The organism is Pseudomonas sp. GW822-FHT06B12 (assembly GCF_058799675.1).
In genome coordinates, this window is sequence record NZ_JBXALR010000012.1 from 114,895 (window position 1) to 160,034 (window position 45,140).

At 59.7% G+C, this 45,140-nt stretch carries 40 protein-coding genes, 1 tRNA gene and 1 pseudogene (1 of these 42 running past the window's edge); 23 read left to right on the top strand and 19 right to left on the bottom strand.

The window, feature by feature from the left end; all coding sequences use genetic code 11:
* The 6 genes and pseudogenes from lon to AC1RKH_RS23460 form a co-directional block, all read left to right on the top strand.
* On the top strand, positions 1–823 hold the 3' portion of the coding sequence (gene lon, locus AC1RKH_RS23435) for an endopeptidase La (protein ID WP_493063790.1). Its footprint begins 1,574 nt before the window's first position; 823 of the gene's 2,397 nt are visible here — the last part of the coding sequence; the start codon falls outside the window, past its left edge; the stop codon is at positions 821–823.
* 147 nt (positions 824–970) lie between these two features.
* Entirely contained in the window at positions 971–1,243 is a 273-nt protein-coding gene (locus AC1RKH_RS23440) for an HU family DNA-binding protein (RefSeq protein ID WP_002552737.1), read from the top strand.
* Between the two features lie 53 nt (positions 1,244–1,296).
* Positions 1,297–1,374: transfer RNA gene (locus tag AC1RKH_RS23445), tRNA-Asp, on the top strand.
* 101 nt (positions 1,375–1,475) lie between these two features.
* Positions 1,476–3,335: a SurA N-terminal domain-containing protein gene (locus AC1RKH_RS23450; RefSeq protein WP_493063789.1), complete on the top strand. Its 1,860-nt coding sequence runs from the start codon at positions 1,476–1,478 to the stop codon at positions 3,333–3,335.
* Positions 3,336–3,421: 86 nt separating this feature from the next.
* Positions 3,422–3,517 (top strand): annotated as a pseudogene (locus tag AC1RKH_RS23455) (LysR family transcriptional regulator); the annotation flags it as partial.
* 91 nt (positions 3,518–3,608) lie between these two features.
* Complete coding sequence (locus AC1RKH_RS23460) at positions 3,609–4,481, top strand: DUF2242 domain-containing protein (protein ID WP_493063788.1); 873 nt, start codon at positions 3,609–3,611, stop codon at positions 4,479–4,481.
* Between the two features lie 354 nt (positions 4,482–4,835).
* Here AC1RKH_RS23460 and AC1RKH_RS23465 read toward each other — a convergent pair whose 3' ends face one another.
* Together AC1RKH_RS23465 and AC1RKH_RS23470 are read right to left on the bottom strand one after the other, a co-directional pair.
* Positions 4,836–5,876 carry an AraC family transcriptional regulator gene (locus AC1RKH_RS23465; RefSeq protein ID WP_493063787.1) on the bottom strand — a complete coding sequence of 347 codons (1,041 nt, stop codon included), beginning with the start codon at positions 5,874–5,876 and terminating at the stop codon, positions 4,836–4,838.
* Positions 5,877–5,879: 3 nt separating this feature from the next.
* Positions 5,880–7,010 carry a nitrilase-related carbon-nitrogen hydrolase gene (locus AC1RKH_RS23470; RefSeq protein WP_493063786.1) on the bottom strand — a complete coding sequence of 377 codons (1,131 nt, stop codon included), beginning with the start codon at positions 7,008–7,010 and terminating at the stop codon, positions 5,880–5,882.
* A gap of 209 nt (positions 7,011–7,219) precedes the next feature.
* Between AC1RKH_RS23470 and AC1RKH_RS23475 the strand changes: the two genes are divergently transcribed.
* Positions 7,220–9,259 (top strand): oxidoreductase, encoded by a 2,040-nt coding sequence (locus AC1RKH_RS23475; RefSeq protein WP_493063785.1) that lies wholly within the window; start codon positions 7,220–7,222, stop codon positions 9,257–9,259.
* A gap of 174 nt (positions 9,260–9,433) precedes the next feature.
* The gene (locus AC1RKH_RS23480; protein ID WP_493063784.1) at positions 9,434–10,366 is read left to right on the top strand and encodes a 1-aminocyclopropane-1-carboxylate deaminase/D-cysteine desulfhydrase; all 933 of its coding nucleotides are present in this window, start codon (positions 9,434–9,436) and stop codon (positions 10,364–10,366) included.
* Here the strand turns inward: AC1RKH_RS23480 and AC1RKH_RS23485 are convergent.
* The 3 genes from AC1RKH_RS23485 to AC1RKH_RS23495 form a co-directional block, all read right to left on the bottom strand.
* Positions 10,353–10,910 carry a cytochrome b gene (locus AC1RKH_RS23485; RefSeq protein ID WP_123426350.1) on the bottom strand — a complete coding sequence of 186 codons (558 nt, stop codon included), beginning with the start codon at positions 10,908–10,910 and terminating at the stop codon, positions 10,353–10,355. The two genes, AC1RKH_RS23480 and AC1RKH_RS23485, sit on opposite strands and share 14 nt — an antisense overlap.
* A gap of 199 nt (positions 10,911–11,109) precedes the next feature.
* A complete protein-coding gene (gene phnX, locus AC1RKH_RS23490) occupies positions 11,110–11,937 on the bottom strand; it encodes a phosphonoacetaldehyde hydrolase (RefSeq protein WP_493063783.1) in 828 nt (275 codons plus the stop codon).
* A gap of 148 nt (positions 11,938–12,085) precedes the next feature.
* Positions 12,086–13,195, bottom strand: coding sequence for a 2-aminoethylphosphonate--pyruvate transaminase (locus AC1RKH_RS23495; protein ID WP_493063782.1), 1,110 nt, complete (start codon positions 13,193–13,195; stop codon positions 12,086–12,088).
* Positions 13,196–13,306: 111 nt separating this feature from the next.
* On the opposite strand from AC1RKH_RS23495, the gene AC1RKH_RS23500 reads away from it, so the two are divergent.
* Positions 13,307–14,167, top strand: a complete 861-nt coding sequence (locus AC1RKH_RS23500) for a LysR substrate-binding domain-containing protein (protein WP_493063781.1) — start codon at positions 13,307–13,309, stop codon at positions 14,165–14,167.
* Between the two features lie 136 nt (positions 14,168–14,303).
* On the opposite strand, the gene AC1RKH_RS23505 is transcribed toward AC1RKH_RS23500, so the two are convergent.
* Positions 14,304–16,187, bottom strand: a complete 1,884-nt coding sequence (locus AC1RKH_RS23505) for a type VI secretion system Vgr family protein (protein ID WP_493063780.1) — start codon at positions 16,185–16,187, stop codon at positions 14,304–14,306.
* A gap of 219 nt (positions 16,188–16,406) precedes the next feature.
* On the opposite strand from AC1RKH_RS23505, the gene AC1RKH_RS23510 reads away from it, so the two are divergent.
* Positions 16,407–17,111, top strand: a complete 705-nt coding sequence (locus AC1RKH_RS23510) for a YebC/PmpR family DNA-binding transcriptional regulator (RefSeq protein WP_123426356.1) — start codon at positions 16,407–16,409, stop codon at positions 17,109–17,111.
* 64 nt (positions 17,112–17,175) lie between these two features.
* On the opposite strand, the gene AC1RKH_RS23515 is transcribed toward AC1RKH_RS23510, so the two are convergent.
* Positions 17,176–18,489 (bottom strand): leucine-rich repeat-containing protein kinase family protein, encoded by a 1,314-nt coding sequence (locus AC1RKH_RS23515; RefSeq protein ID WP_493063779.1) that lies wholly within the window; start codon positions 18,487–18,489, stop codon positions 17,176–17,178.
* A 343-nt stretch (positions 18,490–18,832) separates the two neighbouring features.
* Between AC1RKH_RS23515 and AC1RKH_RS23520 the strand changes: the two genes are divergently transcribed.
* The 7 genes from AC1RKH_RS23520 to AC1RKH_RS23550 all read left to right on the top strand — a co-directional run bounded on the left by AC1RKH_RS23520 (position 18,833) and on the right by AC1RKH_RS23550 (position 25,341).
* Entirely contained in the window at positions 18,833–19,333 is a 501-nt protein-coding gene (locus AC1RKH_RS23520) for a Csu type fimbrial protein (protein WP_493063873.1), read from the top strand.
* Positions 19,334–19,439: 106 nt separating this feature from the next.
* Positions 19,440–19,976, top strand: coding sequence for a Csu type fimbrial protein (locus tag AC1RKH_RS23525; protein ID WP_493063778.1), 537 nt, complete (start codon positions 19,440–19,442; stop codon positions 19,974–19,976).
* 20 nt (positions 19,977–19,996) lie between these two features.
* Positions 19,997–20,539, top strand: coding sequence for a Csu type fimbrial protein (locus tag AC1RKH_RS23530; RefSeq protein WP_493063777.1), 543 nt, complete (start codon positions 19,997–19,999; stop codon positions 20,537–20,539).
* 3 nt (positions 20,540–20,542) lie between these two features.
* Positions 20,543–21,043, top strand: a complete 501-nt coding sequence (locus tag AC1RKH_RS23535; RefSeq protein WP_493063776.1) for a Csu type fimbrial protein — start codon at positions 20,543–20,545, stop codon at positions 21,041–21,043.
* Between the two features lie 44 nt (positions 21,044–21,087).
* Entirely contained in the window at positions 21,088–21,876 is a 789-nt protein-coding gene (locus AC1RKH_RS23540) for a fimbrial biogenesis chaperone (RefSeq protein ID WP_123426362.1), read from the top strand.
* Between the two features lie 87 nt (positions 21,877–21,963).
* Positions 21,964–24,321, top strand: coding sequence for a fimbria/pilus outer membrane usher protein (locus AC1RKH_RS23545; RefSeq protein WP_493063872.1), 2,358 nt, complete (start codon positions 21,964–21,966; stop codon positions 24,319–24,321).
* A gap of 75 nt (positions 24,322–24,396) precedes the next feature.
* Positions 24,397–25,341, top strand: a complete 945-nt coding sequence (locus AC1RKH_RS23550; RefSeq protein WP_493063775.1) for a Csu type fimbrial protein — start codon at positions 24,397–24,399, stop codon at positions 25,339–25,341.
* Between the two features lie 35 nt (positions 25,342–25,376).
* Here the strand turns inward: AC1RKH_RS23550 and AC1RKH_RS23555 are convergent, their stop codons facing one another.
* Complete coding sequence (locus AC1RKH_RS23555; RefSeq protein WP_493063774.1) at positions 25,377–26,129, bottom strand: anti-sigma factor family protein; 753 nt, start codon at positions 26,127–26,129, stop codon at positions 25,377–25,379.
* Complete coding sequence (locus AC1RKH_RS23560; RefSeq protein WP_493063773.1) at positions 26,126–26,632, bottom strand: RNA polymerase sigma factor; 507 nt, start codon at positions 26,630–26,632, stop codon at positions 26,126–26,128. The genes AC1RKH_RS23555 and AC1RKH_RS23560 overlap by 4 nt, the downstream gene beginning before the upstream one ends.
* Before the next feature lie 157 nt (positions 26,633–26,789).
* Between AC1RKH_RS23560 and AC1RKH_RS23565 the strand changes: the two genes are divergently transcribed.
* On the top strand, positions 26,790–27,881 hold the full coding sequence (locus AC1RKH_RS23565) for a catalase family peroxidase (RefSeq protein ID WP_493063772.1): 1,092 nt from the start codon (positions 26,790–26,792) through the stop codon (positions 27,879–27,881).
* Positions 27,878–28,420: a cytochrome b gene (locus AC1RKH_RS23570; RefSeq protein WP_493063771.1), complete on the top strand. Its 543-nt coding sequence runs from the start codon at positions 27,878–27,880 to the stop codon at positions 28,418–28,420. Before AC1RKH_RS23565 ends, AC1RKH_RS23570 begins: the two co-directional genes overlap by 4 nt.
* A gap of 49 nt (positions 28,421–28,469) precedes the next feature.
* Here the strand turns inward: AC1RKH_RS23570 and AC1RKH_RS23575 are convergent, their stop codons facing one another.
* Positions 28,470–29,621 carry a M14 family metallopeptidase gene (locus tag AC1RKH_RS23575; RefSeq protein ID WP_493063770.1) on the bottom strand — a complete coding sequence of 384 codons (1,152 nt, stop codon included), beginning with the start codon at positions 29,619–29,621 and terminating at the stop codon, positions 28,470–28,472.
* A gap of 518 nt (positions 29,622–30,139) precedes the next feature.
* A complete protein-coding gene (locus AC1RKH_RS23580; protein WP_123426372.1) occupies positions 30,140–30,481 on the bottom strand; it encodes a DUF6124 family protein in 342 nt (113 codons plus the stop codon).
* Positions 30,482–30,610: 129 nt separating this feature from the next.
* On the opposite strand from AC1RKH_RS23580, the gene AC1RKH_RS23585 reads away from it, so the two are divergent.
* Complete coding sequence (locus tag AC1RKH_RS23585) at positions 30,611–31,276, top strand: LexA family protein (RefSeq protein WP_493063769.1); 666 nt, start codon at positions 30,611–30,613, stop codon at positions 31,274–31,276.
* 42 nt (positions 31,277–31,318) lie between these two features.
* On the opposite strand, the gene AC1RKH_RS23590 is transcribed toward AC1RKH_RS23585, so the two are convergent.
* The 4 genes from AC1RKH_RS23590 to AC1RKH_RS23605 all read right to left on the bottom strand — a co-directional run bounded on the left by AC1RKH_RS23590 (position 31,319) and on the right by AC1RKH_RS23605 (position 36,964).
* A complete protein-coding gene (locus AC1RKH_RS23590) occupies positions 31,319–33,268 on the bottom strand; it encodes an acetyl/propionyl/methylcrotonyl-CoA carboxylase subunit alpha (RefSeq protein WP_493063768.1) in 1,950 nt (649 codons plus the stop codon).
* Positions 33,268–34,083 carry a gamma-carboxygeranoyl-CoA hydratase gene (locus tag AC1RKH_RS23595; RefSeq protein WP_493063767.1) on the bottom strand — a complete coding sequence of 272 codons (816 nt, stop codon included), beginning with the start codon at positions 34,081–34,083 and terminating at the stop codon, positions 33,268–33,270. Before AC1RKH_RS23595 ends, AC1RKH_RS23590 begins: the two co-directional genes overlap by 1 nt.
* A 13-nt stretch (positions 34,084–34,096) precedes the next feature.
* Positions 34,097–35,704 carry a carboxyl transferase domain-containing protein gene (locus AC1RKH_RS23600; protein ID WP_123426376.1) on the bottom strand — a complete coding sequence of 536 codons (1,608 nt, stop codon included), beginning with the start codon at positions 35,702–35,704 and terminating at the stop codon, positions 34,097–34,099.
* A 96-nt stretch (positions 35,705–35,800) separates the two neighbouring features.
* On the bottom strand, positions 35,801–36,964 hold the full coding sequence (locus AC1RKH_RS23605) for an isovaleryl-CoA dehydrogenase (RefSeq protein WP_493063766.1): 1,164 nt from the start codon (positions 36,962–36,964) through the stop codon (positions 35,801–35,803).
* Positions 36,965–37,216: 252 nt separating this feature from the next.
* On the opposite strand from AC1RKH_RS23605, the gene AC1RKH_RS23610 reads away from it, so the two are divergent.
* Positions 37,217–38,914: an AMP-binding protein gene (locus AC1RKH_RS23610; RefSeq protein WP_493063765.1), complete on the top strand. Its 1,698-nt coding sequence runs from the start codon at positions 37,217–37,219 to the stop codon at positions 38,912–38,914.
* Between the two features lie 668 nt (positions 38,915–39,582).
* On the opposite strand, the gene AC1RKH_RS23615 is transcribed toward AC1RKH_RS23610, so the two are convergent.
* The 3 genes from AC1RKH_RS23615 to AC1RKH_RS23625 form a co-directional block, all read right to left on the bottom strand.
* The gene (locus AC1RKH_RS23615; protein WP_493063764.1) at positions 39,583–40,482 is read right to left on the bottom strand and encodes a hydroxymethylglutaryl-CoA lyase; all 900 of its coding nucleotides are present in this window, start codon (positions 40,480–40,482) and stop codon (positions 39,583–39,585) included.
* 61 nt (positions 40,483–40,543) lie between these two features.
* On the bottom strand, positions 40,544–40,942 hold the full coding sequence (locus AC1RKH_RS23620) for a MerR family transcriptional regulator (RefSeq protein WP_123426380.1): 399 nt from the start codon (positions 40,940–40,942) through the stop codon (positions 40,544–40,546).
* 148 nt (positions 40,943–41,090) lie between these two features.
* A complete protein-coding gene (locus tag AC1RKH_RS23625) occupies positions 41,091–42,026 on the bottom strand; it encodes a LysR family transcriptional regulator (RefSeq protein ID WP_493063763.1) in 936 nt (311 codons plus the stop codon).
* Between the two features lie 174 nt (positions 42,027–42,200).
* On the opposite strand from AC1RKH_RS23625, the gene AC1RKH_RS23630 reads away from it, so the two are divergent.
* Positions 42,201–43,430, top strand: a complete 1,230-nt coding sequence (locus AC1RKH_RS23630) for an acyl-CoA dehydrogenase (RefSeq protein ID WP_493063762.1) — start codon at positions 42,201–42,203, stop codon at positions 43,428–43,430.
* Between the two features lie 87 nt (positions 43,431–43,517).
* Here the strand turns inward: AC1RKH_RS23630 and ftrA are convergent, their stop codons facing one another.
* Positions 43,518–44,495 carry a transcriptional regulator FtrA gene (gene ftrA, locus AC1RKH_RS23635; protein WP_493063761.1) on the bottom strand — a complete coding sequence of 326 codons (978 nt, stop codon included), beginning with the start codon at positions 44,493–44,495 and terminating at the stop codon, positions 43,518–43,520.
* Positions 44,496–44,595: 100 nt separating this feature from the next.
* Between ftrA and AC1RKH_RS23640 the strand changes: the two genes are divergently transcribed.
* The gene (locus AC1RKH_RS23640; RefSeq protein WP_123426384.1) at positions 44,596–45,030 is read left to right on the top strand and encodes a rhodanese-like domain-containing protein; all 435 of its coding nucleotides are present in this window, start codon (positions 44,596–44,598) and stop codon (positions 45,028–45,030) included.
* Positions 45,031–45,140: the final 110 nt, after the last annotated feature.

Sequence of the window (45,140 nt, forward strand, 5' to 3'; positions counted from 1 at the left end):
CGACATCATTCGTTACTACACCCGGGAAGCCGGTGTCCGTGGGCTTGAGCGCCAGATTGCCAAGGTTTGCCGCAAGACGGTCAAAGAGCATGCGATGGAAAAACGCTTCTCGGTGAAGGTCACTGCCGAGCTGCTGGAACACTTCCTCGGCGTGCGTAAGTTCCGCTACGGCCTGGCCGAGCAACAAGACCAGATCGGGCAAGTGACGGGTCTGGCCTGGACTCAGGTGGGCGGCGAGTTGCTGACCATCGAAGCTGCGGTAGTGCCGGGTAAAGGTCAGTTGATCAAGACCGGTTCGCTGGGCGATGTCATGGTCGAATCGATCACTGCAGCGCTGACGGTTGTTCGCAGCCGCGCGAAAAGCCTGGGGATCCCGCTGGACTTCCACGAGAAGCGCGACACCCACATCCACATGCCGGAAGGGGCGACGCCCAAAGACGGTCCTAGTGCGGGTGTAGGCATGTGCACAGCGCTGGTGTCAGCTTTGACCGGGATTCCTGTGCGTGCCGATGTTGCCATGACCGGCGAAATCACCTTGCGCGGCCAGGTTCTGGCGATCGGTGGTCTTAAGGAAAAACTGCTGGCGGCCCACCGCGGCGGAATCAAGACGGTGATCATTCCTGAAGAGAACGTTCGCGATTTGAAGGAAATTCCTGACAATATCAAGCAAGATCTTCAGATTAAACCGGTTAAATGGATTGACGAAGTCCTGCAAATTGCGCTGCAATACGCGCCGGAGCCCTTGCCGGATGTGGCTCCCGAGATAGTTGCAAAGGATGAGAAGCGCGAGTCTGACTCTAAGGAAAGAATTAGCACGCACTAGTACGTATTAGCCTGGGGGGCTTTCTTGACAGCTTTTTAGAGCCCTTGTTATAAAGCGGCTCTTAAGTGTCTGTAGGCCATTCAGCACTCGTTTTTGCTTTCACCAAAAAACTTAGAATCATCTCAAATAGATATAAGGGGACTTAGAGTGAACAAGTCGGAACTGATTGATGCTATCGCTGCATCCGCTGATATCCCGAAAGCCGCTGCTGGCCGTGCGCTGGACGCTGTAATCGAATCCGTCACTGGCGCTCTCAAGGCTGGCGACTCTGTTGTTCTGGTTGGTTTCGGTACTTTCTCCGTCACTGATCGTCCAGCTCGCATTGGTCGTAACCCACAGACCGGTAAGACGCTGGAAATCGCAGCAGCTAAAAAACCAGGTTTCAAAGCCGGTAAAGCACTGAAAGAAGCTGTTAACTAAGCCTCACTCGGTTTTTTGCCTATCCGGGTCGGGGTCATTCCTGACTTGGCAGCGGAGCGGTAGTTCAGTCGGTCAGAATACCGGCCTGTCACGCCGGGGGTCGCGGGTTCGAGCCCCCGTCCGCTCCGCCAGTTACGAGAAGGCGCATCCTCGGATGCGCCTTTCTTCTATCCGGATTCTACCCACGCTCCACGGTTGCCTAAATTGAAGTTCAACCGTTTCTGGGGGACGCATGCTGCAGAATATCAGGGACAATTCACAAGGCTGGATTGCCAAGACCATTATCGGGGTCATCGTTGCACTGATGGCTTTGACCGGTTTCGACGCCATTTTCAAAGCCACTACCCACCGCAACGATGCGGCCAAGGTGAATGGTGAGGAAATCAGCCAGAACGAGCTGAGCCAGGCGGTTGATATGCAACGCCGTCAGCTCATGCAACAGCTGGGCAAGGATTTCGATGCTTCCTTGCTGGACGAAAAAATGTTGCGCGAAGCGGCTCTGAAAGGGCTGATCGACCGCAAACTGTTGCTGCAAGGCGCAGAAAAATCGAAATTCGCTTTCTCCGAAGCTGCACTGGACCAAGTGATCCTGCAAACACCTGAATTCCAGGTCGACGGCAAGTTCAGTCCTGAGCGTTTCGATCAGGTGATTCGTCAGTTGGGCTACAGCCGTATGCAGTTCCGCCAGATGCTGGCTCAGGAAATGCTGATCGGCCAACTGCGTGCCGGTCTGGCAGGTAGCGGTTTCGTTACCGATGCTCAGGTTCAGGCTTTCGCCCGTCTGGAAAAGCAAACCCGCGATTTCGCCATCCTGAGCGTCAAGGCAGATCCAGCGGCTGTGAAACTGACCGACGAAGAGGTCAAGGCTTACTACGACGAGCACGCCAAAGAGTTCATGACGCCGGATCAGGTGGTCATCGATTACCTCGAGTTGAAGAAGGCTTCCTTCTTTGATCAGGTCGCCGTCAAGGACGAAGACCTGCAAGCGCTGTATCAGAAAGAAACTGCGAACCTGGCCGAACAACGCCGGGCTGCGCACATTCTGATCGAAGTGAATGACAAGGTGAACGAGGCGCAAGCCAAGGCGAAGATCGAAGAGATTCAGGCACGTCTGGCCAAAGGTGATAGCTTCGAGGCCCTGGCCAAGGAGTTCTCGCAGGACCCAGGTTCGGCAGCCAATGGCGGTGACCTTGGTTACGCTGGCCCAGGTGTTTACGATCCGCTCTTTGAGAAAGCGCTGTATGCGTTGAACAAGGATCAGGTATCGGCGCCGGTGCGCACTGAATTCGGTTTCCACTTGATCAAGCTGTTGGGTGTTGAAGCACCTCAAGTGCCAAGCTTCGCCAGCCTGAAAGACAAGCTGACCAAGGAACTGAAAACCCAGCAGGTCGAGCAGCGTTTTGTTGACGCGACCAAACAGCTGGAAGACGCCTCGTTCGAAGCCTCCGATCTGGTTCAACCCGCTCAGGACCTGAAGCTGACCGTTCACACGTCCGCGCCGTTTGGCCGTGAAGGTGGCGAAGGTATCGCGGCCAACCGCGCCGTGGTCACTGCAGCATTCAGCCCGGAAGTACTGGATGAAGGTGCCAACAGCACCGGTATCGAACTGGATCCGGAAACTGTCGTGGTGCTGCGTGCCAAAGAGCATCGCAAGCCTGAACAGCTGCCGCTGGAAAGCGTCGCTGCGAGCATCCGCGTGCAATTGACCAAGGAGCACGCCAGTGCTGCTGCCAAGACCAAGGCTGATGAGCTGATCGCCAGCCTGCGCGATGGCAAGACGCCGCTCGCCGGTCAAAGCTGGAAAGTCACCAACGCGGCGACTCGCGCTCAGGAAGGGGTTGACCCAACCGTGCTGCAAGCGTTGTTCCGCATGCCAAAGCCTGCCGCCAAGGACAAGCCGACATTCAGCAGCGTGACCCTGACCGATGGTAGTCTGGTGATCGTACGCCTGAACGGGGTGAACGAAGCCGCTGCGCCTTCTGAAGAAGAGAAGGCTCAGTATCGTCGCTTCCTCGCATCGCGCATTGGCCAGCAAGACTTTGCTGCCTATCGCAAGCAGCTGGAAAGCCAGGCCGACATCAAGCGTTACTGATGCCTGACTGACTCCGTTGGTGGTAAACAAAGACCCTGGCCGAAAGGCCGGGGTCTTTTGTTTTGTGCGGTTCAACGGCTGGCAGGATTCTGTGGCCATCCAGTCGCCACGCGGTGGCCAAATTGCGGGTGTTTATCGATCATGTGTGCGTACGACTTTTTCCGGTAAACGATGGTCAGTAGACTTGTATCGTTTACAAGACACTAATCCATGCGCCGTTACGGGGTGATCTGTTGCACAATACACCCCGGATCGTTTTCTTCAGGATGTTCAATGTTCAAATCATTCCACGTGCGTGCCGCCGGGCTGGCGTTGGTACTGGCGGCTGCAGCCGGTTGTACCAAGGAACAGGCCATCTATGAGCATGAAAATTTCGATGATTCCGGGACGTTTTCACGCAAATACCCGGTTACCGATGTCGCTTCCTGCGAGGCCGCTCGTCGGGCGTTGTTGAGCCAGGGCTACATCATCACCAGCACTGACCCGAAACTGGTCAGCGGTCACAAGAGCTTTCAGCAGACCGGCGACACGCATATGGAGATCAGCTTCAACGTGGTCTGCGCCGAAGACAGCAAGCATCATGCGACGATGTTCGCCAATGCCTTGCAGGACCGCTATGCGTTGAAGAAAACCAACAACTCCGCCAGCCTGGGCGTCGGTGTGCTGGGCTCGGTGTCGATGCCGATTGGTTCTTCCGATGACTCGATGGTCAAGGTTGCCAGTGAAACCGTGTCGTCCGGGAAGTTCTACGAGCGTTTTTTCGCGCTGGTCGAACTGTTCCTGCCACCTGAAGCGAAGAAAGAAGCGCATATCGTCGAGAAGCCAAAGACCGATCTGGGTGTGCCTGAACCCACGCCAGCCCCTGCAGCGCCAGAACCCGCGCCCGCAGCGACGCCAGCGCCAGCACCGACTCCAGCACCGGTCGCACCAGCGGCGGCCGAGCCGGTGACGGCTACGCCAGCTCCAGCGGTGAGTGCGCCGATAGAGCCGGTCTCTGCCGCATCGGCGCCTGTGGCGTCGTCGATTGCACCTGCGAGCAATGTCGAGCCGACACCGGCCTCTGAAGTCATCACGCCTCCGGCGAATCCGAGCTCGTTGCCGGCGCCGACCGAGCCGATTCCGGCATTGCCATCGTCCGGCAAGTAATCTGAATCCGAGCGCTGCGGGGCGAGTCCCGCAGCGGTTGTTCAGAATCATCTGCGCCACCAAAGGCTGATCTTCATCAGCTTTTATTCAACGTCTCCCGTGATAAATTCTTGAGTGCCTGCTACGTTTTATTAGCAGGACGCTTGCGCATGCCCGCGTCATTTTTCTTTCATACGGGCACTTTATGCTGATGGCGAAGGTCATTGGTACAGCGGTATTAACTCGACTCAGAAGGACATCCCGATGGACGATTATCAAGAAGAGCTGCTCGAATATCAGGCATTTGAACTGGACCCACTGGAACCAGCCGAAGACGCCACCGAGTTGTAACAAAGCAGCTGCAGGCATGCCGCGTCAGGCTGATTGCCTGTGACTGCGACGGAACTCGCCAGGTGTCTGGTTGTTCCAGCGTTTGAAGGCGCGCTGAAAGGCTTCGGCCGAGGCAAAACCCAGCAGGTAGGCGATCTCGCCAAAGGCCAGTTCCGTGTCACGGATATAGGTCATGGCCAGATCGCGGCGGGTGTCGTTGAGAATGGCGCGAAATTGCGTACCTTCTTCGGCGAGCTTGCGACGCAAGGTCCAGGTCGGCAGCTTCAGGCGTGCCGCCACTTCTTCCAGGTCGGGTTCACGACCACCATTGAGCAAAGGCCCCAGCAACTGAGTGATGCGTTCACGCAGGCTGCGGGTGCGGGTCAATTGCTCCAGTTCCCGCTCACATAGCTTGAGCATCAGACGCCAGGTACTCGGGCAGTGCTCGGGGTTGCGCAGGGCCAGGTTGGCCTGACTCAGCCTGAGTTGATTGTGCTCGGCGCCGAACTGGATCGGGCAGTCGCCCAGCAGCGCGTAACGCTCGCGGTAATCCGGCTCGGCGAACTCGATGTCGATGCGTTCAGCGCGTAGCGGCTCAGGGCTCAGGCTGGACAACTGCTGCAACCAGCCGGCGATGATCGAATCCACCACAAAGCGGTTATAGGCGTTGTACGGGCTGATGGAATAGAACCGTAGCCACGCGCCCTGGGCATCTTCATGGAAACTCGACTGGCCGCGGTAATTGGAGCCGTACAAGGCTTCGAAGCGAATCAGGCAGCGCGCCGCTTCGCGCACCGTCGGTGCCTGAGCGGCAGTGATCCCGGCCAGCCCGACCTGGCTGAGGCGGCTGAGCTGGCCCATGCGCAGACCCAGTGCCGGGTCGCCGGTCAGTTGAATCGCCGCATGGCCCAGGCGCATGTAGCGCGGAATCGACAGCCGGGCGCCGGCTTCGGCTAACCGCGCCGAGTCAAGACCGTATTGTTCCAGCAGCGGTTGCGGGTCCAGACCGTGGCTGCGTACGGCGTCAGCCAGGCTATGGACGAAGCCGACCGACAGATCCCCGAGGCGCATCGGCTGTGGTTTCATCACTTACAACCAGATATTCAGCAAACGTGCACCATGGGCTTCGCGGTCGGCGAAGTGTTGGCCGTTGCTGCTGAGAAAGCTCTGGCCGGCGCTGCCCTGATCCCAGAATTGTCCGCGCAGGAATACGCTGACCCCGGCGCGGGCCTGACTGACCGGACGCTGACTGGTCAGCGTCAGGCGATGCCAGGCCTGGCCTTCGCTGAGCTCGCCGGGCTTGAAGCTGATTTCACTCGGAGTCGACGGTCCTTTGTAACCGCTCCAGGGTTTGTCCCAGGCCCCACGGCCTTTGATAAAGGCAGGCACGGCAATCAGCTGAGCGCCCTGGTCATTGAGCTTGCGGTAATTGTCCGGATACCAACTGTCGTTACCGATCAATACGGCCAGACGTCCGGCCGGCGTGTCAATGACATTGACCCTTTGATCGGTGCTTGGCTGGATGAAGCCCTGCTCATCGAAGGTCGGGCTCAGCTGACGCTGTGGCTGGCCGATCGGCAAGCCATCGCGACCGAACACCAGACTGCTGTTGTACAGCGCGCCACGGCCGATTTTCAGCGTGCCGTCGCTGACACTCGGCTCGGGCAACACGATGCTGCCCGCCACCAGGGTGATGCCGAACTCTTTGGCCAGCCCGCCAAACAGTGCCTGGTACTGTTTGGCCATGCTTTTGGCTTTCATGCGCAGGTGTGCGTCATCCAGGCGGCTGTCACCCTTGGCGCTGATCAACGCGCGCAAAAAGGACAGGGGATTACTCACCGCCAGCCAGTTCATGGCTTCGTCCTGTGTGCTGGCCTGATACAGCTCGTCTTTTTCACCGCTGAGCATTAACCAGGTACCGATGTGTTCCGGCAGCACGACGATGGTTTTTTCGTTCAGCAGGCCCTGTTCGTGAGCCTGCTGCAAATAGGCCGCGAGCTTGCGGTGCAGGTGCTCGGGGCTTTGATAGTCGGTGGGAAACAGCTCGGGCTGAATGCCCAGCAGGTTGCCACGGTCCGCCGGAACGCCTTGGTCAACGGCGAGTTTGATGCGCAGGTCCGAGAGGTAATGGCCTTCCGGGCGATCAGCGGTCCACATCGCGTACGCGGCAATGACGGCGATCAACGCCATGGAAGCGGTCAGGTAAAGAAGTTTGCGCATGGGGAAACGCTAAGCAGCCGTGTGCAGGATTCGCCGACTAGGGTAGGCCCCATGCCGACGAATGCCAAGAGGTGCTGCGCGTTTGGATCAATAAGTTGTCAGTTACGGTCATTGAGCGATGACGGGCCTGCTCTTAGTCTGTGGCACATAACCGATGGGCGCCAAAGAGCGCCCGCACTTTTTCGTGATTGTTCGTTGTGGAGCTACCGATGACCGCTGCTCATTACCCGCACCTGTTGGCCCCGCTGGATCTGGGTTTTACCACGCTGCGCAACCGTACTCTGATGGGCTCGATGCACACGGGCCTTGAGGAGAAGCCCGGCGGTTTTGAGCGCATGGCGGCGTACTTCGCCGAACGTGCTCGCGGTGGGGTTGGCCTGATGGTCACCGGCGGTATTGGGCCGAACGATGAGGGCGGGGTTTACTCCGGCGCTGCCAAGCTGACCACTGTCGATGAGGCGCTCAAGCATCAGATCGTCACCCGTGCGGTGCACGAGGCGGGTGGCAAGATTTGCATGCAGATTCTCCACGCCGGGCGTTATGCCTACAGCCCGAAACAGGTCGCGCCGAGTGCGATCCAGGCACCGATCAACCCGTTCAAGCCTAAAGAGCTCGACGAGGAAGGCATCGAGAAGCAGATCAGCGACTTCGTCACCTGTTCGACGCTGGCGCAAACAGCCGAGTACGACGGCGTCGAGATCATGGGCTCCGAAGGTTATTTCATTAACCAGTTCCTCGCTGCCCACACCAACCACCGCACCGACCGTTGGGGCGGCAGCTACGAAAACCGTATGCGCCTGCCGGTGGAAATCGTTCGTCGCGTACGCGAAGCGGTGGGTCCGAATTTCATCATTATCTTCCGTCTGTCGATGCTCGATCTGGTGGAAGGCGGCAGCACCTGGGAAGAAATCGTTCAGTTGGCCAAGGCCATCGAGCAAGCGGGTGCAACCATCATCAACACCGGGATCGGCTGGCACGAAGCGCGGATTCCGACCATTGCCACCAAGGTTCCGCGGGCCGCGTTCAGCAAGGTCACGGCCAAGTTGCGTGGGGAAGTCGGTATTCCGCTGATTACCACCAACCGCATCAATACCCCGGAAGTCGCCGAGCAGATCCTTTCCGAAGGCGACGCCGACATGGTGTCGATGGCGCGGCCATTCCTCGCCGACCCGGAGTTCGTCAACAAGGCCGCCGCCGGTCGCGCTGATGAAATCAACACCTGCATCGGTTGCAACCAGGCCTGCCTGGACCACACCTTCGGTGGTAAGTTGACCTCGTGCCTGGTGAACCCGCGGGCCTGTCATGAAACCGAACTCAACTACCTGCCAGTGCAGCAGATCAAGAAAATCGCCGTGGTTGGCGCAGGTCCCGCGGGTTTGTCCGCGGCAACCGTGGCCGCCGAGCGTGGCCATCAAGTGACGCTGTTCGATTCCGCCAGTGAAATTGGTGGCCAGTTCAACGTCGCCAAGCGTGTGCCGGGCAAGGAAGAGTTCTTCGAAACCTTGCGCTACTTCAAACGCAAGTTGCAGACCACCCATGTCGAGGTGTGCCTGAATACGCGGGTCGATGTCGCGCAACTGGTGGACGGCGGTTATGACGAGGTGATTCTGGCCACCGGTATTGCGCCGCGTGTGCCGGCGATTCCGGGCGTCGAGCATGCCAAGGTGCTGAGCTACCTGGACGTGATTCTCGAGCGCAAACCGGTCGGCAAAAACGTTGCGGTGATCGGTGCTGGCGGTATCGGTTTTGATGTCTCGGAATTCCTTGTGCATCAAGGCGTCGCCACCAGCCAGGACCGTGAAGCGTTCTGGAAAGAGTGGGGCATCGATACTCACCTTGAGGCCCGTGGTGGTGTCGCCGGGATCAAGGCCGAGCCTCACGCGCCGGCACGTCAGGTGTTCCTGTTGCAGCGCAAGAAATCCAAGGTCGGCGATGGTCTCGGCAAAACCACTGGCTGGATTCACCGCACGGGGCTGAAGAACAAGCACGTACAGATGCTCAACAGCGTCGAGTACCTGAAGATCGATGATGAAGGTCTGCATATCCGCATTGGTGAAACCGGTGAACCGCAGCTGCTGCCGGTGGACAACATCGTGATCTGCGCTGGACAGGACCCGTTGCGCGAGTTGCACGACGGCCTGGTGGCGGCCGGACAGAACGTGCATTTGATCGGTGGTGCGGACGTGGCGGCAGAGCTGGATGCCAAACGTGCGATCAATCAGGGTTCGCGACTGGCTGCTGAGCTCTGATAGTGACAGCAGGTTAAGCGTGCCAATGGCTATCGCGAGCAGGCTCGCTCCCACAGGTTCTGTGTTGTTCACTGAATGGTGGTTCAACTCTGAACACCTGTGGGAGCGGGTCTGCCCGCGATGGCGTCCTGTCTGCTGCTAAGATGCCGGTTCTTTCCCAAAGAGCCGGCATCAATGCTTTCTCCTCCTTTCGACTGGCTCCCCCATGCCCCGCTTGAACGTCTTCACCTGGACTGGCTCACCAACGCCGGTATCGAGGTGGCGGTATTGCGGCTGGACCGGATCGACCCGCTGATCTCCGGTAACAAATGGTTCAAGCTCATTGATCACCTAAGGGTGGCTCGCGAGGCGGGTGCCGAAGGGGTGATCAGTCTGGGCGGCGCCTGGTCCAATCATCTGCATGCGCTGGCGGCGGCGGGTAAACGCTTTGGCTTTCCGACCGTCGGCCTGCTACGCGGGCATCCGCAAGACACCTCGACCGTGCAGGACTTGCAGGCCTTTGGCATGCACTTGCACTGGTTGGGTTACGGCGGTTATCGCGCACGCCACGAACCGGGTTTCTGGCAGCCATGGCAGGCGCAATACCCGCATCTGCATCCAGTCCCCGAAGGCGGTGGCGGTTTACTCGGCGCGCGCGGTTGTGGGCAATTGCTGACGCAGGTCGGCGAACAGTTGAGCGAGTTGGGTTGGAATGACCACGATGGCTGGTGGCTGGCCTGCGGAACCGGCACTACGCTGGCGGGGTTGGTGCTGGCCGAGGCCCAAAGGCATCCGGTGTATGGCGTGCTGGCGGTGCCCGATGATCATGGCGTGGCGCAGCAGGTCGAAGCGATTCTCGATGAATGCGGCTTGCCGGACCGGGGGTATGAGCTGTTTGACGGCAGTCGTGGTGGCTTCGCCAAAGTCGATCCCGTGCTGTTGGGGTTTATCGAGGAGACCGAGCAGGCCTGTGGTATGCCACTGGAACCGCTATACACCGGCAAGGCGCTGTTGGCATTGAAACTACAGATCGAAGCCGGGCGTTTCGCCCCCGGCACACGCTTGATCTTTGTGCACACCGGCGGCTTGCAGGGGCGCCGGGGTTTTGCGCCTCTCAGTCAGGGCTGATGCGCTTGGGCATCATCCGCAGCAGGGTGTTATCGCGCACCACGTAATGGTGATACAGCCCGGCCACGGCGTGCAGGCCGATCAACCAATAGCCGATGGTGCCCGCGAGCTGGTGCCAGCCCTGGATTTGCTTGGCCAGCGGCTTGTTTTCCCCGATCAGCAACGGCAGGTCGACGCCGTAGAACATCACTTGCTGACCTTTGGCGCTGGTAACCAGCCAGCCGAGAATCGGCGTGGCAATCATGAATATATACAGCGCCCAGTGCATCAACCGGGCAAGCACGGTTTGCCATTGGGGCGAGGCCGGGAAGATTTTTGGAGCGCTGCCCAGACTGCGGGCGAACAGCCGCAACCAGACCAGTACGAACACCGTCAGGCCGAGCATGTAGTGCGCTTCCGTGATCAGGGTCCGCCCGCCACTGCCCTTGGGAAAGATCCCGCGCAGTTCGATACAGGCGTAGACCACCGCCAGCAGTACCAGCATCAACCAGTGCAGCGCGATTGATACGGTGCTGTAGCGTGATTCGGAATTCTTCCAGGGCATACGGTTTTCCTCGCTTTTCAGGTCTGAAGTCTCCGTTCTTATGCGACGGAGTGCTTTAACTGTAATCCTGTTTGCGTGGATTTGCCTGAGTCAGATCAGGCTTTTCTGCCTCTTCGAGCGCTCTGCGACAGATGCTTGGGCAAAAAACAGCGCCAGCCCCGTTCAAGGGCTGGCGTTTTTTTGCGTTACGGCGCGGCAATCAATTGCTTTGCGGCATTTCACCGTTGGCCAAGCGCTTGTTGATGTCGGCGATAACTTCCGGCAGGTCGGTGATGGTGTCGATCATGTAGTGCGGGCGTGAGCTTTCGAACATCGCGTGAATGCGTTTGCGTTCGCTGGCGAGGGTGTCGCTGCCCAGCGCTCGATAATCGTCGTAAGTCAGGCCCAGCGCGTTACCCGAGCAGATCAACGCGACGGTCCACATGCCGGCACGGCGACCTTCGAGAATGCCCGGCACGGTGTCGTCGATCTTCACGCAGGCGGCGACATCGTCAATGCCCAGGGCGATCACGTTGGCCAGGGCTTGAGCCGGCCATGGGCGGCCATTTGGCACTTCGTCGGTGGCGACCACGTGGTCAGCCACGTAGCCATTCGTGGCGGCCAGTTCGACGACTTTGTCCATGACCTGCTTCGGATAACCGGAGCACGAGCCGATTTTGATCCCTTGCTGGCGCAGGTTGGCGATGGTCTCCAAAGCCCCCGGGATCAGCGCCGAGTGCTCGGCGATTTTTTCGATTTGCAGCGGCATGAAGCGTTTGTAGAGGGCGGTCACGTCATCGTCAGTCGGCGTACGACCGAAGACCTTGCGATAACGCTCGGCAACTTCGGGCTGATCGCAGAGCGTGCGAATGTGCTCCCACTTGCCCATGCCCATCGGCCCGCGGGCTTCTTCAATGGAAACCTGGACGTCGAATTCGGCAAAGGCTTCGACGAAGATCTGGGTCGGCGCGAAAGAGCCGAAATCGACCACGGTGCCGGCCCAGTCGAGGATGGCGGCTTGCAACTGGGTTGGGTTGTTGTAGTTCATGGTGATCAGAATCCTGTGAGAGCTAACTGTATGGAATGATCTTTGTGGGAGCGGGCTTGCTCGCGAAGAGGGCCTGACATTCAGTAATGATGTTGGCTGACAGATCGCTTTCGCGAGCAAGCCCGCTCCCACAGGGGAATGTGGTGTTTCAGATATCGAGGACTTCCATTTCGCGCAGCACCTCGGCGATGGCAGCTACAGCCGCTCGCATCTCGGCCTGATTGACGTGGCCGATGCAGCCGACGCGGAAGGTTTCGACCTGGGTCAACTTGCCCGGGTAGAGGATGAAACCCTTGGCTTTCACACGTTCGTAGAACGCTTTGAACTGGTAGTGCGGATCTTTCGGCGCATGGAAGGTAACGATGATCGGCGCCTGGATCGCGGCAGGCAGGAAGCTGCGCAAGCCGAGTTTGGCCATTTCATCGAGCAGCACCTGGCAATTGTTCGCGTAACGCTGATGCCGCGCTGGCAGGCCGCCTTCTTCGTTGTATTGCAGCAGCGCTTCGTGCAGCGCCGCGACCACGTGGGTCGGCGGGGTGAAGCGCCATTGGCCAGTCTTGGCCATGTAGGTGTATTGATCGAACAGGTCCATCGCCAGTGAGTGGGAATTGCCGGCGGCATTCGCCAGGGCGGACTTGTTGGCGAAGACGAAACCCATGCCTGGTACGCCTTCCAGGCATTTGCCCGAGGCGGCGATCAGTGCATCGAATGGTACTTGCCGAGCGTCGATCGGCAGTGCGCCAAAGGAACTCATGGCATCGATGATCAGGCGTTTGCCGTGTTGGGCGATGACGTGGGCGATTTCCGGCAAGGGATTAAGTATCCCGGTGCTGGTTTCGCAGTGGATCAGCGTCACGTGGGTAATGCTGCTGTCGGCTTGTAGCAGGCGGTCGACGTCGGCGGCGGTGGTCGGTTCGTCTTCAGCCGTTTCGAACGTACTGAAGGACCGACCGAGCACTTCGCAGATCTTCGCCAGGCGTTTGCCGTAAGCGCCGTTGATCAGCACCAGCACTTTGCCATCGCGGGGCACCAAGGTGCCGATGGCCGCTTCGACGGCGAAGGTGCCGCTGCCCTGCAACGGCACGCAGTGGTGGCTATCGGCACCATCGATGATTGCCAACAGCTGTTCGCAGAGGCTGGCGGTCAATTGGTTGAAGCGGTCATCCCATGAGCCCCAGTCCACCATCATCGCCTGACGGGTGCGCTGCGACGTGGTCAATGGGCCGGGGGTCAGCAGGATGGGTTCGGCGGTACTCATTCGGGTGTCCTCGCAATCAGTGGGATGAAGCTGCGGGAGATAAATTGCAATTTGCCGTTCCATCAATCAAATTGTTTGTTGTTATGCCAACCATCAGTAAGGCCGATAGCTATGAACCTGTTCCAACTCCGTGCATTTGATGCCGTGGCCCGTGAAGGCAGTTTCACCCGCGCCGCTGCTCGTCTGTTCATCAGCCAACCGGCGGTCACCGGGCATATCAAGGCGCTGGAGGAGCACTATCAGATCACCCTGCTGCGGCGCACTGCGCGGCGGGTCGAGCTGACGGAGGAGGGCACCAGGCTTGCGGCGATTACCCGGGCGATGTTCGGCCTGGCCGAAGAGGCGCAAGTGATGCTTGAGGCCAACCGGCAACTGTTGACCGGTCGCCTGGAGGTGGCGGCGGATGGTCCGCACCTGGTCATGCCGATGCTCGCCAGCCTGCGTGCGCGGTATCCGGGGATCACCGTGAATCTGCGGTTGGGCAATGCCCAGGAAACCCTCGCGGCATTGTTGTCCGAGCACGCCGACGTGGCGGTGCTGACCGAGGTCGAGCCGCGCAAAGGCTTGCACCTGCAAGCCTTGAGCGAGTCACGGATCTGCGCGCTGGTGCCGGAGGGGCACCCATGGTCGACGCTGCGCGAAGGCGTGGCGCTCAAGCAACTGGATCAGGTGATCATGGTGTTGCGCGAGCCGAGTTCGATCACCCGTCGCACGTTCGATGAGGCCTGCGCTCAGGCCAGGGTCAGTCCTCGGGTGCTGCTGGAACTGGACAGCCGGGAGGCGGTGACCGAAGCGGTGGCGGCCGAGTTGGGGGTGGGCGTGGTGTCTTCAGTGGAAGTCAGCCACGACCCGCGTGTGCGGGCGGTGCCGATTATTGGCGACGGACTGCTCAACCGGCACATGATCGGCTGCATGGAGCGGCGCCGGGATTTGCGCTTGATACAGGCGTTTTTCGATCTCGCACCGACCTGACAGACCGCGGCGCGGCCATCGCGAGCAAGCTCGCTCCCACAGGTTTTGTGCGGTCCTTGTGGGAGCGAGCTTGCTCGCGATGAGGCCGGCACTGACTACACATGGCTCTCGCGCACCATCCAAACGTCAATAGAACCTAGGGAGCAGCATCCGGACGGTTCACCAGCCAATCGAACAGCAGACGGGTTTCACGGGGCGGACGGTGATTGCTGGCGGGATTGGTATTGTTGATAAAACTCAGGCGCTGCTCGCTGTTCCAGAATTGCTGGAAGTAATCGGCCAGCGCCACGCATTGCCCCGGATACAGCAGGCAGAGTTGTTCGGGGGTACGGATGAACTCGTTGGTTAGACGCTGTTTTTGCTCAACCGTCAGCGACAGGTTGCCCAGTGCCCGGCTTTTACCGGTCATCACCACATCGTCACGGTTGAGGCTCCCCAGCTCCTTGAGCCCGGGGCGCGGCATGCGCACGATGTACCACGTGGTGTCGGCCAGGCGTTCGGTGGTGGCGGGAGGCCGTTCGAACAGGTAGATCTCACCGCTCCAGCTAGAAGCCGGTGGTGGCGCCTGCTCAGTGGTAACCAGCTGAGGCTCTGACGGGGGGATGCTTGCAGGATTCACGTTCAGGCAATCGCCATTGCCGCTGAGGCTCATGGGTTGATCATCGGCCCTTTGCAGCGGCTCGCCCGGTTGTACGCCAGCGAAACCTGTGCAGAGCACCGGCCGATCAGGATCACCATCGAGGAAACTCACATGCACCTCGCTGCCAGCCAGTGGCAAGCTCGAGCGCCCCGTCCCGGCGTGTGCAATCGGCAACCAGATGCTTGAGGAGCCTTGCCCGCCGGATTGCGGCTCCGGCCACAGGCAGATGTTGATTCGCCCGTGTTCGTCGACGTGCGGCGGCTTTCCGACCATGCCGAGGACCTGAGCCATCTGGTAACCACTGATACACGGCCTGGAATGTTTGAGGGCCGGTCGGAACGCGGTTGACCAGGGAATGGCCTTGAACTGATTGCGATAACCCTTGGTTTCAGGCAACGCCGTGTCGACATCAGGCTGTTTGCCCTGATGCAGCACTTCACTTAATAACCATTGATCGTTGAACGCCGGGACGGGATGCGCGGTGACTTGCAGCAGCCGGCCGCTGAGCAGTTCGGGCAGCGTACTGTGGCCCTGGATCTGGCGATGCAGGCTGCGCAGCCGCTCGAGCTCGCGGCGACCGAGCTGGTTGCGCCGGGCCTTTTGGGGAGTGATTCGGCCCGTTGGGTGCAGGCTGTCGAGGTCTGTCTGGTTTGCAGAGTCTCCAGGTTCGGTTGCCGCGAGGTGAGTTCTGGCGTGCTGCTGGAGTGTTGTTCGCGGCCCGGTGGTCAGCCGGCTATGGCATTGAAAGAGCTGGCTGATCCGTGGCTGTTGGGCATTCAACGCGCTGGGGTGAAAAGCACTCTCGACCGGCTGCTGCGCAAAGCTTTCACAGTCATCGGCGAACACCAGCACATGCCCCTCGCATTGGTGTTCGAAGTGATAGTGGATGCCTTCCTCTTCGCACAGTCGTTGCAACAGGTGCAGATCGGTTTCATCGTACTGAATACAAAACGGGCGCCGCGGATACTCACCGTTTGGTAGCTCAAAACGATAACTGTCGGGCGGCAGTCGATGCTCTGCCAGCAGCTGGCGCAGGATCTCTGGCACGCTCAGTTGCTGGAATACCCGTCGACAGCGCTGTTGCTCCAGCGCAAGCAGGCGGGGGGCCAGGTTCAGGGTGTAGCCGATCTGCTGCGCGCCGCAGTACTGCAGGCCGGCGCTGTGGATGATGCCGTGAATGCCAGTGTTGTGGCTCAGGTGCAGAAATGCCGGCTGATGTAGCAGTTGCTCCAGATTCATTGCGGGCAGTGGGCCGAGCATTTCGATGTCGAATCGATAGACCTGGTTGAGGGCTTCGCGACCGCTGAACTGTCGGACCTGAAAGCTTGACGCGAGCTGGGTGAGCGTCAGGGTGAAGGGACTTTCCATGTCGTTGCGCATCAAACACTCTTCTGCCTTGAAGTACGGGGCACAGAGGTTACGAAACACTGGCGCTCAATAGTCACGGTAAACCGACATTTCAGAAAAGCCCTACAACAGGTTGTGACGATGTCGATCGCTCACAACACTTTTTGGTCGATTGCCAACTTTTTGCCGTATAAACTTGCGCAAAGCGTCGGCCAATAGATGTCTCGGCGCCACAGATCAAGAGAGTGAGTAATGGGCGCACAGTGGAAGGTTAAACACAAAGAAGCGGCAGCCAACGCCAAGGGCAAGATCTTCGGCAAACTGGTGAAGGAAATCACCATTGCTGCACGTAACGGCGCTGATATCAGCACCAACGCGCACCTGCGACTGGTGGTCGAACAGGCCAAGAAAGCCTCGATGCCGCGTGAAACCCTGGAGCGTGCCATCAAGAAAGGTTCGGGCCAGCTCGGCGAAACCGTGCAGTACCACCGCGTGACGTACGAAGGTTTCGCCCCGCATCAGGTGCCGCTGATCGTTGAGTGCGTGACCGACAACATCAACCGTACCGTGGCGGAAATCCGCGTAGCGTTCCGTAAAGGGCAGTTGGGCGCTTCCGGCTCCGTGGCCTGGGACTTCGACCACGTTGGCATGATCGAGGCGTCCCCGGATACCCCGGATGCCGATCCGGAAATGGCCGCCATCGAAGCCGGTGCACAGGATTTCGAGCCGGGCGAAGACGGCGCAACCCTGTTCATCACCGAAGCCACCGACCTCGACTCGGTACAGAAAGCCTTGCCTGAGCAGGGTTTCACGGTGTTGTCGGCGAAGCTCGGTTACAAGCCGAAGAACCCGGTCAGCGGTTTGACCGACGCGCAAATGGAAGAAGTCGAAGCCTTCCTCGAAGGCCTCGATAACCACGACGACGTGCAGGACATGTTTGTCGGGTTGGCGGGTTAAGCCGGCGGCTACTGTCGTCTGACAGGCTGTCTTCGCGGGCATCATTGCGATGCCCGCGTTTGTTTCAGGCCGCGCGCAACGCGGCTTCGACTTCCTCAAAACCGGGCCGCGCCAGCACATCCGGCTGACAGCAGCGGCTCTGCAAGTCGATCAATCGCTCATGGCGTTCAACACTCAAACCTGAGTCGATCCGCTCCAGCAACTCACCCAACAGAATCCCGAACGCCCGCACTTCGATGCGTTGCAGCGCGCGCGTCTCAAGCGTGTCTGAGGTGGCATGGAAGGACGCCGCGCCAAAGTCGCCCAACAGGCAATCGCCGTGCTCATTCCACAGCGTATTGTGGCCATACAGGTCGCCGTGGGTGATGCCTTGCTGATGCAGGTGCGCCGCGGCCGAGGCAATGCCGCTGGCGATCCGCAGCGCCACTGTTGCACTGAAGCGCGTGTCCTCTGTGTACACATCACGGCTGCAAGAGGCCAGGCTCGGCAACGCTGCCAGGTTGCGATAGCTCGGCTCGATCAAGTGCATGACCAGGCCCGCCTGCGCCTGCGGATGCCCGACGATCCGGCCCTCGACCTTGATCAGATTGGGATGAATGCCAGCGGTGATGCAGGCATTCATTTCATGCAGCGGTGAACCGTCGCTGGTCATGTGCCCTTTGTAGAGTTTCACCGCAACCTTGCGCTCAGGTTGAGACGGCTGTTCCCACAATGCCTGGTGAATCACCCCGGAAGCGCCTTCGCCCAGTTGTTGCTGCAGGTGCAGTTGCGACCAGGGAATGTTCGCCGTGGCTTCAAGGGCGGCGGCATCGGCCTCGGTTTCCAGCGGGTTGCCGGCGTACGCCAGCCATGCCAGCCCCGGCAATGTCAGCAACCACTGTGGTAGCTCGGTCAGGCGGTTGGCGGCGATGCGGATCAGTTCCAGCTGATGGCACTGGCTCAGGCTTGCGGGAAGGCTTTGCAGGTGGTTGCCGGCCAGCATCAGTTTTTGCAGGTGCGGCCGTTCGCCCAATTCGCTCGGCAACTCGCTGATGCAGTTGTCGGTCAGGATCAGCCAGCGCAGCAGCGGTGGCAGGGCAGCGGCCGGCACTCGCTCCAGACGATTGGCCTTGAAACCGATCATCGTCAGTTGCGCGCACTGGCCGAGGCAGGTCGGCAGTTCGCGGAACTGATTGTCCGAGCAAAACAGTACGCGCAGATGCGTCAGGCGATGCAGGTCATCCGGCAAGCTGCTCAAGGCATTGCCGCTGAGGTTAAGCACCTCCAGCGTGTCTGCCAGGTCGAAGATTTCCCGGGGAAACTCGGTCAGCCCACACGACAGATCCAGACGTTTGAGCCCCGCAAGCGCGCCGGCCTGCAGTTGTGCAAGGGTATGCATGAACACATCCAACCAATGAGAAGAGAACGGCGTGTAGCCCACAAAAAAGCGCCGCCATGATAACGACAAAACCCGCTGCGCTGGACGCTTTATAGCGCCGGCCCGACGTCCACCCGTTGCCCCCGGATGAAAGTCACGAATTGTTCGACAAAAACAGGCGGTCGGTAGCGCCTTTTGCCTTTGAAAGTCGCTGGGACTTTCAAAGGCTTCTGTGTCACGACATGCAGTGAACGTGGCAAATACCCATGTTACTGGCGGATTTGTCCTGCGTTGCTAACCTGACCCTAAGCACATCACCCTCAAAAGGATTGAGGTTGTGAACAGATTCAGGGTATTGGCAGTCATGAGCGTGATGCTCAGCGCGACGGCATTGGCCGCAGAACTCCAGATGGAGGTGCGCGTCAATGTGCAGCGTGGCTGCCAGTTGGTGGGGCAACAGCATGGCGCCGGCATCGAACAGCTCGGTGTGCTGGACTTCGGCAGCACCGCGCGCCTGGACGACCCGGCAGGCCCCCTGAGCGCAGCCTTGGTCAGCGGACGTCTGCCACGGCTGGAATGCAATCCCGATACTCCTTATCAATTACGCGTCGACGGTGGCCTGCATGGCGGTGTCGGCGAGGTGCGCTATCTGGCCGCCAGTGCCGAACACGGCAAACCCATTCCCTACCGACTGTTCCAGGACGCCGCGCGGCGGGTGCCGCTGCCGGTGAATGTTCCGTTGAGCGGGCGTGTGCCGGATTCAGGTTTGGTGGATTTGCCTTTATACGGGCGCATTGAGCGCCTGGCCGAGGTGCCGCGGGTCAGCCGCTATTCCGACCTGGTGAAGGTCACAGTCACCTGGTAGCGACGTTTGTGTATGACCTGCCTGGTGGACCCGGGCAGTGCAGGGAAGGGCCATTCGCAGGCGAAAGGTCGCTGGTTTCAATCCTGATGGAATTAGGATCGATGCAATGAATAAACAACACCGGGCGCTGTTTGCCTTGGGCGCTTTGCTCTTGTTGGCGGATGACGCGTACGCGACGGTTAGCGGGCAAATTCACGTGCGCCTGTTGATCATTGCCGGCTGCGAAGTGACCAAGGGTGTCATCGACCTCACTAACCCGGTCGCAGGCTCTGCTCTGCTGGACTTCGGTGAGCAGGGGCCAACCTGGACCCATTCGCTCAAGGCGGGGCTCGGCGACGCAGTCGACAGCAAGCTGGAAGTCTCCTGTAATCCTTCGGTCACCGGTTTCACCGTGACCATTGATGGCGGCGCTCATGGCGACGGCACCACCCGACGTCTGAGCAACGGCCTCCAGACCATTCCTTATCGACTGTTTCTCGATGCTGCTGGCAGTGACAGCTACAGCATCGGGCAGCAACGCAATTTCGCGGTTGCCCAAGGCGTCCAGGTACCGATCCCGGTGTTTGGTTCAGTGGTCGTGAATACCCGAGCAGTACCGGCAGGGGTCTACACCGACACCCTGAAGGTACGGCTGGATTGGTAAACCTCAAGAGGACGAACCTCATGCATATGTTTATTTCCAGGATTGCCTTGTCGTTGCTCGGTCTGGCGCTGGTCACCAGTGCGCAGGCCGTCACCACCGTCACCGGGCAGATTTCCGCCAACCTGACCCTTACTGCGGCCTGTCAGGTCAACGGAGCCGGTACGGGGGGAGGGACTGGCATCAACTTCGGTACCTTGAGCTTCGGTACAGCGACCAGTCTGTTTACCACCGCCAGTGGTCAGGTGCTTGGTGGTGGAGGCGGGGCGCTGTCGATTCTGTGCTCCAGCGGTACCAGCCCTACGGTCAAGGTTCGCGCGGGCACCAATGACGGTCTATCAGCCGGTGGTACGCGGGCATTGGCCGATGGCAACGGTAACTTCGTGGCGTACGACTTGTACACCGACTCCGGGCACACGACGCTACTGGCGATCGACGGTGTTATCAACATCGACACTAGCTCTGGCTTAGCACAAGCGGTGAACATCTACGGTAAAGCCGTGGGCAAGGCGGGCCTACCGGCGGGGAGCTACACCGACACCGTTGCGGTTGAACTGGCTTTTTAGCGGATGGCCAATCACGGTCGTGGGTGGTTGGTGCTGATAGGTGCCAGCTGTCTGCCGATGCCATTGTCGGCGGTGACCAGCCAGAGTTTTCAGGTCAGTGCGACGGTGGTGGCAGGGTGTCTGGTGGTGGGCGGGGTGTCGAATTACGGCAGCCTGAATTTTGGCAGCAGTTCAGCGCTGGCGACCAGCACCGTGCAGGTGGCATTGACCGGCGGTGTACAGCTGCAATGCACGCCGGGCGTGACCCTGAACATGACGGTCGATGGCGGGTTGTATAACAGCAGCGGTCGGCACCTGCAGCTCAATAGCGGCAGTGCCCGAGTGGCTTATTCGCTGTTTAGTGATGCGGCCTACAGCCAGAGCCTGGGGATCGGCCAAAGCGTGGCCGTGGCTTACAGCGATGCAAACAACATCAGCTTGCCGATTTACGGGCAAGTGCAATTGCCGGGCAATCAGCCTGGGGGGACGTACAGCGATGTGCTGCAAGTGCAGCTGTCGTGGTAATGCGGCGTTTTTGATCAGGCCCGTGAGGCATAAGGAGTAGGCGTATGTGTTTACCTTCGCAGCGGCTGTGTGCCGTTCGTTGCGCGGTGCTGGCCATGTTGATGCTGGGCACGGTCACGGCACAGGCCGCCAGCTCGGTGCTGATCTGGCCGATCGATCCGGTGCTGGAAGCGGACCAACAGGCCAGCGCGTTGTGGCTGGAGAATCGCGGAACGGAAACTGCCAACCTGCAGATCCGGGTGTTCGCCTGGAGCCAGAGCGGTTTCGACGATCAGTACCAGAACCAGCGCGACGTGATCGGCAGCCCACCGGTGGCGAAGATCGAACCCGGCCAGAAGCAACTGGTGCGCCTGACCCGCACCCGTGACGTGCCCCCCGGCCAGGAATTGGCCTACCGAATCATCATCGATGAAATCCCTTCGGCCGCACCGCCCATTGCTGAAGGCGGCAAGACGGCAGCGGCGATCCGTTTCCAGATGCGTTATTCGGTGCCGCTGTTCGCGTACGGCGCAGGCCTGTGGAGCAAGGAAGACACCAGCCGCCAGCGCGATCCGAAAGGTGCCGGGGTACCTGATCTGAGCTGGCGCAAAGTTGCGGTGGACGGTCGTTCCTATGTAGAGGTCCGCAACCAGGGCGCGGTGCATGCGCGCCTGACCGATGTGGCCTTCAAGCAGGGCGGCCAGACCCGGCCGTTGGTAGAGGGATTGCTTGGTTATGTGTTGCCTGGCGCGATCATGCGCTGGCCAGCACCCGAGGCGATTGCCGGTGACCCGGCGTTGCAGGTGCGGGTCAACGGTGCGCCGCAGGTGCAGAGTGTTGCCCCGGCGCGTTGATGGGGTTAGCCGGGAGGGGGTGACGGGCAGATAGAGAGAAAGCCCGCGAACAGGAGGGATATGTCCATAGATGGACGTAAAGCGGTGATGAGCCAGGATCAGGCTCGCAGTATCCAGCGTCTGTCGTGGGCTGTGGTCGGGTTTTGCTGGCTGGCAGGTGTTCCTCACAGCACGGCCGGTGATTTGCCGCCACCTCCCACTGGCATGGAGGCTGTGGCGGATGCGCAGTTGTTTCTGGAGTTGGTGGTCAATCAGATGAATACCGGACGGGTGGTGGCAGTGGAGCAACGGGCCGGACGGTTGTTCCTGCCGGCCACAGTGTTGCGCGAGACCGGTATGAAATTGCCCGAGTATCCGAGCGCGGAAGTGGATCTCGACAGCCTGCCTGGCTTGCACAGCGAGTACGACAGCCAGGGCCAGCGTCTGCTGCTGAACGTCCCGCCGGAGTGGTTGCCGGAGCAATTGGTCGGTAACCGCGAAGCCTATCCGCGCACGCCGGCGTTGAGCAGTTTCGGCGCGTTGCTCAATTACGACCTTTACCTTAACGACACTGATGACGGTGGCACCTACCTGGCTGCCTGGAACGAAGTGCGGTTCTTCGACAGCTGGGGCACGTTGTCCAACACCGGGCAGTACCGGCGGACGCTTTCCGGCGAAGCCAGTCATACGCTGAACAACGGTTATCTGCGTTACGACACCACATGGCGCTACTCCGATGACGATCGGTTACTGACCTACGAGGCCGGTGATCTGGTCAGCGGCGCCTTGCCCTGGAGCAGTTCGGTGCGCTTGGGGGGCGTGCAGTTGTCGCGGGATTTCGGCGTGCGGCCAGACCTGGTGACGTACCCCTTGCCACAGTTTGCCGGTGAGGCGGCGGTGCCTTCATCGGTCGATCTGTTCATCAACGGCTACAAATCCAGTAGCGCCAATCTGCAACCCGGCCCTTACACCCTGACCAACATTCCGTTCATCAACGGCGCCGGTGAGGCGGTGGTGGTGACCACTGACGCCCTCGGTCGGCAAGTCTCGACCACCGTGCCGTTTTACGTCACCAGCAGTCTGCTGCAACAAGGTCTGACGGATTTTTCGGTGGCAGCGGGCACCTTGCGGCGTGACTTCGGGATCCGCGATTTTGGGTACGGCCCCGGTGTCACGTCCGGCAGCTTGCGTTATGGCCTGACGGACAGTCTGACCCTGGAAAGCCACGCCGAAGCCTCGAACTCGCTGACCCTCGGCGGCGTTGGCGGCAACCTGCGGCTGGGCAACTTCGGGGTGCTCAATACGGCGCTCAGTCAAAGTCAGTTCGACGGCACCCGTGGCCAGCAATTGAGCGTGGGTTATCAGTACAGCAGCCAGCGTTACAGCCTGTCGTATCAGCGCATGCAACGCCGTGATCAATACGCTGACCTGACGGTGATCGACAGCCCCTTCGCGACCCTCAGCCAGCGCAGCGAACAAGTCACGCTGAGCCTGAACCTCGACACCTGGGGCAGTGTGGGTGCCGGTTATTTCGATGTACGCGCCGGCGATGACTCGCGCACGCGTTTGCTCAACCTGACCTGGAGCAAACCCTTGTGGCGCAACACCAGTTTCTACCTGTCGGCCAACCGCGAAATCGGCGACAGCAACTGGGCGATGCAGGCGCAACTGGTGATTCCATTCGACCTGCGCGGCAGTCTTGCCCTGAGTACAGAACGCAGCAAAACCGGTGAAAACCGTCAGCGAGTCAACTACAGCCAGGCCGTGCCCACGCAAGGTGGACTGGGTTTCAATCTTGGATACGCCCACGGCCAAGGCCCGGATTACCGCCAGGCCGACCTGACCTGGCGCTTGCAATCGGTGCAGTTGCAGGCTGGCGTGTATGGCAGTAGCGATGCCGAGACCCGTTGGGCCGATGCCAGCGGATCGCTGGTGTGGATGGACCGTCAGGTGTTTGCCGCCAATCGCATCGACGACGCTTTTGTGGTGGTCAGCACCGAGGGTTTTGCCGACATTCCAGTGCGCTATGAAAACCAGCTGGTCGGTCAGACGGACAGCAAGGGGCATCTCCTGGTGCCGTGGAGCAGCGCCTATTACCGCGCTAAATACGAAATCGATCCGTTGAACCTGCCGAGTAATGTGCAAAGCCCGAATGTCGAGCAGCGTGTCGCGGTCCGGCGTGGTAGCGGGTATCTGCTGGAGTTCCCATTGACCCGGATTATTGCCGCCAGCGTGGTATTGGTGGACGCTCGGCAACAGGAGTTGCCGCTGGGTAGCAACGTGTTGCACGAGCAGAGCGGAGTGAACGCGGTCGTGGGGTGGGACGGTCTGGTGTACCTGGAGAACCTGCAAGCGCACAACACCTTGCGCGTGACCCTGGCCGACGGGCGTACTTGCGGGACGCAGTTCAGCGTGGACATGAAGCAGGAGCAGGTGCCGTTGATCGGGCCTTTGGTGTGCCAATGAGCGGCCAGGCAAGCAACACGGAGGTGGGGCGTGCGTGAAGGTAGTCGATGGATCGGCAGAGCGCTGGGGTTGCTTATGCTTGTCCTGTCAGGGCACGCCTGGGCGCTGTGTTCGGTGGTCAGCACCGTGCCCGCCGGCTTCGGCTCGGTCAGTTCGATCACGGTGCGGACCACCTCGCAGCCCAGTTCGACCACTAATGCCGGGTTGAGCTGCACGGGATCGCTGGCGTCACAGCTGACGGCCACTGACCACATCTACGCCACTTTTACTGCGGCGACTTCAGGACTGGTCGGGCCTACCGGAGACGTGATCAGCTACACGCTGTATGGCAATAACAGCACCAGTTATCCGATCACGCGCGGCACGGCGTTCGACTTCGCCCGCAACTCGATCGCCGATAACCTGGGCCTGCTGAGCAATCCGACAGTGGCCAAGACGGTGCCGATCTATCTGGACAGCATCATCGGCAGCAATGTCGCGGCCGGTGTCTATTCGGAAACCCTGAGCGTTGCCTGGAACTGGAACTACTGTTACCTCCTGAGCGTGGGGAGTCTCTGTGCGTTGCGCGACATCAACAACGGGACAACCAGCCTGACGGTCACCATGACGGTCACCAATGACTGCCTGATCACCGCACCCAATATCAGTTTCGGCAGCGCCCCGGTTATCGGTGGGTTCGCGGCGGTCACTAACCAGACGGTCAATCTCACGTGCACCAAGGGCAGCGCCTACACCGTGGGCCTCGACGATGGACAGCACGCGGTCAGCACGGGCGGACGCCGGCGGATGATTTCAGGCAGCAATTACCTGGCTTATGACATTTTCAAAAGTGCCGGCACCACCCGCTGGGGCAGTGTCACCACTGCGCGACGGGCCAGTTCCGATGCCGAGGTCAATCCCGGCAACGGTCTGGGGACCGGCAGTCAGATCTTCAACTACAACGCGAAGATCTACACCGACCAGACCACCCCTCCGGCCGGCACCTACCTGGACAATGTGGTGCTGGATGTGGGGTTTTAGCCGGCACTGGAAGCCTGCCACTCAGTGTTCAAGGGTTAAAACCGCTGCATCTGCTTGAGCATCTGCGTCGCCGGATCCCGGGCTTCGCTGACCATCGCATAGTTGTACCCGGGCCCCGACCAGTACTCAGCCTGCAACTCGCCGTCGCTGCGACCGCCGCGTGGCAACAGGTTGTTCTTCGGGCCCGGCGGACGGATGTAAAAACTGATTTTGCGGCCGCTCTGGTCCTCGTACATCACCATCGCTGCGGGCCCTTGTTCGGTGCTTAGCAAGCGTCCACTGACCGGTTTGAACCCCGAGTTGACGAGGTTCGGCAGGCGATTGGCCTGGGAGAAGTAATGGTCGAGCCAGCCCTGCATATCGCCGTCATCGGTGACCGTGTAATCGGCCGGCAGGATGCCTTGCTGGGCGAACATCCGGTACGCCTGCATCGCGTCGGTCATCGGCGGCGGCGCGCCAGCCATGGTCATTTCCCGTGCTTGCCAGCCGCTCACACCGCCGATGCTGACCGCGATCAGCAATACCGCGGCGCTGGCCAAGTGGCGGCGTGACTGATGTTTCAGGCGCTGGCGAATCACGCTGGGGTCGAGGTTCGGGTTGGCGGGTTGCTGCAAGGCGCCGCTCAAGGCTGCACGCAGTTGCTGGGCGTCCTGTTGCCAGGCCTGAACCTGCTCGGCAACGTGCGGATTGGCCGCCAGGTACGTTTCCACCAGGCGCCGATCCACGTCGTTGAGTTGATGGTCGACGTAGGCGTGCAGGTCGTTGACGCTTGGGGGCATGCTGATCATTTGAGTATCCGCAAAGAGGGGCTGGTGATTTCGCCGTCGCTGAGCTGGCGCAAGGCCTGGCGGGCGCGGGACAGGCGAGACATCACGGTGCCGGTGGGGACGTCGAGGATCTCGGCGACCTCCTTGTAACTCAAGCCTTCCACCGAGACCCAGAGCAACAGCGCACGTTGCTCGGTGGTCAGTTTGTCGAAGGCTTGCAGCGTCGATTGCGCCAACACCGTGCGCTCGACCGAGGGCTGCGCATCGTCGCGACCGGAGAAGAACTCAAGCATTCGCGCATAGCGCCTCGAACGTCGATGGGCGTCGAGAAACTGCCGATACAGAATTGAAAACAGCCAGGCGCGCAAATCGCCGTCCGGGCGTTTGTCGCCCCAACCCGACAGCGCCCGCTCCAGGCACGACTGCACCAGATCGTCAGCGCTGCTGGGGTTGCGCGTCAGCGACACGGCAAAACGCCGCAGCCTGGGGATGAGTTCACGTAACGGTTCGTCGAGATCGTTCATGGAGTGTTGGCTAGTCTTTACGCGTTGGACTAGGGAGACGCCCGGCATTGGAGGTTATTCCAGCGTTGAAAAAATAAATACCGGGCCATGGAATAAACCTCTATGGGCTTCGTCTGATTGATCCTTCCCACCGGTGGCCACGGCCCTGGAGATATTCATGGTTGATCGTTCACCACCGCCACGGCCCGATAAAATTCCCCTGAGCAGCGCGAGTCTGGCCTTGCGTCTGGCCGGTATCGGCGCGGTGGTCGCCGCACTGGCCGGGGCCTTTGCCTACGTCAATGGCACCTTCGACCCGCAGCGGCTGACGCCGAAGGCGCTGGTCGATGTATTGGAGAAAAACAACGGCGTACACCCGGGGTTTCGGCGCAATCACGCCAAAGGCGTGTGCGTGATCGGGTATTTTGAAAGCAGCAACGAGGCGCGTCCGTATTCAACCGCCCAGGTCTTCAGCGCGGCGCGAACGCCGGTTGTGGGGCGTTTTGCGCTGCCCAGTGGCAACCCCTACGCGCCGGACAATAGCGTACCGATTCGCAGCCTGGCGCTGCGCTTCAAACAGGCCAACGGTCAGCAATGGCGCACGGGGATGAACAGCATGCCGGTGTTCCCGGTGGGCACACCTGAGGCGTTCTATCAGTTGCAACAAGCCCAGACGCCCGATCCGGCCACCGACAAACCCAATCCCGCCAGCGTGCCGGCGTTTTTTGCCGCACACCCGGAAACCGCGCCTTTTCTGCAATGGGTCAAGACCGCCAAGCCGTCGGCGAGTTACGCGACCGAGACCTACAACGGCATCAATGCGTTTTATCTGGTCAACGCGGCAGGCCAGCGTCAGGCGGTGCGCTGGAGCGTGGTGCCCGTGGCGCAAGACGCGGCCGGCGCCAGTGCTCCAGAAGGTGCGGACTTTCTCGAAAAGGATCTGCTCCAGCGCTTGAAGAGCGGGCCGTTGCGTTGGCAGTTGAGTATCACGCTGGCGGCTCCTGCTGACCCGACCAACGACGCCAGCAAGGCCTGGCTGGGTGAGCGCAAGGTCTTGAACGCCGGGACGCTGGTGCTGGAAAGCACTCAGGCGCAAAACGCTGGCGAATGCCGCGACATCAACTACGACCCGTTGGTACTGCCGAGCGGTATCGAGGGATCCGATGACCCGTTGCTGGCCGCACGTTCGGCGGCTTATGCCCGTTCTTACCTGCGCCGAACCGCTCAAGTCGACCAGTTACCCACCGCCAAACAGGAGTCGCCACAATGAGCGCGCACCCTCATCATTTCGCTCCACTGGCGCGGCTGCTGCACTGGCTGATGGCCGTGATGATCATCGCCATGTTGTTTATCGGTGCCGGCATGGTCGCGTCAGTGTCCGAGCGCCATGAATGGCTGATCCATCTGCACAAACCATTGGGGATAGCGATTTTGTTGTTGGTGATCGTACGGCTGTTCGTGCGCTTCTCGACTCGTCAACCGCCGTTGCCGACAGACTTGCCGAGCTGGCAAGTGCTGGCGGCCAAGGCATCGCATGTGCTGCTTTACGCCTTGATGCTGATCCTGCCGCTGCTGGGTTGGGCGATGATTTCGGCAGCGGGGGATCCGGTGATGCTCGGCAGTGCGTGGCAATTACCCGCGATTGTGCCGGCGAATGCGCAGCTGTTCGCCTTCCTGCGCACGGCCCACGGTTATCTGGCGTACCTGCTGTTTCTGACCGTTCTGTTGCACTTGGCAGCGGCGTTGTTCCATGGCTGGGTGCGGCGTGATGGGGTGCTGGACAGCATGCTGCACGGCAAGGATCACTGATCAACCTGCAATGGCTGCACGCCTATGGGCATGCAGCCATTGAGAGGCATCAGCGCAGCATGCCGACCATGTCCGCTATGGTCGACAACACATCCTTACCCAACTGCATCGAGCGCTTGCCGGACCAACCGGTGCGCGCATTCGGTGCGTCGTTGTTGTCTTTGAAGGGCATCTCCAGAGTCAACGACAGGCAATCGAACTTCTGCCCGACGCTATTGCAAGCCAGTTTCATGTTGGCCTGGCCCGGCAGATCGCGGGTGTAGCCGTGGGTGGTCTGGAAGTCGCGGGTCAGGTGTTTCAGATGACTGCGGAAATGCTCTTCGAGTTTCGCGATCCGTGGCGTGTAACCCGGGTTGCCTTCGCAGCCAGCGGTGAATACGTAGGGGATTTCTTCATCGCCGTGGATATCGAGGAACAGGTCGACGCCGTACTTCTCCATCTGCTGCTGAACGAAGAATACTTCCGGGCTGACTTCCTGGCTCGCGCTCTGCCAGGCGCGGTTGAGGTCCTGGCCCATGGCGTTGGTGCGCAAGTGGCCATGGAAGGCGCCATCGGGGTTCATGTTCGGGACCAGGTACAGATCGGCACTGGCCAGCAGTTTGTTCAACTCAGGGTCAATGTGCTGTTGCAGGCGCTCGATGACACCTTCCATGAACCATTCGGCCATGTGTTCGCCAGGATGCTGCTGGGCGATGATCCAGACCTTGCGCTGGCCTTCGGCGCCGCTACCTTTGCGCAGCAGTTGAATATCGCGACCTTCGACGCTTTTGCCGGTGGCCAGCAGTTCGGTGCCGGCCTTGCTCAGCGCTTGCTCGATCAGCCAGTCATGGCGTCCGCGGCTGTAGGGTTCAAAGTAGGCGAACCAGGCGTGAGTCTCGGTGGCTTCCAGGCTGAAGCGCAGGCAGTCACCTTCAAAGATCGTCGGTACACGGAACCAGTTCACGTGGTCATACGAGGCCACCGCCTGGTAACCGTTCCATGCCTTGTTGTATGAGGATTTACTGGCGTTGTTCAGTCGAAACCAATGTTCCTGGCCGACGTGCAGACCACTGGCCTTGAAGTGAAACCACTGGAAATGCTGACTGCGGGTGTCTGGTTTGATGGCCAGCAAGGCCTGCAACGGATTGCTGAGGTCCAGCACCTCGATGTTGCCGCTGTCGAAGTTGGCGGTGATATCAAAGGAGCGGTGAGCCACGGTCATAATCTATTCCTGAGTATGATTTTTATGGCTGCTACTTTACACGCAAGGGGGGAAACCGAGGGCAATTTGCGGGGGATAAAACAGGGGGGGGCGTCGTCCTTGACGCAGCCGCAGCTTAGAGTTTATGCGATTGATTCTCAAGTGCTATTTTGCTGCCTCAAGCCCGTGTTTGAGCGGTCTGTTGCAAAAAGATGCTCTTTTGATATCATCCGCGCCATCGAATTTAGCAACACCAGTCTTCATTAGCCTGAAGCCATAGCCAGAATAACTGGCAAAAAAAAGACCCGGCAAAAAGCCGGGTCAAAAACCGTGATTAGCCTGATGAGGAGATATTCCAGGAGTCCGACCTAAGGTCTCTTGGTCTATCGACTGATCTCGCGATCAGTTGCTTGCAATAATAATCATTATCATTTGCAAGTCAAATGTTTTCATCCTCCTTATTGGAAAATTTTTCCTGTGGCTTTCCCAAACGTCTGCGGCTTGAGTCGAATCGCAGCGTTCACTTCGATTTTTCCTGTTCAGTCTTTCTGGTCACCGTCCAGGGATCTGTCCACCATGGCCTTGGCCATATCGATCATGTGTACCACTGAAAACGCCAGATCACGGCTTGCGCCATGCAGGTTATCCGCCGACTCATAAGCGGTCGCTGCTGCACAACGCAGCAAGTCCGATGCATGGACCAGAGCTTCTTCGCTGCTGATGTTACGGTTTACATCGAAGAATCGTTCTGCGACTTCGAATTCTGAAACAGTTGGTTTCAAGTAATAGTCGAGGGCGCGTTGGGCTGCCGCGCAGCCTTTGAGCGAGGTGAAGTTCGCGTCGATTTCCGGTTCTGTCGTGTCTTTGCGGGTGATATCCATGCTGGGTATTGCTCCGTGGGTGGGGCGAATGAGTAATCCGAATCCTAGTACTAAATGTATTTATTACGAAAAATTAAATACTACAATGTGTGTGTTGAGGGTCCGACTACGCGAAGTATTGTTCCGCCCATGGATAAATGGATTGAGTTGGTCAAGGCCAAGATGAGTGAACTCAAAATCACTCAGGAAAAGCTCGCAGAGCGCCTCGCAATGTCTCAGGGCGGCGTCGGCCATTGGCTGAACAAACGTCGCCAGCCCAGCCTCGTGGACATGAACCGGGTGCTTCAGGAGTTGGGGTTGGGGTTTCTCGAAGTCGCCCTGGTGATCAGGGAGCCCGAGATTGCGGGGGACGATGCACAAGAGGGCGATTACGAAGTGTCGCTGGCGCAAAAGTACAACCCGTACTTCCGCTACCCGGTCAGTGATTGGCGTGGCATTGGCGAAGTGCGCGAGCCTGCACCGACCGCTTACGCCAAGGGTCGCTACGAGTTATCGGATTATCACGCTCAAGGTCCAGCGTTCTGGCTGGTCGTGGTCGGCGATGCGATGACTGCGCCGAGCGGTATCAGTATTGCGCAAGACATGCTCATTCTGGTCGACCCGGCGGTTGAAGCCGTGCCCGGCAAACTGGTGATTGCACAATGGTCTGACAGCGCCGAAGCGACTTTCCGCATGCTGATCGAAGAGGGCGGGCAACGCTATCTCATGCCGCTGAATCCGACGTACCCGAAGGCCCTGTTTACCGACGAGTGCCGAATCATTGGTGTGGTGGTGCAGGCAACGGCCAAGTTCTAGGCAGACAGGTCCTACGGCGTAGGACCCGTCATCAGACCGCGACTATTCCAACTCCACCAGCGCGCTGCCTTCGTTGACCATCTCGCCTTCCTGGCAATACAACGCTTTGACCACGCCAGCATGGGGCGCACGAATGCTGTGCTCCATTTTCATCGCCTCCAGTACCACCAGTTGCGCGCCGGCTTCGACCGTTTGCCCCGGTTCCACCAGTACTCGTACGATGCTGCCATTCATCGGAGCCGTCAGGCCGCCGTGATGACTATGGCTGGCTTCCACTTCGGCGATAGGGTCGTAAGGCTTGATGCAGCGCAGCTCACCTTCCCATTGCAGGTAGAGGCTTTCGCCATGGCGGATCGCGCGATGCTGACGGCGCAAACCGTGATGCTCGACCAGCAATTGCTCACCGATGAGCTCGGCGTTGCGCGTGTCGGCCGGGGCCAGGGTGATTGCCCGGTCTTGCCCTTCGCAACTCAAGTGCAGCGTGATTTCTGCCGGCAACCCGGCACGGAAACCGTTACCAACGGCCCATGGCGAACTTGGGTCATCAGTGCGTACGGTGTGTGCCTGGCTTTGCGCGAAGGCTTGGGCGGCGGCGTGCCAGAATTCATCGCTGAATTCGTTTGGCGCTGGCAGTAATTGTTCCTGATAGCGTGGGATGAATCCGGTATCCAGTTCAGCTGCAGCGAAGGCTGGGTGACCGACGATTCTTCGCAGAAAGCTGATGTTGGTCTTCAACCCGCCAATAGCGAATTCATCGAGCATGCTCAGCAGCCGCAGGCGTGCTTGCTCGCGGTCCTCGCCCCAGGCAATGAGTTTGCCAAGCATTGGATCGTAGAATGGCGAAATGCTGTCGCCTTCCTCGACACCGCTGTCGACGCGTCGGCCCGGGCCTGCCGCTGACTCGCGGTATAGCGCCAGGTGTCCGGTGGCTGGCAGAAAATCATTGCTCGGGTCTTCGGCGTACAAGCGCACTTCAATCGCATGGCCGAGCAATGGCACCTGCGCCTGAGTCATTGGCAGCGGCTCGCCTTGGGCGACGCGAATCTGCCAGGCGACCAGATCGAGGCCGGTGATGGCTTCCGTGACCGGGTGCTCGACCTGCAACCTCGTATTCATTTCCATGAAGAAGAACTCACCGCGCGAGTCCAGCAGAAACTCAACGGTACCTGCGCCGACATAACCGATAGCCTGCGCCGCACGGACTGCCGCTTCACCCATGGCTTTGCGCAGTTCCGTGCTCAGGCCGGGCGCCGGGGCTTCTTCGACGACTTTCTGGTGGCGACGTTGAATCGAGCAATCACGTTCGTTGAGGTACAGGCAGTTACCGTGCTGATCAGCGAAGACCTGGATTTCCACATGGCGCGGTTTGAGCAGGTACTTCTCCACCAGCATCCGCGAGTCGCCAAACGAGGATTGCGCTTCACGCTGCGCCGAGGCCAGAGCTTCGGCCAACTGGCTGACGTCCTCGACCACTTTCATGCCTTTACCGCCGCCGCCGGCAGTCGCCTTGAGCAGCACCGGATAGCCGATGCGCTCGGCGGCGTCGCGGAAGGTTTCCAGGTCCTGGGCTTCGCCGTGGTAACCCGGCACCAGCGGTACACCTGCGGTTTCCATCAAGGCTTTGGCGGCGGATTTGCTGCCCATGGCGTCGATGGCCGAAGCGGGTGGGCCGAGGAAAATCAAACCAGCGGCTTCAATCGCGCGCGCGAATCCGGCGTTCTCCGAGAGAAAGCCATAACCTGGGTGAATTGCCTGGGCGCCGCTGGCCTTGGCGGCGGCGAGCAGTTTGTCGATTTGCAGGTAGCTGTCAGCCGCTTTGCTGCCACCCAGGTCGACGCGGATGTCTGCCTCGCGACTGTGCCGCGCATCGCGATCGGTGGCGCTGTGCACGGCCACGGTGGTCAGGCCCAATGCCTTGGCGGTGCGCATCACTCGGCAGGCGATTTCGCCACGGTTGGCCACCAGCAAGGTGGTGAGAACAGGGGCGCTCATCAACGCGGCTCCTTGGTGGTAGTTTCGGGCTGCCAGCTCGGCGGACGTTTTTGCAGGAACGCCCGTAGGCCTTCCTGCCCTTCAGGGCTGACACGAATTCGGGCAATGGCGTTTTCGGTATAGCGCCGCAGCGCCGGGGTCAGCTCACCGTTGCCGACTTCGCGTAGCAAGTCCTTGCTGGCACGCATGGCCTGGGGGCTGTTGAGCAACAGATTGCTGATCCAGCGCTCGATCTGCGGTTCAAGCTCAGTGCTCGGATAACATTCGCTGAGCAGGCCGATTTCTTGAGCGCGTTGGCCGCTGAAGCGTTCTGCGGTCAGCGCATAACGGCGTGCGGCCCGTTCACCGATGGCTTGCACAACGAACGGGCTGATCACTGCCGGCGCCAGGCCGATGCGCACTTCCGACAGGCAGAATTGCGCGTCATCGGCGCCAATCGCCATGTCGCAGCAACTGATCAAGCCCAGTGCGCCGCCATAGGCTGCACCTTGGACTACCGCCAGCGTCGGGATCTTCAGCTTGGCCAGGTTGTACATCAGTTCTGCCAGCTCGCGGGCGTCGTCGAGGTTGGTGTGGTAATCGAGTTCGGCCGATTGCTGCATCCAGGCAAGGTCAGCACCAGCGCTGAAATGCTTGCCGCGCCCGCGCACCAGCAGAAAACGCAGGCTCGGGTCGCTCTGGACCTTGTCCAGTGCAAGGATCAGTTCGCGGATCATTTCGGCGTTGAAGGCGTTGTTTTTTGCCTCGCGACTCAACCACAGCGTGGCGAAACCACGCGGGTCGGTCAGCAGTTCCAGGGTGTTGAAGTCGCTCATGGTTTTCTCCAGATCACATCCGGAACACGCCGAAGCGGCTCGGTTCGATAGGTGCATTCAACGATGCGGACAAGGCCAGGGCCAGTACGTCGCGGGTTTGCGCCGGGTCAATGACGCCGTCGTCCCACAACCGCGCGCTGGAGTAGTAGGGATGGCCCTGTTCTTCGTACTGGTCGAGGATCGGTTGCTTGATCTCGGCTTCCTGCTCGGCGCTGAAGCCCTGACCACTGCGCTCGGCCTGCTCGCGCTTGACCTGTACCAGCACGCCCGCAGCTTGCTCGGCGCCCATCACACCGATTCGCGCGTTCGGCCACATCCACAGGAACCGCGGATCGTAGGCCCGCCCGCACATGCCGTAGTTACCGGCGCCGAAACTGCCGCCGATGATCACGGTGAATTTCGGCACCTTGGCGCAGGCCACGGCGGTGACCAGTTTTGCGCCGTGCTTGGCGATGCCACCAGCTTCGTATTTCTGACCGACCATGAACCCGGTGATGTTTTGCAGGAACAACAGTGGAATCCCGCGCTGGCAAGCCAGTTCGATGAAGTGCGCGCCTTTCTGCGCGGCTTCGGCGAAGAGGATGCCGTTGTTGGCGAGAATCGCGATCGGGTAGCCGTGCAGATGCGCAAAACCACAAACCAGCGTCGTACCAAACAGTGCTTTGAATTCATCGAACACCGAGCCGTCGACCAGACGCGCGATGACTTCACGTACATCGAACGGCTGCTTGGCATCGGCCGGCACGACGCCGTACAGCTCATCGCTGGCGAACAGCGGGGCAATCGGCGTGCGTTGCTGCAACTCGCCGAGTTTGCGCCAGTTGAGGTTGGCAACGCTGCGTCGAGCCAGCGCCAGCGCGTGTTCGTCGCTGTCGGCATAGTGGTCGGCCACGCCGGAAATCTTGCAGTGCACATCGGCACCGCCAAGGTCTTCGGCGCTGACCACTTCACCGGTCGCGGCTTTCACCAGCGGCGGGCCGGCGAGGAAAATCGTCGCCTGTTGACGGACCATGATCGCTTCATCGGCCATGGCCGGCACATAAGCGCCACCGGCGGTGCAGGAGCCCATGACCACAGCGATCTGCGGGATGCCCATGGCGCTCATATTGGCCTGGTTGAAGAAGATTCGACCAAAGTGTTCACGGTCCGGGAACACTTCATCCTGACGCGGCAGATTTGCACCGCCCGAGTCGACCAGGTAGATGCACGGCAGGCGATTTTGTTGGGCGATGGTCTGGGCGCGCAGGTGTTTTTTCACGGTCAGCGGGTAGTACGAACCGCCTTTTACCGTCGCGTCGTTGGCGACGATCATGCATTCGACGCCTTCGACCCGGCCAATGCCGGCGATCACTCCGGCGGCGGGAACATCTTCACCGTAGACCTCGTAAGCCGCCAGTTGGCTGATTTCCAGAAAGGGTGAGCCTGGGTCGAGGAGGCGATTGATCCGCTCACGGGGCAGCAGTTTGCCGCGTGAGGTATGCCGTTCCTGGGCCTTGGCGCCGCCGCCTTGCTGGACCTGAGCGAGCAGGGTGTGCAGCGCGTCGACCTGAGCAAGCATCGCCGCGCTGTTGCTGGCGAACTCCGCCGAACGGGGATTGAGCTGGGTGTGCAGGATTGCCATGGAAGCCTTACTCCGTAAGGAGCTGCAAGCTACAAGCTACAAGCTGCAAGAGAACCGCTCCTGCTTGAAGCTTGTAGCTTGAGGCTTGAAGCTGCTTCATTTCGTTTCGTTGAACAGTTCGCGACCGATCAGCATGCGACGGATCTCACTGGTGCCCGCGCCGATTTCATACAGCTTGGCGTCACGCAGCAGGCGGCCTGCCGGGAATTCGTTGATGTAGCCGTTGCCGCCCAGAATCTGGATCGCATCGAGGGCCATTTGCGTAGCGCGTTCGGCGCTGTAGAGGATCACGCCGGCAGCGTCCTTGCGGGTGGTTTCGCCACGCTCGCAGGCCTGGGCCACCGCGTACAGGTAGGCGCGGCTGGCATTGAGTTGGGTGTACATGTCGGCGACTTTACCCTGGATCAGCTGGAATTCGCCGATGCTTTGGCCGAACTGTTTGCGGTCGTGGATGTACGGAACGATGAGGTCCATGCAGGCCTGCATGATCCCGGTTGGTCCGCCGGAGAGCACCACGCGTTCGTAGTCGAGGCCGCTCATCAGCACTTTCACACCACCGTTGAGCACGCCGAGGATGTTCTCCTCCGGGACTTCAACGTCGTCGAAAAACAGCTCGCACGTGTTCGAACCGCGCATGCCCAGCTTGTCGAATTTGTTGCTGCGGCTGAAGCCTTTCGAGTCGCGTTCGACGATAAATGCGGTGATGCCGTGCGGACCTTTTTCCAGGTCGGTCTTGGCGTAGATCACGTAAGTGTTAGCGTCCGGACCGTTGGTTATCCAGGTCTTGCTGCCGTTGAGCACGTAATGGTCGCCACGTTTGTCGGCGCGCAGTTTCATCGATACCACGTCGGAGCCGGCGTTCGGCTCGCTCATGGCCAAAGCGCCGATGTGTTCGCCGCTGATTAGCTTGGGCAGGTATTTGGTTTTCTGTTCGTGGGTGCCATTGCGGTTGATCTGGTTGACGCAGAGATTGGAATGCGCGCCGTAGGAAAGGGCAACCGAGGCCGAGCCACGGCTGATTTCTTCCATGGCCACAACGTGTGCCAGATAGCCCAGGCCGGCGCCGCCGTATTCTTCTGGAACGGTAATCCCCAGCAACCCCATGTCGCCGAATTTACGCCACAGGTCAGCGGGGAACAGGTTGTCGATATCGATCTGTGCTGCGCGCGGGGCGATCTCTTTGGTGACGAAGGCGCGCACCTGGTCACGCAGCATGTCGATGGTTTCGCCGAGGGCAAAGTTCAGGGTCGGATAGCTCATGGGGGCACCTTCAAACTTGTTTTTATAAATGGAGAATCGGCCTGCAAAGTACGCCGAATCGGCTGTCACCTTTACGTTAACGTAAGCCTGTGACGAATGGCTGTCAATCACCCTTTACGTTAACGTCAACTTGAGCGACTCTGTAGGAGCCGAGCTTGCTCGCGATGAACGATAGCGCGGACTTTCAGTAACGCCGGGGTGGTCCTATCGCAGGCAAGCCTCGCTCCTACAAAAAAGACAATAGGGGTCGTCATGGATCAACACAGTGCTCCCCCACAGCACAGCTACAGCCGTGGTTCGCAAGACAAAGCCTTGCTGGCGATGACCATTGGTCAGGCGTTCGATAACACCGTCATGAAGTACCCTCAGGGCGATGCATTGGTGGTGCGTCATCAACAACTTCGCTATAGCTGGGCGCAATTGGCCGAAGCGGTCGATTTGCACGCTAGAGCGTTACTGGCGCTGGGCTTGCAGACCGGTGACCGTCTAGGTATCTGGGCGCCAAACTGTGCGCAGTGGTGTATCAGCCAGTTCGCCAGCGCGAAGATCGGGGTGATTCTGGTCAACATCAATCCGGCCTATCGCAGCTCCGAACTTGAATACGTGCTGAAGCAATCCGGCTGCCAATGGCTGGTGTGTGCCGGCTCGTTCAAGACGTCCGATTACCACGCGATGCTGCAAGGCCTGGTGCCGGAACTGGCCGAGCAATCCATTGGTCGCTTGCAGTCCGAACGCCTGCCGGATTTGCGTGGTGTAATCAGCCTCGACGCGCTGCCGCCATCAGGTTTCCTGCCGTGGTCGCAACTGGCGGATCTCGGCGCCGGGGTGCCGGTCGAGCAGCTCAAGGCGCGCCAAAACAGCCTGCATTTCGATCAGGCGGTGAACATTCAATACACCTCGGGCACCACCGGTTTTCCCAAGGGCGCGACCCTCAGTCACTACAACATCCTCAACAACGGTTACATGGTCGGCGAAAGCCTTGGGCTGACCGCCAACGATCGTCTGGTGATTCCGGTGCCGCTGTATCACTGCTTCGGCATGGTCATGGGCAATTTGGGTTGCGTTACCCATGGCAGCACCATGATTTACCCCAACGACGCTTTCGACCCATTGCTGACATTGACCGCTGTTGCACAAGAGAAAGCCACCGCGTTGTACGGTGTGCCAACCATGTTCATCGCCATGCTCGATCAACCGCGCCGTGCAGAGTTCGACCTGTCGACGCTGCGTACCGGGATCATGGCAGGGGCGACCTGTCCGATTGAAGTCATGCGCCGGGTCATCAGCGAGATGCACATGAGCGAAGTTCAGATTGCCTACGGCATGACGGAGACCAGTCCGGTGTCGTTACAGACTGGTCCGTCAGACGATCTGGAACTGCGCGTCACCACTGTCGGCCGTACCCAGCCGCAGCTGGAAAGCAAAATCATCGATGAGGCGGGCAATCTGGTGCCCCGTGGCACCATTGGCGAGTTGTGCACCCGCGGTTACAGCGTGATGCTCGGTTACTGGAATAACCCGCAAGGCACGGCCGAGGCGATCGATCAGGCCGGCTGGATGCACACCGGCGATCTGGCGACCATGAACGAAGACGGCTACGTCTGCATCGCCGGGCGTAACAAGGACATGATCATTCGCGGTGGCGAGAATATTTACCCGCGAGAACTGGAAGAGTTCTTCTTCACCCACCCGGCAGTGGCGGATGTGCAGATCATCGGCATTCCCTGCGAGAAGTACGGTGAAGAGATCGTCGCCTGGATCAAATTTCATCCGGGCCACAGCGCCACTGAGCAAGAGCTGCAAGCCTGGTGCAAGGAACGCATCGCGCACTTCAAGACACCGCGTTACTTCAAGTTCGTCGAGGAATTTCCGATGACCGTGACCGGCAAGATCCAGAAATTTCGGATGCGCGAGATCAGTATCGAGGAGTTGAAAGCCAACAAGGGCTGACCAAAATCTTGTGGGAGCGGGCTTGCTCGCGAAGGGGGCGGCACATCCAGCATTGATGTGACGGATAGACCGCTTTCGTCGGATCGCCGCCCGGAGCAAGCCCGCTCCCACAGGATGAGCGGCCAAAACCCAAACGCCAGAAAGCACAAAGGGGAGCCGAAGCTCCCCTTTAATTTGTCGTTGCGTGCTCTTTTTTTATTATTAAGGGGCGGTCTGTTGTTGTTTTTGGCAACCGTGGCCCTTTACAGCTGTTTTGGGCGACCCCCATCCGGGGTCAAGAGCAAACGTATTTTTTTGAGCGCTGATCTGCTTCTTCGCCAAGCGATCCAACCAGTTCGGGAGCTACCTGAAGGTAGTTTTATTGTTCTCTGCCCGGTTGCGGGTTACTGCAAGCAGCACCCTGAAAAGCACACCTTCTCCAAAAAAATCTGTTAGCTGCGTCTCTGCCGTGTTGTTTTTGTTATGTCAGAGTCGTTACGTCTTATTTTTATTAGGTTTGCTGCTTTTTATTCTTGTTATGCCATAGAGATAGCAGAAGCCATGCCAACTTTTTAAAGTCCTTTAAAATCAATCATTTAGTATTTTGTCGGACAATTCGTTCATAAAAATTCGGTCAGGTTGTTTCCGTGTTACTCGTTTTGTTGCGGGCGCGGTAACACCCGGATACATCATTTAGCGCTACGGGCCTTGGCCACGCGTGAACCGGTCGGCCGGCCAAGCACGTTGCAGATCTGTTGGCCGGCGAGGATCAAGCGCTCCATGTCGACGCCGGTCTCGATGCCCAGGCCGTTGAGCAGGTACAAGACGTCTTCGGTGGCAACGTTACCGCTGGCGCCCTTGGCGTACGGGCAGCCGCCGAGGCCGGCGATGGAACTGTCGAACACCGCGATCCCTTCCAGCAGGCTGGCGTAGATGTTGGCCATGGCCTGACCGTAGGTGTCGTGGAAGTGCCCGGCCAGTTTGTCCCGTGGCACGTCGGCTGAAACCACTTCGAACATCTTGCGTGTTGCACCAGCGGTGCCGGTGCCGATGGTGTCGCCGAGGGAGACCTCGTAACAGCCCATGGCGTACAACTCGCGCGCGACCAAGGCGACTTGCGCAGGCGCCACGTCACCCTCGTAAGGGCAGCCGAGTACACAGGACACGTAACCGCGCACGCTGACACCGTGTTGTCTGGCGGCGTCCATGATCGGTACGAAACGCTCCAGACTTTCGCTGATCGAGCAATTGATGTTGCGTTGCGAGAAGGCTTCGGACGCTGCGGCAAACACCGCGACCTCCTTGACCCCGGCAGCGATCGCATCTTCGAACCCGCGCAGGTTCGGCGCCAGTGCGCCGTAAGTCACTCCGGGCTTGCGTTGGATCTGCGCGAAAACCTCGGCCGAACCGGCCATTTGCGGCACCCATTTGGGCGATACGAAACTGCCGACTTCTATATAGCCAAGGCCAGCGGCACTCAGTGCATCGACCAACTGCACCTTGTCCGCGACGCTGATGGGTTGGGCTTCGTTCTGCAGACCATCGCGTGGGCCGACTTCGATCAGGCGTACGTGGGTGGGGAGGGACATGGCAATGGACCTGTTGTGATTGCTTGAATGTTCAGAGAACCTTGTGGATTGGGTATACCTGCTAAACGACCTGCTGGCTCTTGATCGTCTGTTCCAGCGCCTGGACGCAGCGCTCTTCGGCGGTATCGAGCTCCAGCTTCATCTGCTCGATGTCCAGCAGTTGCTGCTCGAGCTGTTCACGGCGTTCGGTGATTTTCGCCAGCATGCTGTGCAGCTGTTTCTGATTGCCGCTGGTGGGGTCGTAGAGTTCGATCAATTCGCGGCATTCGGCCAGGGAAAAGCCGATGCGCTTGCCACGCAGGATCAGCTTCAGGCTGACCTTGTCGCGTGGCGAATAGATGCGTTCCTGGCCGCGACGCTCGGGGCTGAGCAGGCCTTGCTCTTCGTAAAAGCGAATGGCGCGGGTAGTGATGTCGAGCTCGCGGGCGAGGTCGGAAATGCTGTAGGTCTGGCTGCTCATGGGCGCGCTCGAAAAAGAGGTCATGGCGTTAAGCTAATGTCAGGTTGACGTGAACGTCAAGGAGGAAAAGATCGCAGCCTGCGGCAGCTCCTACAGGGGATCGTATTCCAACGTGGGAGCTGTCGCAGGCTGCGATCTTTTGATCTTCTCAAGCCAACGGCTTATCCAGCTTCTTCTCATGTGCAGTCACTTGCTGGCACAACTCGATCATCTGCTCGCGCATCCAGCGGTTGGCCGGGTCCTGGTCGGTGCTTTCGTGCCAGTAAAGGTGGGTTTCCACCGGCGGCACATCATTGACCGGCAGATGGAAGGCGTGCAGGTCATGACGGCGGGCGAAACGTTCCGGCACGGTCATCACCATGTCGGTCTGCTGCAACACCTGGGAGGCCATCAGATAATGCTGCGAACGCAGGGCGATCTTGCGCTGGATGCCCATTTTGCCCAAGGCCAGGTCGACATAGCCGAGGCCACTGCGACGGCTGGAAATGTGCACATGGGTCAGTGACAGGTAGTCGTCGAGGGTGAATTTTTCCTTGTTAGCCATAGGATGACCCTTGCGCATGGCGCACACGTAGCGGTCTTCCATCAGCTTGACGTGGCGCACTTGCGGGTCGGTGTTGAGCGGGGCATCGACGGCAAAGTCCAGGCGGCCAGCGGCGAGCTCCTTGGTGGTCTCGCGGCGTTTGGACAGAAAACTTTCGATGATCACCGTCGGCGCCAGACGTCGCAGGCGCTGGAACAGCGGCGGCAGGATCACCGCTTCGGTGAGGTCGGTCATGCTGATGCGGTAGGTCTTGACTGCTTGCAACGGGTTGAAAATCCGGCTTTCCTGCACCGATACCCGCAGCAGCGACAGCGCGTTGCGCACCGGGCCGATGATGTTTTGCGCCATGGGCGTAGGCACCATGCCCTGGGCGGTACGCACGAACAACGGGTCGTTGAAGGTCTCGCGCAGGCGGGCCAGAGCGTTCGACACCGCCGGCTGGGTAATGCCGACAATCTGCCCGGCGCGAGTCAGGTTGGCTTCGGTGTAGATCGCGTCAAAGACGATGAAAAGGTTGAGGTCGACCTTGCTCAGATTCATGGCGTTTCGCTCTTGGCTCTTGTTATAGGGAGGGGGCTCGATCAGTCGATCATATATCGGTGATGAATGTTAATACACGCCGAGAATAGGCTAGGTAAATTATCAACGCTGATCTAGCATCGATTCATGACCTCAACAACGTCTCCAACACCTCGTCAAAAAAGGTAGCTGCCAATGGATTTCGCCTATTCCCCCAAGGTCCAGGAACTGCGTGAACGCGTGACTGCGTTCATGGATGCTTACGTTTATCCAGCCGAAGCGGTGTTCGAACGCCAGGTCGCCGAAGGCGATCGCTGGCAGCCGACCGCAATCATGGAAGAGCTGAAAAGCAAGGCCAAGGCTGAAGGCTTGTGGAACCTGTTTTTGCCGGAGTCCGAACTGGGCGCCGGCCTGACCAACCTGGAATACGCGCCATTGGCGGAAATCATGGGTCGCTCCTTGCTCGGGCCTGAGCCGTTCAACTGCTCGGCACCGGACACCGGCAACATGGAAGTGCTGGTGCGCTACGCCAATGAAGAGCAAAAGCAACGTTGGCTGGAACCGCTGCTGCGCGGCGAGATCCGTTCGGCGTTCGCGATGACCGAGCCGGACGTGGCTTCTTCCGACGCCACCAACATGGCCGCTCGTGCGGTGCGCGATGGCGATGAGTGGGTGATCAACGGCAAGAAGTGGTGGACCTCCGGCGCGTGCGATCCACGCTGCAAAATCCTGATTTTCATGGGCCTGAGCAACCCCGACGCACCGCGCCACCAACAGCACTCGATGATTCTGGTGCCGGTGGATGCGCCTGGCGTGAAGATCGTCCGTCCGCTGCCGGTGTTCGGTTACGACGACGCGCCTCACGGTCACGCTGAAGTGCTGTTCGAGAACGTCCGCGTACCTTACGAAAACGTACTGTTGGGTGAGGGCCGTGGCTTCGAGATTGCCCAGGGGCGCCTTGGCCCAGGCCGGATTCACCATTGCATGCGCTCGATCGGCATGGCGGAGCGGGCATTGGAATTGATGTGCAAGCGTTCGATCAACCGCACTGCCTTCGGTAAACCGCTGGCGCGCTTGGGCGGCAATATCGACAAGATCGCCGACTCGCGGATGGAAATCGACATGGCGCGGCTGCTGACCCTCAAAGCCGCCTACATGATGGACACCGTGGGCAATAAAGTGGCGAAAAGCGAAATCGCCCAGATCAAGGTGGTGGCGCCGAACGTCGCCTTGAAGGTTATCGACCGGGCGATTCAGATCCACGGTGGCGCGGGTGTCTCCAACGATTTCCCGCTGGCCTACATGTACGCCATGCAACGTACGCTGCGTCTGGCCGATGGCCCGGACGAAGTGCACCGTGCGGCGATCGGCAAGTTCGAAATCGGTAAGTACGTGCCGACAGAAATGTTGCGCAGCGGGCACTAAGTCCTGGTGCTGTACCTCACCCGCAAACGGCGTGCTGCGCCGTTTGCGGGTGATTGCATTTTCCGCTTCCCCCTCAATCGAACGCGATCAGATCGATAGCGCTTTCACCTCGCGGCCAAACCGCTCCCGATACACTGACGGCGGTAGCCCGACCACGCTGCGAAACGCCACGCGGAAACTCTCTACCGAACGGTAACCGCATTGCAACGCGATGGACTCGGTGTTGTGGGCACTGCTTTCCAGCAATTCCCGCGCGCGCGCCAGCCGTTGTTGTTGCAGCCAGGATTTGGGCGAGGCACCGGTGGCTTCGCTGAACCGTCGTAAAAAAGTTCGCTCGCTCATCGCTGCCTGGCTCGCCAGTTCGCGTACGCCCAGCGGTTCATGCAGGCGTTCGCGTGCCCACTGCATGACTCGCGACAGATCACTGCGTGGCGTGCGACTGACGGGGGCGGGAATGAACTGTGCCTGGCCGCCGGTGCGTTGCGGCGACATCACCAGTCGGCGTGCCACCGAGTTGGCGACTTGAGTGCCGAAGTCCCGCGCTACCAGGTGCAGGCACGCATCGATGCCAGCGGCACTCCCGGCGGAGGTGATCACCTGGCCCGCGTCGACATACAGCACGTCGGGGTCGACCAGAATGTTCGGGAAGCGCTCGGCCAGTTCCTCGGTATAACGCCAGTGTGTCGTTGCGCTCAGCCCGTCGAGCAATCCCGTGGCCGCGAGTACAAATACCCCGGAGCAGATCGACAGCAGCCGCGCACCTCGGGCATGGGCTTGGCGCAGAGCGATAAGCAGCACTTGCGGCACCGGCTCGCTGCGGCTGCGCCAACCGGGGATGATGATGGTCCGCGCGGTTTCAAGCAGCTCCATGCCGCCGTCGGCCAATACCTGAATGCCGCCCATGGCGCGCATCGGTCCCTGATCGACGCCGACGATCCGGTGTTCGTACCAGGGAAAATCGAACTCCGGCCGCGCCAGCCCGAAGATCTCCACGGCTATCCCGAACTCGAAGGTGCAGAGACCGTCGTAGGCCAGAATCGCGACTAATCCGGGTTCAGTGTGCATTTGGCGGAAAATTCCCAGTGGGTGTCTTGTGCGCCACTGTAGCGGTATTGGCGAATTGGATACAGTCCTCTCACGCCCACAAACGCTTTGGAGAACACCCATGACCAGTCTGGTTCGCGAAATCCCTGCCGCCCCATCCGCCGTTGCCCTGATGCACTTCAGCAACCGTCTGACCTTTGAAACCGACTGTTCCGACGTATTTGGCAGTCAGCAGGCCGGTGATGTGGACTTCGTTCTGGTGGATGTGCGTGGTCCACTGGCTTTCGAGCGCGGTCATGTGCCGGGCGCGATCAACATTCCTGGGCGCTTGATCAGCGCTGAGGTACTGGCGGCTTACCCGAAAACCACGCTGTTCGTGGTGTATTGCGCCGGTCCGCACTGCAACGGCGCAAACAAGGCTGCGGTGAAGCTCGCGGCGCTGGAATACCCGGTCAAGGAAATGATCGGTGGAGTGACCGGATGGCTGGATGAAGGCTTTGAGTTGAGCCGCGCGGTTGAACGGCCTGTCAGTGCTGCAATCGGATGCGAGTGCTGATCACGACACATTGTCGAGTGAGCTCTTGTGGCGAGGGAGCTTGCTCCCGCTCGGCTGCGAAGCAGTCGCAAAAACTGCCGATGCGTTCTCTCAGGAAAACGCATCAACTT

What these genes read in the sequence shown, in the direction of transcription:
- AC1RKH_RS23545 (WP_493063872.1), top strand. Translation starts at nt 21,964, where the DNA reads ATGAGCCAGGATCAGGCTCGCAGTATCCAGCGTCTGTCGTGGGCTGTG.
- AC1RKH_RS23505 (WP_493063780.1), bottom strand. Translation starts at nt 16,187, where the DNA reads ATGCGCAACGACATGGAAAGTCCCTTCACCCTGACGCTCACCCAGCTC.
- AC1RKH_RS23565 (WP_493063772.1), top strand. Translation starts at nt 26,790, where the DNA reads ATGGTTGATCGTTCACCACCGCCACGGCCCGATAAAATTCCCCTGAGC.
- AC1RKH_RS23550 (WP_493063775.1), top strand. Translation starts at nt 24,397, where the DNA reads ATGCTTGTCCTGTCAGGGCACGCCTGGGCGCTGTGTTCGGTGGTCAGC.
- AC1RKH_RS23470 (WP_493063786.1), bottom strand. Translation starts at nt 7,010, where the DNA reads ATGCGCAAACTTCTTTACCTGACCGCTTCCATGGCGTTGATCGCCGTC.
- ftrA (WP_493063761.1), bottom strand. Translation starts at nt 44,495, where the DNA reads ATGCACACTGAACCCGGATTAGTCGCGATTCTGGCCTACGACGGTCTC.
- AC1RKH_RS23640 (WP_123426384.1), top strand. Translation starts at nt 44,596, where the DNA reads ATGACCAGTCTGGTTCGCGAAATCCCTGCCGCCCCATCCGCCGTTGCC.
- AC1RKH_RS23525 (WP_493063778.1), top strand. Translation starts at nt 19,440, where the DNA reads ATGAATAAACAACACCGGGCGCTGTTTGCCTTGGGCGCTTTGCTCTTG.
- AC1RKH_RS23515 (WP_493063779.1), bottom strand. Translation starts at nt 18,489, where the DNA reads ATGCATACCCTTGCACAACTGCAGGCCGGCGCGCTTGCGGGGCTCAAA.
- AC1RKH_RS23595 (WP_493063767.1), bottom strand. Translation starts at nt 34,083, where the DNA reads ATGAGCGACTTCAACACCCTGGAACTGCTGACCGACCCGCGTGGTTTC.
- AC1RKH_RS23580 (WP_123426372.1), bottom strand. Translation starts at nt 30,481, where the DNA reads ATGGATATCACCCGCAAAGACACGACAGAACCGGAAATCGACGCGAAC.
- AC1RKH_RS23610 (WP_493063765.1), top strand. Translation starts at nt 37,217, where the DNA reads ATGGATCAACACAGTGCTCCCCCACAGCACAGCTACAGCCGTGGTTCG.
- AC1RKH_RS23485 (WP_123426350.1), bottom strand. Translation starts at nt 10,910, where the DNA reads ATGCCCTGGAAGAATTCCGAATCACGCTACAGCACCGTATCAATCGCG.
- AC1RKH_RS23500 (WP_493063781.1), top strand. Translation starts at nt 13,307, where the DNA reads ATGAACCTGTTCCAACTCCGTGCATTTGATGCCGTGGCCCGTGAAGGC.
- AC1RKH_RS23615 (WP_493063764.1), bottom strand. Translation starts at nt 40,482, where the DNA reads ATGTCCCTCCCCACCCACGTACGCCTGATCGAAGTCGGCCCACGCGAT.
- AC1RKH_RS23560 (WP_493063773.1), bottom strand. Translation starts at nt 26,632, where the DNA reads ATGAACGATCTCGACGAACCGTTACGTGAACTCATCCCCAGGCTGCGG.
- AC1RKH_RS23555 (WP_493063774.1), bottom strand. Translation starts at nt 26,129, where the DNA reads ATGATCAGCATGCCCCCAAGCGTCAACGACCTGCACGCCTACGTCGAC.
- AC1RKH_RS23530 (WP_493063777.1), top strand. Translation starts at nt 19,997, where the DNA reads ATGCATATGTTTATTTCCAGGATTGCCTTGTCGTTGCTCGGTCTGGCG.
- AC1RKH_RS23540 (WP_123426362.1), top strand. Translation starts at nt 21,088, where the DNA reads ATGTGTTTACCTTCGCAGCGGCTGTGTGCCGTTCGTTGCGCGGTGCTG.
- AC1RKH_RS23625 (WP_493063763.1), bottom strand. Translation starts at nt 42,026, where the DNA reads ATGAATCTGAGCAAGGTCGACCTCAACCTTTTCATCGTCTTTGACGCG.
- AC1RKH_RS23520 (WP_493063873.1), top strand. Translation starts at nt 18,833, where the DNA reads ATGAGCGTGATGCTCAGCGCGACGGCATTGGCCGCAGAACTCCAGATG.
- AC1RKH_RS23465 (WP_493063787.1), bottom strand. Translation starts at nt 5,876, where the DNA reads ATGAAACCACAGCCGATGCGCCTCGGGGATCTGTCGGTCGGCTTCGTC.
- AC1RKH_RS23620 (WP_123426380.1), bottom strand. Translation starts at nt 40,942, where the DNA reads ATGAGCAGCCAGACCTACAGCATTTCCGACCTCGCCCGCGAGCTCGAC.
- AC1RKH_RS23585 (WP_493063769.1), top strand. Translation starts at nt 30,611, where the DNA reads ATGGATAAATGGATTGAGTTGGTCAAGGCCAAGATGAGTGAACTCAAA.
- AC1RKH_RS23630 (WP_493063762.1), top strand. Translation starts at nt 42,201, where the DNA reads ATGGATTTCGCCTATTCCCCCAAGGTCCAGGAACTGCGTGAACGCGTG.
- AC1RKH_RS23495 (WP_493063782.1), bottom strand. Translation starts at nt 13,195, where the DNA reads ATGAGTACCGCCGAACCCATCCTGCTGACCCCCGGCCCATTGACCACG.
- AC1RKH_RS23450 (WP_493063789.1), top strand. Translation starts at nt 1,476, where the DNA reads ATGCTGCAGAATATCAGGGACAATTCACAAGGCTGGATTGCCAAGACC.
- AC1RKH_RS23460 (WP_493063788.1), top strand. Translation starts at nt 3,609, where the DNA reads ATGTTCAAATCATTCCACGTGCGTGCCGCCGGGCTGGCGTTGGTACTG.
- AC1RKH_RS23535 (WP_493063776.1), top strand. Translation starts at nt 20,543, where the DNA reads ATGGCCAATCACGGTCGTGGGTGGTTGGTGCTGATAGGTGCCAGCTGT.
- AC1RKH_RS23480 (WP_493063784.1), top strand. Translation starts at nt 9,434, where the DNA reads ATGCTTTCTCCTCCTTTCGACTGGCTCCCCCATGCCCCGCTTGAACGT.
- AC1RKH_RS23575 (WP_493063770.1), bottom strand. Translation starts at nt 29,621, where the DNA reads ATGACCGTGGCTCACCGCTCCTTTGATATCACCGCCAACTTCGACAGC.
- AC1RKH_RS23570 (WP_493063771.1), top strand. Translation starts at nt 27,878, where the DNA reads ATGAGCGCGCACCCTCATCATTTCGCTCCACTGGCGCGGCTGCTGCAC.
- AC1RKH_RS23600 (WP_123426376.1), bottom strand. Translation starts at nt 35,704, where the DNA reads ATGGCAATCCTGCACACCCAGCTCAATCCCCGTTCGGCGGAGTTCGCC.
- AC1RKH_RS23475 (WP_493063785.1), top strand. Translation starts at nt 7,220, where the DNA reads ATGACCGCTGCTCATTACCCGCACCTGTTGGCCCCGCTGGATCTGGGT.
- AC1RKH_RS23605 (WP_493063766.1), bottom strand. Translation starts at nt 36,964, where the DNA reads ATGAGCTATCCGACCCTGAACTTTGCCCTCGGCGAAACCATCGACATG.
- AC1RKH_RS23590 (WP_493063768.1), bottom strand. Translation starts at nt 33,268, where the DNA reads ATGAGCGCCCCTGTTCTCACCACCTTGCTGGTGGCCAACCGTGGCGAA.
- phnX (WP_493063783.1), bottom strand. Translation starts at nt 11,937, where the DNA reads ATGAACTACAACAACCCAACCCAGTTGCAAGCCGCCATCCTCGACTGG.
- AC1RKH_RS23510 (WP_123426356.1), top strand. Translation starts at nt 16,407, where the DNA reads ATGGGCGCACAGTGGAAGGTTAAACACAAAGAAGCGGCAGCCAACGCC.